Annotated in this window: 53 protein-coding genes and 1 pseudogene; 33 read left to right on the plus strand and 21 right to left on the minus strand. The window is 67.0% G+C overall.

The window, feature by feature from the left end:
* From NN2_RS38105 to NN2_RS08235, 30 genes and pseudogenes are all read left to right on the plus strand, one after another.
* Positions 1-234: pseudogene (locus NN2_RS38105) on the plus strand (insoluble domain protein); the annotation flags it as partial.
* Positions 231-1,469, plus strand: coding sequence for a cutinase family protein (locus NN2_RS08095; protein WP_169812385.1), 1,239 nt, complete (start codon positions 231-233; stop codon positions 1,467-1,469). The pseudogene NN2_RS38105 and the gene NN2_RS08095, both read left to right, overlap by 4 nt.
* A complete protein-coding gene (locus tag NN2_RS08100) occupies positions 1,466-2,563 on the plus strand; it encodes a lipase family protein (RefSeq protein WP_063011848.1) in 1,098 nt (365 codons plus the stop codon). Before NN2_RS08095 ends, NN2_RS08100 begins: the two co-directional genes overlap by 4 nt.
* Positions 2,564-2,635: 72 nt before the next feature.
* Positions 2,636-4,102, plus strand: coding sequence for a cutinase family protein (locus tag NN2_RS08105; protein ID WP_169812386.1), 1,467 nt, complete (start codon positions 2,636-2,638; stop codon positions 4,100-4,102).
* 116 nt (positions 4,103-4,218) lie between these two features.
* Entirely contained in the window at positions 4,219-4,914 is a 696-nt protein-coding gene (locus NN2_RS08110) for a DUF8176 domain-containing protein (RefSeq protein WP_063011852.1), read from the plus strand.
* Positions 4,915-5,562: 648 nt separating this feature from the next.
* A complete protein-coding gene (locus NN2_RS08115) occupies positions 5,563-5,847 on the plus strand; it encodes a hypothetical protein (RefSeq protein ID WP_063011854.1) in 285 nt (94 codons plus the stop codon).
* Between the two features lie 113 nt (positions 5,848-5,960).
* Positions 5,961-6,896: an alpha/beta fold hydrolase gene (locus NN2_RS08120; RefSeq protein ID WP_063011856.1), complete on the plus strand. Its 936-nt coding sequence runs from the start codon at positions 5,961-5,963 to the stop codon at positions 6,894-6,896.
* Positions 6,893-7,129 (plus strand): hypothetical protein, encoded by a 237-nt coding sequence (locus NN2_RS08125; RefSeq protein ID WP_063011858.1) that lies wholly within the window; start codon positions 6,893-6,895, stop codon positions 7,127-7,129. Before NN2_RS08120 ends, NN2_RS08125 begins: the two co-directional genes overlap by 4 nt.
* Before the next feature lie 25 nt (positions 7,130-7,154).
* The gene (locus NN2_RS08130; protein WP_063011860.1) at positions 7,155-7,793 is read left to right on the plus strand and encodes a DUF8175 domain-containg protein; all 639 of its coding nucleotides are present in this window, start codon (positions 7,155-7,157) and stop codon (positions 7,791-7,793) included.
* Entirely contained in the window at positions 7,790-8,593 is an 804-nt protein-coding gene (locus NN2_RS37010) for a DUF8175 domain-containg protein (protein ID WP_156511265.1), read from the plus strand. The genes NN2_RS08130 and NN2_RS37010 overlap by 4 nt, the downstream gene beginning before the upstream one ends.
* Positions 8,590-9,993, plus strand: a complete 1,404-nt coding sequence (locus NN2_RS08140; protein ID WP_156511266.1) for a TrbL/VirB6 family protein — start codon at positions 8,590-8,592, stop codon at positions 9,991-9,993. Before NN2_RS37010 ends, NN2_RS08140 begins: the two co-directional genes overlap by 4 nt.
* Complete coding sequence (locus NN2_RS08145) at positions 9,990-11,468, plus strand: SCO6880 family protein (protein ID WP_063011866.1); 1,479 nt, start codon at positions 9,990-9,992, stop codon at positions 11,466-11,468. The genes NN2_RS08140 and NN2_RS08145 overlap by 4 nt, the downstream gene beginning before the upstream one ends.
* Entirely contained in the window at positions 11,465-13,186 is a 1,722-nt protein-coding gene (locus NN2_RS08150; protein WP_063011868.1) for a putative type IV secretion/conjugal transfer ATPase, read from the plus strand. The genes NN2_RS08145 and NN2_RS08150 overlap by 4 nt, the downstream gene beginning before the upstream one ends.
* 221 nt (positions 13,187-13,407) lie before the next feature.
* Positions 13,408-14,208, plus strand: coding sequence for a TnsA-like heteromeric transposase endonuclease subunit (locus NN2_RS08155; protein WP_245658603.1), 801 nt, complete (start codon positions 13,408-13,410; stop codon positions 14,206-14,208).
* Positions 14,205-14,687, plus strand: a complete 483-nt coding sequence (locus NN2_RS08160) for a hypothetical protein (RefSeq protein ID WP_063011870.1) — start codon at positions 14,205-14,207, stop codon at positions 14,685-14,687. The genes NN2_RS08155 and NN2_RS08160 overlap by 4 nt, the downstream gene beginning before the upstream one ends.
* Positions 14,688-14,796: 109 nt before the next feature.
* On the plus strand, positions 14,797-15,297 hold the full coding sequence (locus tag NN2_RS08165; RefSeq protein WP_063011872.1) for a hypothetical protein: 501 nt from the start codon (positions 14,797-14,799) through the stop codon (positions 15,295-15,297).
* Between the two features lie 272 nt (positions 15,298-15,569).
* Positions 15,570-16,703 carry a C40 family peptidase gene (locus tag NN2_RS08170; RefSeq protein WP_082856819.1) on the plus strand — a complete coding sequence of 378 codons (1,134 nt, stop codon included), beginning with the start codon at positions 15,570-15,572 and terminating at the stop codon, positions 16,701-16,703.
* Positions 16,704-17,248: 545 nt separating this feature from the next.
* The gene (locus NN2_RS37015) at positions 17,249-17,803 is read left to right on the plus strand and encodes a hypothetical protein (protein ID WP_156511267.1); all 555 of its coding nucleotides are present in this window, start codon (positions 17,249-17,251) and stop codon (positions 17,801-17,803) included.
* Positions 17,800-18,867 carry a hypothetical protein gene (locus NN2_RS08180; RefSeq protein ID WP_063011876.1) on the plus strand — a complete coding sequence of 356 codons (1,068 nt, stop codon included), beginning with the start codon at positions 17,800-17,802 and terminating at the stop codon, positions 18,865-18,867. The genes NN2_RS37015 and NN2_RS08180 overlap by 4 nt, the downstream gene beginning before the upstream one ends.
* A 41-nt stretch (positions 18,868-18,908) precedes the next feature.
* Positions 18,909-19,811 carry a hypothetical protein gene (locus NN2_RS08185; protein WP_156511268.1) on the plus strand — a complete coding sequence of 301 codons (903 nt, stop codon included), beginning with the start codon at positions 18,909-18,911 and terminating at the stop codon, positions 19,809-19,811.
* Positions 19,808-20,749: a hypothetical protein gene (locus NN2_RS08190; protein WP_063011880.1), complete on the plus strand. Its 942-nt coding sequence runs from the start codon at positions 19,808-19,810 to the stop codon at positions 20,747-20,749. The genes NN2_RS08185 and NN2_RS08190 overlap by 4 nt, the downstream gene beginning before the upstream one ends.
* Positions 20,750-20,822: 73 nt before the next feature.
* Positions 20,823-21,776, plus strand: a complete 954-nt coding sequence (locus tag NN2_RS08195) for a hypothetical protein (protein WP_063011882.1) — start codon at positions 20,823-20,825, stop codon at positions 21,774-21,776.
* Between the two features lie 61 nt (positions 21,777-21,837).
* A complete protein-coding gene (locus NN2_RS08200) occupies positions 21,838-22,755 on the plus strand; it encodes a hypothetical protein (protein WP_156511269.1) in 918 nt (305 codons plus the stop codon).
* 60 nt (positions 22,756-22,815) lie between these two features.
* Positions 22,816-23,778, plus strand: a complete 963-nt coding sequence (locus tag NN2_RS08205) for a hypothetical protein (RefSeq protein ID WP_156511270.1) — start codon at positions 22,816-22,818, stop codon at positions 23,776-23,778.
* A 262-nt stretch (positions 23,779-24,040) separates the two neighbouring features.
* Complete coding sequence (locus tag NN2_RS08210; RefSeq protein ID WP_063011888.1) at positions 24,041-24,799, plus strand: hypothetical protein; 759 nt, start codon at positions 24,041-24,043, stop codon at positions 24,797-24,799.
* Complete coding sequence (locus tag NN2_RS08215; RefSeq protein WP_063011890.1) at positions 24,796-26,055, plus strand: hypothetical protein; 1,260 nt, start codon at positions 24,796-24,798, stop codon at positions 26,053-26,055. Before NN2_RS08210 ends, NN2_RS08215 begins: the two co-directional genes overlap by 4 nt.
* A 67-nt stretch (positions 26,056-26,122) precedes the next feature.
* Entirely contained in the window at positions 26,123-27,973 is a 1,851-nt protein-coding gene (locus tag NN2_RS08220; protein WP_063011892.1) for a type IV secretory system conjugative DNA transfer family protein, read from the plus strand.
* Positions 27,970-28,821, plus strand: a complete 852-nt coding sequence (locus NN2_RS08225) for a DUF4913 domain-containing protein (protein ID WP_063011894.1) — start codon at positions 27,970-27,972, stop codon at positions 28,819-28,821. The genes NN2_RS08220 and NN2_RS08225 overlap by 4 nt, the downstream gene beginning before the upstream one ends.
* Before the next feature lie 25 nt (positions 28,822-28,846).
* Positions 28,847-30,025: an AlbA family DNA-binding domain-containing protein gene (locus NN2_RS08230; protein ID WP_156511271.1), complete on the plus strand. Its 1,179-nt coding sequence runs from the start codon at positions 28,847-28,849 to the stop codon at positions 30,023-30,025.
* Between the two features lie 162 nt (positions 30,026-30,187).
* Complete coding sequence (locus tag NN2_RS08235; RefSeq protein ID WP_063011898.1) at positions 30,188-30,643, plus strand: NUDIX hydrolase; 456 nt, start codon at positions 30,188-30,190, stop codon at positions 30,641-30,643.
* A 1-nt stretch (position 30,644) separates the two neighbouring features.
* Here the strand turns inward: NN2_RS08235 and NN2_RS08240 are convergent, their stop codons facing one another.
* From NN2_RS08240 to NN2_RS08260, 6 genes are all read right to left on the minus strand, one after another.
* The gene (locus NN2_RS08240) at positions 30,645-32,114 is read right to left on the minus strand and encodes a B12-binding domain-containing radical SAM protein (RefSeq protein ID WP_063011900.1); all 1,470 of its coding nucleotides are present in this window, start codon (positions 32,112-32,114) and stop codon (positions 30,645-30,647) included.
* Positions 32,083-32,877: a DNA glycosylase family protein gene (locus NN2_RS08245; protein WP_063011902.1), complete on the minus strand. Its 795-nt coding sequence runs from the start codon at positions 32,875-32,877 to the stop codon at positions 32,083-32,085. Before NN2_RS08245 ends, NN2_RS08240 begins: the two co-directional genes overlap by 32 nt.
* 15 nt (positions 32,878-32,892) lie before the next feature.
* Positions 32,893-33,510, minus strand: coding sequence for a dTMP kinase (gene tmk / locus NN2_RS08250; RefSeq protein ID WP_063011903.1), 618 nt, complete (start codon positions 33,508-33,510; stop codon positions 32,893-32,895).
* A gap of 167 nt (positions 33,511-33,677) precedes the next feature.
* Positions 33,678-33,830 (minus strand): hypothetical protein, encoded by a 153-nt coding sequence (locus NN2_RS37020; RefSeq protein WP_156511272.1) that lies wholly within the window; start codon positions 33,828-33,830, stop codon positions 33,678-33,680.
* Entirely contained in the window at positions 33,827-34,072 is a 246-nt protein-coding gene (locus tag NN2_RS08255) for a hypothetical protein (RefSeq protein ID WP_063011905.1), read from the minus strand. The genes NN2_RS37020 and NN2_RS08255 overlap by 4 nt, the downstream gene beginning before the upstream one ends.
* Before the next feature lie 9 nt (positions 34,073-34,081).
* On the minus strand, positions 34,082-34,714 hold the full coding sequence (locus NN2_RS08260) for a hypothetical protein (protein WP_156511273.1): 633 nt from the start codon (positions 34,712-34,714) through the stop codon (positions 34,082-34,084).
* A 282-nt stretch (positions 34,715-34,996) separates the two neighbouring features.
* Here NN2_RS08260 and NN2_RS08270 point away from each other — a divergent pair, with 282 nt between their 5' ends.
* Genes NN2_RS08270 through NN2_RS08280 form a run of 3 tightly spaced genes read left to right on the plus strand, consistent with a single transcriptional unit; the run spans position 34,997 to position 37,484 of the window.
* Complete coding sequence (locus NN2_RS08270) at positions 34,997-36,352, plus strand: helix-turn-helix domain-containing protein (RefSeq protein WP_063011912.1); 1,356 nt, start codon at positions 34,997-34,999, stop codon at positions 36,350-36,352.
* Entirely contained in the window at positions 36,349-37,032 is a 684-nt protein-coding gene (locus NN2_RS08275) for a RibD family protein (protein WP_063012080.1), read from the plus strand. Before NN2_RS08270 ends, NN2_RS08275 begins: the two co-directional genes overlap by 4 nt.
* Positions 37,029-37,484, plus strand: coding sequence for a deaminase (locus NN2_RS08280; RefSeq protein ID WP_063011914.1), 456 nt, complete (start codon positions 37,029-37,031; stop codon positions 37,482-37,484). The genes NN2_RS08275 and NN2_RS08280 overlap by 4 nt, the downstream gene beginning before the upstream one ends.
* 221 nt (positions 37,485-37,705) lie before the next feature.
* Here the strand turns inward: NN2_RS08280 and mobF are convergent, their stop codons facing one another.
* The 15 genes from mobF to NN2_RS08355 form a co-directional block, all read right to left on the minus strand.
* Positions 37,706-43,258 (minus strand): MobF family relaxase, encoded by a 5,553-nt coding sequence (mobF, locus tag NN2_RS08285; protein WP_063011916.1) that lies wholly within the window; start codon positions 43,256-43,258, stop codon positions 37,706-37,708.
* A 171-nt stretch (positions 43,259-43,429) separates the two neighbouring features.
* The gene (locus NN2_RS08290; RefSeq protein ID WP_082856820.1) at positions 43,430-44,887 is read right to left on the minus strand and encodes a site-specific integrase; all 1,458 of its coding nucleotides are present in this window, start codon (positions 44,885-44,887) and stop codon (positions 43,430-43,432) included.
* On the minus strand, positions 44,884-45,237 hold the full coding sequence (locus tag NN2_RS08295; RefSeq protein WP_308189474.1) for a helix-turn-helix domain-containing protein: 354 nt from the start codon (positions 45,235-45,237) through the stop codon (positions 44,884-44,886). Before NN2_RS08295 ends, NN2_RS08290 begins: the two co-directional genes overlap by 4 nt.
* Positions 45,234-46,364: a tyrosine-type recombinase/integrase gene (locus NN2_RS08300; RefSeq protein WP_227994937.1), complete on the minus strand. Its 1,131-nt coding sequence runs from the start codon at positions 46,362-46,364 to the stop codon at positions 45,234-45,236. Before NN2_RS08300 ends, NN2_RS08295 begins: the two co-directional genes overlap by 4 nt.
* 613 nt (positions 46,365-46,977) lie before the next feature.
* Positions 46,978-48,420 carry a hypothetical protein gene (locus NN2_RS08305; protein WP_063011918.1) on the minus strand — a complete coding sequence of 481 codons (1,443 nt, stop codon included), beginning with the start codon at positions 48,418-48,420 and terminating at the stop codon, positions 46,978-46,980.
* Positions 48,421-48,832: 412 nt separating this feature from the next.
* Positions 48,833-49,393: a single-stranded DNA-binding protein gene (locus NN2_RS08310; protein WP_063011920.1), complete on the minus strand. Its 561-nt coding sequence runs from the start codon at positions 49,391-49,393 to the stop codon at positions 48,833-48,835.
* 116 nt (positions 49,394-49,509) lie between these two features.
* Positions 49,510-51,201 carry a ParB/RepB/Spo0J family partition protein gene (locus tag NN2_RS08315; RefSeq protein ID WP_063011922.1) on the minus strand — a complete coding sequence of 564 codons (1,692 nt, stop codon included), beginning with the start codon at positions 51,199-51,201 and terminating at the stop codon, positions 49,510-49,512.
* Between the two features lie 97 nt (positions 51,202-51,298).
* Positions 51,299-51,538 (minus strand): hypothetical protein, encoded by a 240-nt coding sequence (locus tag NN2_RS08320; RefSeq protein WP_063011924.1) that lies wholly within the window; start codon positions 51,536-51,538, stop codon positions 51,299-51,301.
* Between the two features lie 58 nt (positions 51,539-51,596).
* Complete coding sequence (locus tag NN2_RS08325) at positions 51,597-52,343, minus strand: DUF4192 domain-containing protein (RefSeq protein WP_063011926.1); 747 nt, start codon at positions 52,341-52,343, stop codon at positions 51,597-51,599.
* Positions 52,344-52,496: 153 nt separating this feature from the next.
* Positions 52,497-52,739, minus strand: a complete 243-nt coding sequence (locus NN2_RS08330) for a hypothetical protein (protein WP_063011928.1) — start codon at positions 52,737-52,739, stop codon at positions 52,497-52,499.
* Positions 52,740-52,821: 82 nt separating this feature from the next.
* Positions 52,822-53,580, minus strand: a complete 759-nt coding sequence (locus NN2_RS08335; RefSeq protein ID WP_063011930.1) for a class II glutamine amidotransferase domain-containing protein — start codon at positions 53,578-53,580, stop codon at positions 52,822-52,824.
* Positions 53,568-54,785 carry a hypothetical protein gene (locus NN2_RS38470; protein WP_245658605.1) on the minus strand — a complete coding sequence of 406 codons (1,218 nt, stop codon included), beginning with the start codon at positions 54,783-54,785 and terminating at the stop codon, positions 53,568-53,570. The genes NN2_RS08335 and NN2_RS38470 overlap by 13 nt, the downstream gene beginning before the upstream one ends.
* Positions 54,786-54,902: 117 nt before the next feature.
* The gene (locus NN2_RS08345) at positions 54,903-55,652 is read right to left on the minus strand and encodes a class II glutamine amidotransferase (protein ID WP_063011932.1); all 750 of its coding nucleotides are present in this window, start codon (positions 55,650-55,652) and stop codon (positions 54,903-54,905) included.
* Positions 55,640-56,686: a hypothetical protein gene (locus NN2_RS08350; protein WP_245658607.1), complete on the minus strand. Its 1,047-nt coding sequence runs from the start codon at positions 56,684-56,686 to the stop codon at positions 55,640-55,642. The genes NN2_RS08345 and NN2_RS08350 overlap by 13 nt, the downstream gene beginning before the upstream one ends.
* 324 nt (positions 56,687-57,010) lie before the next feature.
* Positions 57,011-57,583 (minus strand): hypothetical protein, encoded by a 573-nt coding sequence (locus tag NN2_RS08355; RefSeq protein ID WP_063011934.1) that lies wholly within the window; start codon positions 57,581-57,583, stop codon positions 57,011-57,013.
* Positions 57,584-57,671: the final 88 nt, after the last annotated feature.

The raw sequence follows: 57,671 nt of genomic DNA on the forward strand, positions 1-57,671 counted from the left end.
GGGCTGATCGGCGGCACGATCGGCGGAATCGCCGGCGCGGCAGTAGGAACCGTGGTGCCGGTCCCGGTCGTGGGCACCGTTACCTCCGGCGTCGCGGGAACGGCGATCGGTGCCGCGGCCGGTGCGGTAGCGGGGGCGGCCATCGCTGGCATCCCCGCAGCGGTGGCCGGCGCATTGGCCGGCGGCACCGTCGGAGCCGGTTTCGGCGCCGGGGTCGGGGTGGGCCAGCCGTGACCACCACAATCCGTACCCTGACAACCCTGGCCGCGATCGCTGTCAGCACAGCATGCGCCGCGACGGTGACCGGCCTAGCTTCTGCCGCGGGGGCGGTGCCGATCGGTCCCGGCTGCCCGGCCCTCTATGTGATCGGGATCCAGGGCACCGGCCAATCGACTCCGGACCCGAGCGCGGACACCGGAGTGGTCGGGGCGCTGCTCGGCCAGGTGCAGGCAGCGGTCCCGACCTTGGTGCAGCACAGCACAGTTCCGTACCCAGCGGGCTTCGGCGGAATCGTTCCCGGCGGCGGACCGGAACCGTACGCAGAGTCGGCCAGCGAAGCGCTCGACGGCATCAACGCTGCCGCCACCGACATCGTCGCCGCCTGCCCCGACACCTTGCTGGCCGGCGTGGCGTATTCGCAAGGTGCGCAGGCGATGGCGCAATTCGCCCAGCAGGTCGGCGCCGGCAACGGGCCCGTCGCGCCGGACAAGATCGCTGGGATCGCGCTCTACGCCAACCCCAACCGCCTCCCGAACTCCCCGGTCATCCCGGGTCGGCCCGGACAGACCGTGCCCGACCCCGCACCGGGTACCGGAGGAGCCGCGGTGGCGGCGGTGCAGATTCTCAATCCGCCCGCGACCGGTAGTGGTATCGCTACCGACGGTGACGGCTACGGGTCATTGGCAGGCCGCATCGCCGATATCTGCACCGACGGCGACCTGGCGTGCTCGGCGCCCGACCACGCGGCCCTGCTACGCGTCGGCGCGGAAATCGCCGCCCAAGCCGACCTGCACGACCCCATCGCTGCCCTGATGACGATCAACGGACTGTTCTCGACGGGCATGGGCCGAGCATGGACCACGGTGCTCGCCGAGGACTTCCACACCGACCCCGGCAACGCCGACTACCTACCGGGAAAACCGTTGGCGCAGCGACTCATAGACGCCGCCGACCCCCGAACCCCCGCACCGGGCACGGATCAGGTGCAGGCAGCCGCCCAGCGATGGGATCAGATCACCGCCGCAGCGGCGGCGAACCCACTCGGCGTCGTGCCGAAACTGGCCGGCCAACTCGCCGCCGCCGGGGGCCAGCTGGTGGCAGACAACGCCGATCTCATCAACCCAGCGGTGTGGCTGCACTACGGCGACACCGTCGTCCGCCACAACGGCTACCTCACCAGCGGCCAACTCGCCTCCGGCGTCGCCTGGATGACCGCCCTCGCCCACGACGCCGCAGGACACCAGTCATGAACGACACCGGCACCGACTTCTACACCCCGCCCACCTTCCACGACTCCGGCGAGCCGGGGCGGATCCTGCGCATCCGCCCCACCGACACACCCAGGCTGGGCGGGGCTGGCGCGGCGTGGCAGCTGCTCTACACCTCCACCGACACCCACGGCGAGCTCACCGCGGCCTCGGGCATCGTGATCGCCCCTGACACCGATCCTCAGCTCGGGCCAGGCCCGATCCTGGTGTACCAGCCGAGCTTCCATGGACTTGGTGGACCCTGTGCACCGTCGCGGCTGCTGGCGATCGGTGCCGAACCCGACACCGAAGCGATCACCGCTGCGCTGGAGCGCGGATGGTTCGTCGCTGTCGCCGACGGGGAAAACCTCGGTGTCACCGGGCGAGGCCCGCACACCTTCCTCGCCGGCCGCGCCGCAGCGCACCACGCCCTCGACCTCGCCCGCGCCACCGCCACGATCCCGGACCTGAACGCGCAGGGATCACCGGTGGTGGCGTGGGGGTACGCCGACGGCGCCCGCGCGGTCACGGTCGCGGCGCAGCTGCACCGCTCCTACGCACCCGAGGTGGACCTGCGCGGTGTCGCGGCCGGTGCGACCATCACCGTTCCCGGCGCGCTGGTGGCGACGCTGAACACCAGCCCGTTTTCCGCGCTCGTGCTGGCCGGGCTCATCGGCTTGTCGCGCGCCTACCACCATCTCCCTCTGCGTCATGTGCTCTCGGCCGAGGGCAGACAGATCATCGCCGAAGCCGAAAACCGCAGTGCCCCGATGCTGCTGGCGCAGTACCGGCGCCCGATCGAGCACTGGTGCGATCGCGCGCAGCCCTGGACCGATCCCATGTGGCATTACGTCCTGGCCCGCGAAACCATCCCCGTCGACCAGCTACCGGGCGTGCCGGTGCACCTCTACCACGGTGCTCGCGACGCGCTGGTGCCGATCGGACAGAGCACCCGTCTGCTGTCGGCCTACCGCGAGGGCGGGGTCGAGGTGAGTTGGCGCAACTACGACCGCGGCCACGTCGACACCGCCCGCGACGCCATCACCGAAACCATCGCCCACCTGGCCGACTACCTCAACCGAAATCGCGAGGGGTGAAAAGCAATGCGATGCAGCACAACTCGGCACTTCCGAAAAGTCGACCGCAAGAACCTGGTTCGCCGGGTGTGCGTGACAGCGGTGGGGGTCTCGCTGATCGCCGTGGGCGGCGTCCAGGTAGCGACGGCTGATCCGGCGGTGCCGATCGGGGACCGGTGCCCGGTGTTGTTCGTGTTCGGTGTCCAGGGCCCGGACGAGTCGGCAACCGACACCGCACCGACTCTGGACACCGGTGCCCTCGGCCAACTGTTCACACCCCTGGAGGCGCGAGCCGGGGACCTGATCCAGCGTCTCTACATTCCCTACGGAACCAGCGAGACCGGCGAGCCCGAGCCCTACGACCGGGCCACCACCAACGCCGCGCAGCGGCTCGAATCCGAGGCCAGGGAAGTCGTACATCGTTGCCCGACAACGAAGATCGCGGCGGTCGGCTACGGGCAGGGCGCGGCTGCCGTCGCCGATTTCGCCCACCGCGTCGGCGACAACACCGCCACCGTGGAAGCCGATTCCATCGCCGGGATCGCTTTGCTGGCCAACCCAGCGCGAGCGGGCAGCGACGTTCTTCCTGGCCGCCCGGAACAGACGACCCCCGCACCAGCACCCGACACCACTGGAGCAGCGGTCGCGTCTATCCACTTCGCCAACACATCGCGCAACGGCACCGGCATCAGCGCCAACGGTAGCGAGGACGCGGGATTCGGGGCATTGGCCGGTCGAGTCGCCGACCTCTGCGTACCAGGTGATCTGGCGTGCGACGCCCCCGCCGGTTCGCCATTGACGCAGACGGTGAAAAACATTGCCGCTCAATCCAACCTCGGTGATCCGGTCGCCGCCATCTCGACCATTGCTCAGGCGCTGGCGGCCACGACCTGGAAAACGGCAGTCGGCGTCGTCACCGACGACATCGCCGGCAACAGCCTGGACGAGCTGAGCTACCAACCGACCAAACCCCTGGGGCAACGCTTGGCGGAGGCGTCGGACCCGAGCACCCCGATGCCCGGTCCCGACGACGCGCTGGCCGCGTTGTTCCGGATCGGCACGATCGGACTCAACACCGTGGTGTCGGTGGCGCAGAAGGTATTCACCCCGGCCACGATCGCCGAGCTGGCCACGATCGGCATGGCCAACCCCGCCGCCGCCCTCGGCGTCCTCGGCACGAAACTCGCCGGCGCGGTCGCCGACCTGATCCCGCCGCACAGCGCGCTGGGTTGGGTGAACCAGGCCTTCGACGCGATCACCTCCACCGTCACCGACGACAACCAGCTCTACCAACTGGCCACCTACACCCAATACAGCGACACCGCAGGCCACCACGCCGCCTACACCAGCACCCCCGCCACCCCAACCGGAACACCGGCCGTGGACGCGGTCGCCGACTGGTTCACCGCACTGGCCCACGACCTCGCTGCCACCGACCCCAGCATGGCAACGCCACCACCCCCGACAACCACCACCGAGCCGGCCGTATCGACGACGCCCGGTTCCGTCCCTGAGCGGACCGGCACGGCAACCCCTCCCCCTGCCGTGCCGAGTCCTTGAAACCCCTTCGGCGGAGACGGTTTCTCTGCGCCAGAGAGATCAGATCGTTCCTCGCGGGCCGACTCCGCCGAAGGGCCCCACTCACCCACTCACCCACGTCGAGGAGGTGAACCACCGTGCCACACAACACATCCACCGAAACCGCTTTCACCCCCGGCGACGAATGGCGCTGGCTCGAGCCCCGCTCTCCGGCAGAACCGCAGTCCGAACCGACGCAACTGCATCCGGAATGTGACGACACCCATCTCGCACCGGAGGTAGGGGGACAGGAGCATCCGCGGCTCGGTATGCCGTCCGCGCGGGTGTGGATGGTCGTAGGTGCGACGGTGACGGTGGCTGCTGTGCTCGTGCTGATCGGCGCGCTGACGGTCGCTGATCGTGGCGGACATACCCCGGTTCCGGCCCACACCGCGGCCCCGCCCACGAGCAGCGCCGCCGTCGCCAGCGGGGCGTGCGCGGGACTGTCCGGAACGACGGTCACCGACCGCGAAGGTGACACAGCGACGATCGCCGGGGTAGTGGCCTCGTTCGAGAACGCCTACTACCGGCTCCGCGATGTCGACGCCGTCCTGCGGGTTGTCGCACCAGAGGCGGGTCTGGCGGCCGATGCGCTCGCCGCCGGAATCGCCTCCATCCCGGCCGGTAGCACCTACTGCGTGGCAATCACCCCGATCGCGGCCGGCAGCGCGAACGTGCACGTGGTCGAACAGCATCCCGACCGCACCCGCATCGACTACCTGCAAGTAATCAACATCCGCCCGACCGACAACGGTCTGCTGATCACCAACATCCAGAAGCAGGCCGGACCATGACCGACCTCGCCACATACACCCACGATGAGCCCGCCGACGGCCGTCTCGACCCGATTACCGTCACCGGGCCCGACCCGGAACATCGTGCGCCGGTGCGGAATTCACCGCTGCATGTCACCGGGATGTATCCGCCGCTGTTCGCGGTGCTCGGCGCCCACGGCGGCGCGGGCACCTCGACGCTGGCCCGGTGGTGGGTACACGCCGCCGACACCGGCCTGGCGTGGCCCGCCTCGACCGTGACCACCCAGCGGGTAGTGGTCGCGGCCCGCGACTGCCTGCCCGGGCTGGTCGCGGCCGCGGACCGGCTACGGGAATGGCACGCCGGGCTCACACCTTCCGGGGTGACCGTGGTCGGGCTCGTGCTCGTCCCGCCACGGCCCGGGCGAGTTCCGCTGGCGGTGCGTCGCTACCGCAGCACGGTCGCCGCCCTGGTCGAGGGCGCTGTGTGGTCGATCCGCTGGCACGACGAACTGCTCACCCACGAACTCGACGACCTCGCCACCTACGCACCCAGCGATCCACCGCCCCCGCGGCGAGCCCACCCGAGCGACGCGGTCCCCGTCGACGTCTACCGGACCGGGGCCGCGATCACCGCCCTCATCGGCGCCACCCGGCGATCCAAGCCGATTCCACACCTAGGAGATCGTCATGACCTTGATCGTCGTCGACAGTATCGCTGTTCTGGCCCAACAGATTCCGATCACGCCGCAACCGCCTCCGGGCTCGGAGGGGCTGACCAAAGTAGTGAACTGGCTGGCCTGGGCGGTGATGCTCGCCGGTATCGCAGCGCTCATCTACGCCGGTGGCAAATTCGGGTGGGAACGCTGGCACGGCGGCGCGGTGGAGAGCCCCAAGATCGTGCTCGGCGCCCTCGTCGGCGGAATCATCGCCACCAGCGCCGGATCCATCATGACTCAAATCGTCGCCAAATAAACAGTGCACCAACGGATCCGGCTTGCCGCACACACGGGTGACGGGGCACCTCGAAACGCCGGACCCAACCGTCTCAACAAGTACTCGATTCTGAAACAAAGGAAGTCACACCTATGCCAGTCACCGACACCTTCCCGTTGGTCATGACCACCAGCGACGGGCTGATGCTGGCCGGAGATCGTTGTGGGCCAACGTTCGCCGCAGCGACCGTTGTCTATGTTCATGGGTTGCTGTGCGACGGCAGCTGGTGGCAACCGCTGATCGAGCATGTCCACGATCGCCTCGACGGCCAGATCGCTCAAATCGTCTGGGATCAACGCGGGCACGGCCGCTCGGGACGCCCTCACCGCAGCGTCGAAACCACCCTCGAGCATCTGGCCGACGATCTCGACGCCGTGCTCACCCAGGCAACAGGGTCGGTGGTGCTGGTGACGCATTCGGCCGGGTCCATGGTCGCTGCGGCGTACGTGCAGCGATACCCGACGCGCGCGGCTGCCCTGTCGGGACTGGTGCTGTTCAACGGCACCGGTGAGTTCCCCGAATTTCCGTCCCTGCCAACGTATTTCACGACTGCGGCGGCGCGGATCAAGATGCTTCGCTACGGCATGTTCGACCATGTCGCGGCCGCGGCTGCGTCGGTGGCCGAACGACGCTTTCGCCGGACGGCACGGCGGCTGGGGTCTAGGGCTCCGCTGGCGACCGGGGCTCGTGCGGGTGATCCGCGGGTGCTGACCGACCTCATGCACGCCTACCGCCACTTCTACCTCGACCCCGAGACCGCGGCCGGGTTGCGGTCGCTTCCGTCGTTCGTGGTCACCGGCGACCGCGACCGGGTCGTCCCCGCCGCTCAATCGTTCCGGTTCGCTGAGAAGATCTGGGCCGACCAGCAGGTGGTGCCCGGTGCCGGGCACTCGCTACCGAGAAGTGAACCGGAGACGGCCGCCGAGGTGATCGTCGCGGCCCTTGAGGTCGCCTACCGCGCCGATGTCGACCAGCTGCTGCTCGATCAGGACGGCGAGTTGGCCGCCGACACCGATGGTGCGCCGTGAGCGCCACCACCCGCCTGGACCCGAAAGTCCTCGCCCCGCTGACCCAGCTGCTGGGGTGGCTGGCGTGGGTGGTGCTGCTGCTCGCGATCGCCCGCACCATCTGGATCGGCTGGCAGCTGGCTTGGCGGCTGCACCGCGAGGAAGCGATCGAAGGACTCGCCGGCGCCCTGCTCGCCGCCGTCCTCGTCGGCTCCGCCAGCGGCATCGCCGCCGCCCTGTTCCCCACCCACTGAACTCCGAACCCCTGGGGAGACACCAGTGAACCCACACCCCACCCACCGCCCCGGCCTCATCGCCCTGATCGGACTGCTCGGGATCGCCACCCTCACCGGCTGCACCGGCCCCGACGACCACACCGACCCGCCCGCGACCCCCTCACTGCCCGTGGACGTCCACGCCGCACCAACCAACGTGACAACCGTTGTGTACCAAGACATCTCGCTTCCAGTGGCCGACCAAGGCCCTCGCGCGGTGACCGGCGCGGTCGCGGCAGGGTTCACACATTCCCCTGTCGGGGCGGCGCTGGCGGCCATTCACGCCATCGTGCGGATGTCCCTGGCGCCCGACGATCAGTGGGACCTCGTCGGCCAACAGATGCTCGCCCCCGGCACCGGACGCGATGACTGGGCCGTCGCACGAGCCCAAATGTCGATCACCACCCGGGCCACCGGCGCGCCACCGAAGATCGTCGGCTACCGCGTCACCGGCTACACCCCAGACCGGGCCGACACCGCGATCTACACCCAGCAACCCGACACATCGCTGACCTGCAACACCGCCACCGTCATCTGGCAGGCCGGCGACTGGAAACTGCTGCTGCCCGACGGACACCACCCCGCACTCGTGACGGCACCCAACACGCTGCCCACCGACACAATCCTGCTCCCGATCCGATGAAGACCACCACCACGACCCCACCACCGAACCGCCACCGCTGGCTCGGACTCGCCGTCGCCCTGGCCGTCCCGCTCAGCGGATGCGGCACTGACGCCGCTCAACCCTCGTCCGCCGGTTTATCCACAACGACCCCCACGGCTGCGGCGCGGCCCAGGCTCAGCGCGACACCGGCACAGCCTCCGACCACCGACCTGTTCGGCAACCGCCTTGACGTCGTCGGCGACGAAGGGCGCGCGCTTACCCAATATCCGGCCACGCGCACCAGCTCATCGGCGGCCGACTATCTCACCGCGGCGCCAGCGCAAATGTCTTGGCAACGCGGATGGGGTGGCGCCGCGCTACCAGTTTCGGGCAGTGACGGGCCGGCTTACATCGACCACGGGATCGCCTCCGGGTTCGCCGACACCCCGCAAGGCGCGGCGCTTGCTGCCTGCGACGCGATCGCCCGCGCCCTCGCCGCGCCAGAAGAAGTGTGGCAGAACGTGGTTCGGGCTCGATTCGTCGGGGACACCGACGCATTCATCGCCAGGATGACGCGCAGCCGCACCCGCACACCGGATGCCGCCCGCTATCTCACCGTCCCCGACGGCATCCGCATCCGCCCCGGCTACCGCCCCGACTTCGCCGTCGTCGACATCGCCACCCCAACCCGCGACGGCTACACCTACGCCTCCTGGCCCATGACCTACGACCACGACGACTGGCGAGTGCGACTACCTGACGACATCGAAACCCTCTGGCAGCCAGGCGATCCCATCGAAAACCTTGCCGGCTTCGGGCAATGGAGGACCACCACATGACGACATCCATCGCCGCCGTCAACCATGCTCAGCTGCCGGACATCGTGTGCGACCTGCCCACCGGACCCGGCGCCGTGTGCGCGCTGAAACAACTCGGCGGCGACGCCGCCAACTCCGTAGCAAATTCCGCATTCGACAGCATGGTCGACTCCCTGATCGACGGTATGACCAAGGCGCTCAGAATCGACGTGACCTGGTGGGTCAATCTGCCGTCCCCGCAGTTGGCGACGTCCACGGGGGAGCCGGGGCCTGCTCTGACGTCGATTCGGAGCTACACCAGCGGATTGCCAGTTCTGCTGATGATCGCGGGCATCTTGTTCGCCGCCGCCCGGCTGGCGATGGCCAAACGTGGTGGCGTCGCGGGGGAAGCGCAGGAGAGCTTCCTCATGTTCGCGCGGGCGGTGTTCGCCTCCATGATGTTCTCCGCGTTGATCACCACCGGCACGAAAGCCGGTGACGCATTCAGTCATTGGGTGATCAACGACGCCACCGGCGGCGACCTGCACGGAGCAGTCGAGCGGCTGGTCGACAACAACCTGCGCGATCACAGCAACCTCGGCTCCGGCATCCTGCTCGTGCTAGGCATCCTCGGCCTGATCAGCATGCTCGTGCAACTCGCGATGCTGGTCATCCGCCAAGCCGTGCTCATCCTGGTGGTCGCCGCGATTCCGCTGGCCGCGGCCGCCGCCGGAACCGGGCCCGGTTCGCAGGCGTACAAGCGGATGCTGTCGTGGTCGCTGGCGTTCGTGCTGTGGAAACCGGTCGGCGCCCTCATCTACGCGATCGCCTTCACCGCCGCAGGCACGAAAACCCAGGATCAGCAACAAGACCCGCAACTGGTGCTGCTCGGCATGATTCTGCTGTTGTCGGTGACGATCGTGCTGCCGGCCTTGATGCGGCTGGTCGCCCCGGCAGTGGCCACTCTCGGCGGCGGGGGAGGAGCAGGCGCCGCACTCGCCGGCGGCGCCCTCGGCATCGCCATGGGCGCAGCCGGAGGTGACCGTTCCGCGGCCCGCAAGATGACCGAAGGCGAAAACGCCACCGCCAGCGGAGCCGGAGGCGGTAGTCCCCACCCGCCCCCGAGTGGCCCGTCGGGCGGGGCAGGAGGTGGCCGTCCCCTCTCGGGCGGGACCGGTGGTGGTGGAGCTTCGCCCGGTCGCGGGGCCTCATCCGCAGGGTCCGGGCCGGCGGGAACCGGGGGCCGGTCGGCGGGCTCCGCGGGACAAGCCGGTGGCAGTTCGGGTGCGGCCAGTGGCGCGGGCGCGGGCGTCGCTGGAGCGGCCGTCATGGGCACGCAGTTGGCCGGTCAGGGGGTGCGGTCGGCGAGTTCGGCGGTCGAGTCCCAATCCGGTGACAGCTGGGATATCGACGCGCCCGGCCCGTTGGAGGTGCGGCGATGACCAGTCCCCGCATGTACGGCAGATGGGAGAAACCGCGCTCGGCCGGGTTCTTCGGCATGACGTGGGGAGTGAGCATGCTCGCGCTGGCCCTGCTGATCACCGTGATGGCTACCTTCATGCTCACCCGATCCGTACCCGCGACGCTGATCGTGCTTGCTTGCGCCGCAATGGTTTTCACGCCGCTTGTCGTCACCGTCGATGGCAGGACCGGGTGGGAGACGGCGGTCTTGCGGGTCCAGTTCGCGGCGGCGAAAGCGCGGGGTGAACTGCTGTATCGGTCCGGCCGGTTCTCCCGGATACCGGGAGTGTCGAGATTGCCTGGGCTGCTTGCTGATTCACGCCTGGCCGAGTGGGAGACCCCTGGCGGGAAGCGGTTCGCGATCATCCATGTTCGCCGCACCGATCACTGCACGGTGGTGCTGCGGGTGCTGCCGCGCGGGAAGGAACTGGTCGACCAAGCCCAAATCGATGCCTGGGTCGGCGAGTACGGGCATTTCCTGGCCTCGCAGTCACGCGGCGGTGAGGTCGTCGCGGTCACCTCGGTGCTCGAGAACGTCGCCGAAACACATCTCAAGCAACGCCGCGAAGTCGCACGCCTGGTCCGGCCGCAGTCGCCGCAGTTCGCGCGCGCGGTGATGCGGGAGGCCGCCGCAGATATCGGCGGAGTGGGCGTGCGGATCGAGGCCCGCATCGCGATCACCTACCGCGCCATCGGCACCTCCCGCAAAACGCGGCAGGATCTGCCCGAGCAGGCCCGCGAGATCGGGCAGCGCCTGCAAGGGGTGCTGTCTCAGCTGGCCCGTGCGGGGCTGCCGGCCACGCCGTTGCAGGCGTGGGAGGTGCTGGGGCTGGTGCGGTCGCGCTACGACCTGGCTGCCCAGCGCGATATCGAAGCCGTCGGCCCGGCGATCACCGATACACAGTCGTGGGATTCGGTGGGCCCGATCGCGCACGAGGACCGCTGGGACCATCTGGTGCACGACGGGGCCCGATCCATCACGTGGGAAATGGATGCTCCGCCGCGGGGCGCGGTGTTGGAAACCGGTCTGGAGGAGTTGCTGCGCCCGCGCGCGGATGTGCCACGCAAACGGGTCGCGATCGTGTACCGCCTGCATTCGGCGGCCGAGGCCACCGACATCGTCGACTCCGACTTCCGCGACGCGCTCGCAGCCGAGCAGACCGAACGCGGCATCGCCTCGGCCGCCGCATCCATCCGCGTCGACAACACTCGCGCCGCCCGTCAGGAACAAGCCCGCGGCGCCGGCCTCACCCGATTCGGGGTCCTGGTCACCGTCACCGACGTCCTCGACGCCGACCTGCCGGGCATCGAAGCCTCCGTACGCACCATGACCGCGGCATCACGGCTGCGGGTGCGCCGCTGCTACGGCTCCCAAGCAGCCGCCTTCGCCGCCTCCCTCGGCATCGGACTGATCCTGCCCGAACACACCTCGATCTCGAAGCGGTTCAGCGCATGAACATCCATAACGAGACCCGGAAGGCCCGCCGTCCGCGAACGACGACCGTCGCGGGGATCCGCGTATTGACATCCCAGGCCCGCGCAGAGGCCGAAACGGCCGCCGCCAGGCGCGGTCTGACCGCGGTGCGCGCTCGCTGGGCACTGTCGAGTGACGATCATCGCCGCGCCACTGCCGCACGACGGGTGGAGGATTCGGTTCGCGACGGGTTCGCTGTGCCCGCAGCGGGTCTGACCGACCGCGGGTACCGCGGCGTCGGCGGTGGCCGCGCGACAGTGGTGCCAGCGACACCGGAATGGCGGGCGACCACGGTGCAGGTGGCCGGATTGTGGCCCTTCGCGGTCGGCGCGACCGCCCCGGTGGTCGGTTGCCCGGTCGGCTCGCATTACGTCACGGGCGCGCCGGTGCACTTCGATCCGATGTCGTGGTTCGCCCGCGGATTCATCACCGCACCGATCGCGTTCGTGCTGGCACTCAACGGATTCGGCAAATCCTCGCTGATCCGGCGCCTGGCGACAGGGGCGGTCGCAGCCGGGGAAACCGTGCTGTGCATGGGCGACACGAAACCCGACTACCGCGATCTGGTCGAAGCCCTGGGTGGGCAGGTCGTCGACCTCGGATACGGGCACGGCAGCATCAACCCACTCGCTGTCGGCGCGCTCGGAACCATCATTGACCAGCTCCCGAATCTGGATCAGCGCCGCCAGGTCGCCGCTCGTGTCGAAGCCGGACAGGTCAACATTGTGGCCGGGCTCATCGAGCTGGTCCGCGGGTCCCGCGTCGCCGACTACGAAGAAACCCTCATCGCCGCCGGTCTGCGCGAACTCTACAGCCCCGCAGTCGGTTTCACCCCGCAGCGGCCACCACGGCTGTCCGATTTGCTGGCCACGATCTCCGGCGGCGCAGACCGATTGCGGCAGTTCGCCGAGGAAGACGACGACGTCGCGTTCCGGGCGGCGACCAAAGTGCTGCGCCGCTCGCTGCGCGCGGTGATCGAGGGCCCGTGGGGACAGATCTTCGACCGTCCCACCAGCACACCCCTCGATCTGAACAGCCCCGCGGTGTGCATCGATGTGTCCCGCATCCCTGAAGGCGACACGAAGCTGCTGGCGGCAGTACTGATGGTGTGCTGGAGCGAGGGCTTCGGCGCGGTCGCCGCCGCTCACGCCCTCGCCGACGCAGGTCTCGCGCCGCCGCGCACGTTCGAGGTCGTCATGGACGAGATCTGGCGGGTGCTGGGCGCGGGGGAGTTCATGGTCGACCGCGTCGACGCCTTGACCCGGTTGAACAGGCCGCTGGGCACCGGGTTGATCATGTGCAGCCACACCATCAAAGACCTCGCTGCCTTCGACTCGCCGGCTGCGCAAGCCAAAGCCCTGGGTTTCTTCGAACGCGCCCGCGCCAAAATCATCGGCCCCGTCGGACCGGAAGAGATCGAACGCCTCCGCGCCGCGGTATCCATCACCGACACCGAGAAACTACTCGTCACCTCCTGGGCCGCGCCGCGACCCCCGACCGACGATCACCTCGGCAACACCGGCATACGCGAAACACCCCCCGGCACAGGATGTTTCCTGCTCAAAACAGGTGAAGCCGACGCGCCCGGCATCCCGTTCCGCATGACCTTCACCCCCACCGAGCGCGACCGAGACATCCACAACACCAACCGCCGCTTCTCCCACCTGACCGGCGGGCAGGTCGATACCCCACAAATGTAGGTTCCCATGATTTTGACGCCTTTCCCATCTATTTGTCGCCGACTTGTCGCTTACGACAGTTCGGTGGGAATCCGGTCCGGCGTGTCAGCGCCTCATACTCAGCAGGAGAAGTTTGGTGACGCCATGAATAATCAAGGCAGAGGCCACTTTTGGGCCAGCGTCGCGGGGGTCGTCCCAAATTCTGAAGTGGCCGTGCGATTTCGCGGCGACGACGGCGTTTCGTGGATACGACATTGCGGCGGTTGCCGATTGATGAGGTGTTGTCGGGGCGCCCGGTTCGTGAGTTCCGCTGGTGGAAGAGCAAACGTCACTATTCGGGCTGGTACTGGTCCTCGACCGCTGACGGGCACGTGGTCTACGAAAGCCGCCTCGAGTTGGCGAGAATTTTTCTGGCAGATCAGGACCGGGATGTCGTGGCAATCGCGGCGCAGCCGTTCCTGCTCGAGGGCGTTGACGGCGACCGGGTGCGCAGGCATGTACCGGATCTACTGCTGGCCGGATCCGGTGGCCAGCTCACGGTGGTCGATGTGAAATCAGCTGCCCGAGTGTCGGATCCGAAGTCAGCGGCTCAGTTCGAGTGGCCGCGTGGTGTTCGCGATGAGCACGGTCTCGGCATCGAGGTCTGGTCCGGGTGTGATCCCGTGTTGCTGGCCAATGTCCGATTCCTGGCCGGGAATCGACGGCCCGTCACGATAGCGCTGGAATTGGCCGACGCGGTGATGGCGGCCGTGAGCGAGCCTGTCGAACTCGGCCTCCTGGAGCGGAGTCTGGCGCGGTCGGCGCCGCCGTTGGTGATCCGGCCGGTGATCTTGCACCTGTTGTGGCGATCGTGGCTGGCGGCGGACATGATCCGGAATCTGAGAAGCCTGTGCGAATCCCCAGGTCGTGAACCGCCTGTCCGCAAGGTCCGGCGAGAACCTACACGCGACGCCGACACCTCTGCACCTGAAGGTTCTCATGCCACGGCAACTACGTCGAGGTTGGCCGGCCTGCGGGTGCGACGAGGCGGGTTGCGCCGATGAGCGAACCCGCTGACTTCGTAGTGCTGCATATGGACGGCACGGCGAGTTGGGGTGTGGGCGACGTCGACAGCATCATGGATGCTCTCGGTGTCGACACGGTGCGCCTCGATATCAGTGGTGCAGGCCGGGTGCAGGTCTGGCATACGGACTCGACTCCTGTCGCGAACCCACTCAGTGAGCGGGTCCTCACCAGGCTCGGGTATCGGGCTCCGACTGGCTGGAACGGTCCGATTGCACTGACCACGAGGGCGTTTGGCCGCCTGGATATCGCCGCGCCATTGGCGGAGGACGTATCCGAAGCGGTGGAAGAGCTGGCCACGGAAGTGGAGGCCACTGCCGTGGCGGCAGGGGCTCACACCACGCAGATGGTCGACACCGCGCTACCACCTGACAGGGATACCGCTCTCGCCGAGGACACGGTTGTCGCGGCGCCACTGGACCCGACGTCACACGTGCCCGACATGGGAGCCGACCTGTGACCACTACGGATTTCAGTTGTCGCTTACGGCAAGTCGGCGGAAATTCCTGTGCACCGCATTGGGGGAGAACAAGTTTCACCAAACCGTCCTATCGAGAGGATGCGAGTCGATGAACTTCCACGCCGATTTTGTGGTGCTCCACCCGGGCGGCGAAGCCCTCTACGGGTCGCGCGACCGCGATCAGAGCACGCGTGATGCCATACGCACGCATGTGCCCGACCTGTCCACCCAAGGCGTGGGAAGAGTGCGGGCCTGGTTCGCCGATAACTTCTCGAGGCCTGATTTGCGTCCAAACCCGCTGGCCGACCAAGTACTTGCCCGCTTGGGCTACAAGCACCCGACCGGCTGGTACGGACCGGTTGCGGTGACCATGGAGGAAGACATGGCGGGTCATATCCCGCCACTGGACCCCAAAGTCCGCGAGACAGTCGACGCGCTGCTCGCGCCGGTGGAAGGTACTGCGATCCATGCCCCAACCCGCGCGACGGACGTCCACTCCGAGTTGCTGAGCGGCTTCGATGTCGCATCGATGGACGAGTTAAACAGCACGACAACAGAATTCACGTCACAGCCTGTCTTCGACGTGCCTGACACGGGACTTGACCTGTGACTCTACAAACGAGTTTGGCTCCGCGCCCCATCGGATTCGGCGAACGAGCGGACAAGGCGTGGAATTACCACACGAGAGGCGCAGTTGCGCAACAACTTTCGCGCGCAGGAACCGCCGCCTACCGCTTCATGTCGGATGGCCACGCCAAGTCGGTGGGAATTCGGGACGAGCACTCGGCTGGAGCGAGCCTCAGGCGACAAATTCGACGACCACCTACAACAAATGGGATCCACGGTGAAGGCTGCCGATGCGTGGGAGGACGGCGGTGAGTGATGTCCTCCAGAACCCTCCTCGCGGGCATCGTGTCGTTGCCCATCGCGTTGATCCTGTTCCTGGCCTTACTGGTCGGAATACAGCCCGCGGACTCGTGTGCGACCGACGTGCTCGCTGGGGGAGTGGCGGGCTCGACCGGTCAGTCGCTGGAGGGGTTGAACGAGCGGCAGTTGGAGTTGGCGCGCAACGGTGTCGTGATCGGCAAACAACGCCGGGCTCCGGAGTCGGTGATCATCGCCGAGCTCGCGGCGATGATCACCGAATCGACGTTGCGCAACCTCGCGAATTCCAACGTGCCGGAATCGCTGAGCTTCCCCAACGACGGCGTCGGCGCGGATCACGATTCGGTGGGCCCGCACCAGATGCGCGTCAGCGTCTGGGGAAGCGCCGGGATCGCCACACTGATGAACACGATCTATCAGATCAACTGGTTCTACAACCAAGCCGCCACCATCACCGGCGCCGCCTCGATGACCTCGGCCGAACTCGCCCAAGCAGTCGAAGTGTCCGCGCCGAACGCCTATGCCGGACAACTGGACCTGGCCCAACGCCTCTACGCGATGTTCGCCGACATCGACCCAGCGTCCCTGCCCGCCACCGCGTCAGGGCAACCGCCGCCAGGATGTGGACCCGGTTCGGGACCACCCGGCGCGCCGGTGCCGGCCAGTGGCTTGGGGCAAGCGGTCGTGGCGGCGGCCCAGCAGTGGATCGGCACCCCGTACGTGTGGGGTGGCGGAGATGCGAACGGACCGACGGGCGGTGGCTTCGACTGCTCGGGGTTGACGTTGTACGCGGTCTACCAGGCGTCGGGTGGCCGAATCCGGTTGCCGCACTACACCCAAGCACAACAAGACGACCCTGCAGCGCACGCGGTGCCGTTCGATCAACGCCAACCCGGGGATCTGATCTTCTTCACCACCGTCGGCGAGAGCGATTCCCACCATGTCGCCGTGTACGCGGGCCGCGCCGCCGACGGCACCGACCTGGTCGTACACGCCCCCCAAACCGGCCAAACCGTCGCCACCGCCCCTCTGGCCCGAGTCGCCGGAATCGACCACCTCGACGTCCGCCGCTACAGCACCCCACCACCACAACCGCGAAGCCCCACAGCGGAGGAGGGAAAGCACCTGTGACAAAAGACTATCCGCATCGCCAACGTCGTCGATCCGTTCGTGGACGTTCCACACCTCCGTCGTCGAAGCGTCGCGCCACCGGTACCGCTACTGCTACCACCGGCTCAGACAGTAACGACAGCTCCACCCACGAGCAACGGCTCGCAGCACGGGCGTCATCGGGGCCGCATCTTCTGGCCTGGGTTGCCGCGACGCGGCAGACCTTCACCATCTGCCGGCCCGACGGATACACGGTGGCACACGATCGCTTCCACCGAGACCTCCTCATCGACAGCGACGACGCCGCCATCGAAGCCGCAGCGCTGCAAGCGATATGGCTCGCCGCGCACGGGAAAGACCTGTGGGGCGCCGATGTGGGGATCCTACGCATCGTCACATCCCGCTTTGTCGCGGATCCCGGTGCCCTGCACCGGGCGGCGTTCACCAGCGGCCTAGTGCTCGACCTCGTCACCGACACCGCCACGCGACCGGCCATCAGCTCGGCGTCTGGTCGACTGGCGCCGCGCGGACCTCACCTGCCTCATCCAACACCCGAGGAATCACCGATGAAGTCACGCTCAATCGCAACCCTGCTCACCGTCACGGCCGGAACATGCCTGCTCGCAGCGTGTACCGAACATCCGTCGCGCGGCCGACCACCGGATAGGTACGTCTGCGCCCGCGACAGGTTCGAGCCACCGTTCACCGCGGTCGACCCGTGCTCGGCCGAATCGGTCACGTCGGCAGCACTGGAGACGATGTTCACCTACCGACCTGCCGAAGGCCTGGACCCACGGCGTGCGTTCGAAGCCGCGACGCCGCTGCTGGAACCCGAATTCGCGCGCAGCGGTGCACCCGCGGCGACCGCATTGGCACCGGTCACACCCGACATGTGGGGTCACTGGCGAGACCAGCACATCACGGTCACCGCGAGCGCTCGGGCCACGGCTGATGATCACCCCGCCGACACCGCGGCGCGGGCGGCGCGGGTGGTGACCGTGAGCATGCAACCCAGCGACAGCACACCCGCGCTGCGGCTGGTGGTGTTCGCTGTTGCGCGTTACACGCAGACCGATGAAGGTGTGCGATGGCTGCTGTCGAACGTTCAGGTGGCGTCATGACCAGCGGCAACGGCGATCCGGTCGACGAGGGCGGCCAAGCTGTCAAGGCCGGGTTCGTGCAGGCGATGCAATCGGCGACGATGACGATGAACCTGCTGCAGCGCCGCGGTAGCGAATCGCGCTCGCGGCAAGAATTCGCCCAGCGCCAAGACGACCGGATCGCCGAGCAGCAGCGCAAGAACCACATCCACGCCGCGCAGATCCAGGGCTACATCGATAGGGCGCAGCACGGCCGCCTCGAGCACTGGGCCGACATGGCGATCAAGGCCGGCCGCTACCGCGAACACCTGCTCGAGATGGACGTCAAAAACGCGCGCCTGCAAAACGATCAGGACAAAGCAGACCGCGCCAGAGATGGCGACAAAGCCACCGAGGAACGCCGAGACAAGGTCCACGGGCTGCAGGTGCGCGCCCTGCGCGGCGAGTACAACCGCAAAGACGCGATCCACACCCAGCAGCTACGCCGCTACGACAAACAGATCGCGCAAGACCAGCGGCTGCACGATCTGAAGGTCGAATACCAGAAGCTGCTGATCGAAGCCCGCAAACGCGCGCTCGGGCTCACCGAAACACTCACCGACACCGACCCCGGCGCCGCCCGCGCTCATGCCGCCAGCGCGGGCTGGGCGGCGGCCGAGGCCACCGCGGATCTGTCCGACGAGCATCGTGCCCACGCCGACGCGTGGGCCGAACGCTACGGCGAGGACACCGGCACCGACCCCAGTTCCACATTGGCCGATGCGCGTGCCGAGGCTGCGGCCCTCGACGACGCGGTCGATGAACTCCACACCCAGATGAGCGCGCTCAGTGTCGAGTACACCCTTGCCAGCTATGGCAAATCCCAGCTGCGAGACATGAACCCCCACAGCGCCACCGACCGGAACCGCTGGCCTGATGCCGATTCAGGCGAACAGTTCGAAGTGCTCGACGGAGAAGTCATCGATGTCGCGGTCGAGGTCACCGGCGTCACCGGTGACCTCGATATGGGCGTCGATTTTGCGCCACCGGTTCTCCCACCCGTCAAAGCTCTCGGGCCCGCGCCGTCGGCGGAGATCGAACCATGATGGCGCGCAACCCCCTTCTTGTCCGCGAATCGGGTGTGGCTGTGCCCGATCGGTGGCAGATGAAGCTGCTCGCCGGTGTGTATTTGCATGCGTCGGCGGCGCGGGAGATGGCCGCCGCGGCGCGGGCCGGGCGGGAGGCGAGCGGTGAACTGCCACCCCCGTCGTGGTCGCGGGCTTTTCGCACCGAGGTCCTGCTCGGGCAAGAGCTCGAGAAAGCGGGATTGGCCGCGGGCGTGCCGCGGGAATGGCTGAACCAGGTCCGGGCCCGCGCCCATCTGGGGCAGCCGTGGCGACGCGACCTGCACTGGCGCAACCCGAGACCGGTCGACCGGACCAGGCTGCTGGTCGGGTTGGCCGGTGAGGCGCACCGGATTCAGGACCTCGCCGCGGTGGCCGTCGCCTACGAGCATCGCGGCGCGCACGCCGAACCCGGAACCGCGACCTGGGTCATGCGCAACCTGCGCAGGTCCCGCACCCGCCTTGTCCAACTCGCACGCCTGCTCGCCGTGACCGACGACGAGGCACAGCGACTGTGGAACTCGCCGCACCACTGGACCGCCGCCGCCGAAGGGGCCCGCGCCGCCGGTGTCGACGAACTCGACACTCGCTGGCGCGCCCACGCCCGCAGTGACCAGACCAGCATCGTCTTGCAGGCCCGCGCACTCACCAAATCCGGAATCACCGCACCAACCGGCGCCGCACTCCCGCCACCCGACCAGATCCTCGACGTCCTTCGAAAAGAACTCGGACACAACGCTGTTCCCGTATCCGATGCCGCGGGCAGGCGCTTGGAAGCCGACGTGGACGTCGTCGCACCGGCCGGGCAAGACATCGATATGGCAGTGGCCGCAGCTGGAGTCGGCAGCGGCGGCCATGACGGCCTGGTCGCGGATCTTCCGCCGCTGCCACGACAGCCCGGCACTGGAGTCGAGGTCGAACTATGACTGCGACGGAACACGCCCTCGGTGCGGCCGGTCGGCGTCCGGTGGCGCCGAATGCGCCGCAGAAGGCACTGCTGCGGCGGTTGTGCGCGGTGGCAGCCCAGACACGGGCACTGCTCGACACCGCCCGAAACGACTATGAGACAGGGGTTTTAGCCGAGCCCGCCTGGTTCGCGCGCCTGGATGCCCTGATGGCGCGCAGCGCCGCTCTGGCGGAGCTGGGCCACGCCGGCGGGATACCACAGCGGTGGATCGATCTCGCTCGCCAGCAGGGCGAGCACGGCACAGGGTGGCGGACCCCGCAACGATGGCCCGTCCCGCAACCTGTGCAACGGGCCAGCCTCATCGACGACCTCGCCGCCGAAGCCCGCGACCTCAGTGACGTCATCGCCGTCCACGCCGCCTACCGCGCCCGCGCCCGCAACGACGAACCCGAGTCTCTGCGCACACGAATCGAAGCCACCGCAACTATGCGCCACGAGCGGCTGACGTCGATCGCAGCGCTGTTGGATCTGATCGGACCCGAACGTGACCGGATCAGACCAGCCCCGGATCCGAGCTGGGCCCGCGCTCTCGCGGCCACCGTGCGAGACCGCGACACCAGTCTGCTGGCGCGGCAATGGCGCGCCCACGCGCACCACGAACCCGCGTCGGTGACGGCCTACCGGTTGCTGAGCGACCACGGCGACATCGAATTCACCGCTGATTCGGCCATTGCGCCGATCCCCGCGGTGATGGTCGAACACATCGCCGCCGCCCTGCGACTGCCACCTGGGCTGGCTACTCCCGTCCTGCCACTCGGCGCAGCCACGGACAACGCGGTGACCGCCGCGTTAGGCGAACCCCGATGCCTTGAACTCCCCGCGCAAACTACCGGCGACGAGCAGCACGTCGGCGGAGCACCAGCACGCACACATCGCCACAACGGCCCGAGTCCGTGACCGCGCGGGGCACACGCCCTCGAGCCGCTGACTATCCGGCGGCGGAGCAACAAGCCCGAGCCAGGAGGCAAGGATGACGATTCCCAAACCGATACGCGATCCAGCCACCATCTCAGCGCAGACGTCGACCCATGCGCAGAGAACCGACCGCGGCCAGAAGCCCAACGCCGCCCAAGCGGCGCTGTTGCGACGACTGCGCGACGTCTCCGACGGGCTGCACCGGATGCAGGAAACAGGCCGCCTCGGAGGCGAATTCGGTCACTTTCCCTCCGAACTGTGGCACGACTACCTCAACGACATGCACGACCGTGCCGACGCACTCACTGCCCTCGGGCGCACCGGCGGCATCCCTGAACAATGGCTCGACTACGCCCGTGGGCATACCGCTAGCGGGCAGGTGCCCGACCGTTGGCCGGGCACAGATTCGCGGGCGCGCGCCGAGCTGATCGCCGCAGTGGGCGGGCAGGCTCGGGAGCTGGGGCACATCGCAGCGGTGCATGCCGCCTACCGGTCGCGGATCGCCGCTGAACCCGACCGAGCCCAGGAGGCTTTCGCTGAAATGCTGGGCCAGCGATGGGACCGGATCGGCACGGTGGCGGCTCTGCTGAATCCTGTCGGCGCGGAACGCCAAGAGATTTGGCCCGACGCCGCGAGTCCCGCATGGCTCGCGTCTTTCGCGCAGCCAGTACGCGACATCGGGACTGCCGAGTTGGCACGGCGATGGCATACCCACCTGTCGGCTCCCGACGCCGCCGTGTCCACGCATGCCGCGCTGGCCGACTATGGCGACTTGGCCTGGGACCCCGACCGCGAACTGGTGCCGCCACCGCAATCACTGATCGCCCAAATCAGCGCTGTCCTGCATCCCGGCCGCAGCGTCGACAAGGCGGTCGGTCGTGGCGCCGCGATCGACGCCGATATCGCCGCTGCACTCCCTGCTGTGGCCCGCGAATTTCTGCCGGAGATCCCCCCACCGGACCCGAATCAGGATGTCGGCCCCGCGCTCGATGCCGGACCCGAACCGTGACGGCAACCAGTCAGCCGAAAACAGCAGCAACGCAGATCAATCCGAATCCAGGAGATCGCAGATGAACGAACCACATTCACGGCCCGTGCAGCGAAGACCGGTGTGGCAGCAGAGACTGCTCGAGCGGATCCAGGACCTGTCAGACGACCGCGGCCTGCTGCTACGCAAGGGCTATGACACTCCGCCTGGGGCGGGGGAGTTGGCGATGCTGGCATGGCGCACTCAGCTGCTGCAGCTTGCGGCCGACAGCAGCGAGATCGAAGCCCGCGCACACGCGATCGGCATCCCGCCCGCCGAGATCGCCGCCGCCCGATCGGCCGGAAGCCGCGGACGCCGAGCCGACCTCAACCCCGAGCCCGGCGCCGATGCGGTGCGCGAGCACGTTATCGGCTGGGTGGCCAGCGACGTATGGCAGATCCAGTACATGGCCGCGATCGACGTCACCCACCGGATGCGTGCGGTCACCGACGCACCCCGATTCGAGCCCGAACCGTGGATGGTCGCTCAGTTCGAGCGCAACCTGAGCGCGTTATGGATACGGGCGGGCAATGTCGCCGACGCGATCGGCCTCACCGTCGCCGAATCCGCCGGAATGTGGGCCCGGACCAGCAGTGATTGGCAGCGAATACTCGGTGCTACGACACATACCTACGACAACGAAGCAATCGAGGAACGCTGGCGCGTCTACGCCCGCCCCGGCATCGAAACCAGCGTCGTGCGCGATGCCACAGCCATCACCCTGCGCCTGGACGTCGCCCTGTCCGAGCAACCCGTGCGCATCCCCACACCGCACGCCATGAAAACCGCTGCCGCAGAAGCGTTCCTGTCCCACCCCTCCGCCTCCGCCGTCGCCGACCCCATCACCGACGCGATCGACCGCGCCCTTGCCGAGGCCGACCACACCCGATGGGACACACCCACACCCACCGGCACACCGCAGCATCCCGGGCCCGATTTCGACCGCGGGGCTCAGTTATGAGCCGCGCCTGCCCACACCCACTGACTCGCAGCAGGTTCACCACCAGGAGAGAAGCTGACCATGACCAAACCTGACCCGGCAGTGTCGATCGAACAGTGGCAGGCGAAGTTGCTGGCCCGCATCGACCGCCTCGCGCGCGAGCACGCGACGGTGCAGGCACGCGGCTTCGGCGGCTACGCCGGCGCCGACGGCACGCCCGAGCAAGAATGGCGCTCGCATCTGGACGCGTTGGAAGCCGAACGCGAAACTACCGAGCAACTGGCCATCGAGCTCGGCATCCCACCCCGATGGGTCGACCGCGCACGAACCAACGGTGCCGAAGCCGCCGAACTCTCCGCGGCCACAGCGGCAATCGCACAGGCTGTCGCGCATCCGAGCCCTGCAGCGGGGATACCCGAGGCCGCCGCGTCGGTGTCGAAGCAGCTGTTCATCGACATGGCCGTGGTCGATGTGTGGCATGTGCATCGGATGGCGCTGCTGTCAGCGGCGCGCGATGCTCGCCTCAGCGCGGGCCGTTTGCGTCTGGGTGCCGACCCGGTTGCCGATATGCAGTTCCACCGCAACATGAATCTGCACCATCAGCGCGCGGCCGGGCTGTCCGACGCGGCGCAACTGTCGGCGCCCGAGGTCGACGCCCTATGGGACAGCCCGCAAGTCCGTACCGCCCGCCAGCAGGCCGCCGAGCAGATCAACCGATGGGACGATCTGCAACTGGAATTCGAATGGCGCCGCTACACCCGACCCACGACGGACCCAGTGTTGCCGCCCTACATCCCTGTCGACCCGGACACCGGAGCCCCGACCACCCAGGCACAGGCTCGCCCACCCGACCCCGACGAATTGATCGCGCGCGCCGCCGCCGCGCTCGGTATCGACCCCGAGCGCACCGACCGGCTCCCGATCCGCCTCGCAGCCGCCATCGATATCGCTCTGCCCGGAGCCGGCGCCCGCGACTGGGCTCCCGACCCCGCCACCGCACCACCGCCAACCTCCCTACGACCCGACGTCGGACCCGAACCCTGACCGCCGCACCGCTAACTCTCGGTGATGGCGCTGGCGCCGCCCTCACTTCAAGCCCGATTCCACCCCGATACCGCGAGGACATCCCGTCACGCCACGACCACCGGTCGCGGCCCGCTTCACCAGAAGGCGGAACACGATGTCCGACAACACATTCCCACCATCGAATCCTCCCGGCGTCAACGCCGCCCACGCAGCGAGCCCACCCCTCTCCGGCGCAACGGCCTCTCCTCCGGTACCCGCGACAGCGTTTCGATCCCGCACCGTGGCCAGCCCGCTGGCCGTCCGGTTCGGCCCAGACGACCCCGACGCGGTGCGCGCGACCGCACTGCGCGCCGTGCAGGACGCGATGAAGCGCTACATCGACTGGCAACAGCACCCGGCCCCCGACACCACCACCACTGCGGGTTCCGGCGAGTGGCGGCTGACCGCGATCAACGGCATCGAAGACGACCTACGCCGCGCGTACCTCGACGCCGTCCACGGCGGGGTGCCGATCAGCGACATCGACACCGCCCACGATCTCGGACTGGCCGGTGTCGGGTGGGACCAGCAACCCGCCCACCGGCTGCTGGGACGGCTCGAACACCTCGCCCACGCACTCACCCTCGCCGAGGCACGCGCCGGCACCGACCGCACCCGGATACGCGACCTCGAACACGAACTCGGCCAAGCCAAGGCGCGCATCGAGTCCCTGTCCGAAGACCTTGCCCACGCGCGCAACACCATCGCCAATCAGACCGAAGAACTGGTCGACGCCGAATGGCGGACCGGACACCGCCACCACAACGTCGAACCCGGACCGCAGTCCGTCCGCGCGCTCGCCCGCATGAACGCCGAACTGGCACTGGCCAACGAGATCGACGCCCTGCAACGCGGATCGGCAACCGATACCAGCGGTGGGATCGGTACAGCGATCGACACCGCACTGCCCGGCCATCCCGGCTACTGGCCCGACACCACCGACCCCGACACCGGGCCACCGCCCGCCACGTCGGATCACGGGCCGGAGGTAGAGCCGTGACCACTCTGGACGAGCCGTTGGGTTTCACCAACCCGGACTACTACCGCGACGCCGCCTCGCAGACCGAGCGGCAGCTGCGCGCCGATTTCGCGCGCTATTACCAGCTGCGCGAGATCGCGCCGTCCGCCATTTCGGCTGAGGCTCGCGCCGAATTCAATGCTCGCGCCGACGAAGTGGCGATCCGGTGGGCGCGCCATGAGTCCGAACACTGGCGCGGCACCTGGGCCGGATTACAGCGGGTCGTGGCCGGGTGGCGAACTCAACCGGAGATCGCGCGCCGCAACTTCGACCAGATCGCCCGCGCCCGCGCCTCCGGTGAGGTGGCGATCGATGACGACATTTGGCGCACCCTGCAACAGGCCCGCCTGATCACCGGCCACGGCCCCGGCACTATTACCGGCTCTGGCCAAGACGCCGCCCGCCGCTACCCCTACCTGCAACCCGACATGGGCGCAACCCCGGTACCAGCGCTACAGGCGCAGGAGGTTGATCGCCGCACCGCGGTCGAGCGCACCCTGGGCGCCCCCAGAAATCCTGCTATCGCGTTGCCGAGCCTCGCGAAGGTCGACGCAGTCATCGCCGACACCGACGCATTGCTCGAGACCGAGGAAGCAGCAGCCGATCTCGACGACGGCCGCGACGCGCGGAAAATGCTGCTGCCCCGCGCGGTTCGCGAGGCGCCGATCTCGGCCGACTACAGCGAGACCGAAACATGGCAACGCCGCCACGCCGAGGCCCTGCGAGAAGTGCAGGATCTCGCCGCCGAGCACAGCACCGTCGCCGACGGGCTCAACGGAATCGACGACCAAGCCCGTATCGCCCGGCTCGACCGATTGCGGGCCGGCCTGAGCGCCGCGCGACGCGACGCTCTCGCCATCGGACTCACCGACGACCAGGTACACACCGCATACACCACCGGCCGCGACGGAACCTACTGGGCCACACAACCATCCGATCCCCATTTGGGACGTATCGCCCAACTCCTCGAACACCGCGACACTGCCCGCGCCGCCGCCGACTCCTACCGAACCCAGCTCACCGGAACAATTGCCGCCCAGCCAGATCCCAGCCTCACCACGACAGACACGGCCATGCCGGTCACTCACAGCACTTCCGACGTAAGGACAGGTGCTGCGATCAGCAGTGCGGTCGACACCGCACTTCCCGACCCCCAGTCCGGCGAATGGGCCCCGGCCGCTTCCGAGGCGGACGCGAAAGAGAGTGTTGCCCAAGCTGATCGCGAGGTGAGTTTGTGAATCGCCTCGGCCACGGTTATGCACAGGCATTCACAACGTTATCCCCAGCCTGGGTGAGGGCAGTGTGATGGCGCGGCAGACGCGGCGCCGCACCACCGGAGGATTGGCCGAGGAAACCTGGCTGCTGCTCATAGCCCTCGGTCTCATTGGGTTGGCGCTGCTCGCATGGGCGGCCCTGTCGGCGGGAAGCTGGTGCGCCGGACTGCCTATCACCGCCCACCCAGTCGCCGCACTACTGCAGGTGATGGCCGGCCGGCATCGCTGGCCGTGGCAATCCAGCGTAGTCATGGCGACAGCGCTGGCGGCCATCGGCGCGTTCGCGACCGTATCTCGCAGGCGGTGGGCATCGATGCGGCGCAGCGACATCGACCGCGCGGCACGCACGATGGTATCCCCGCGCCAGATCTCCGCGGCGCGACAGCAGGACAACACTAGCGCCGCCGAACGGCTGCTCAAAGACGCACCAGCCCACATCCGGGCGCTGCCGGGGCCGCCGCTGGGCCGCACCGTCGTCGGCGGGATCGAGTTGTTCGTGCCGGCCGAGATGGGCGTGTTCATCGCGGCCGGGCAACGCACCGGCAAAACAATGGCGTGGGCGATCCCGGCCGTGCTGAGCGCGTGGGGGCCGGTCCTGGCGACCTCCAACAAACCAGACCTCTACCGGCACACCGTATTCGGTCGCGAACAACGCGGACGCGTCTGGCTGTGTGACCTGCAAGCCGTGACCGGGCAGCCGGTGTGCGGGTTCTGGGTCAACCTACTCGACCGCGTCCGAACGTTGGCTGCCGCACGAAAGTTGGCTTCGTTCTTCGTCTCCGGAGCGTCGGGGTCGGCATCAGAACGCGCCAACGCCCGTGTCGACTCCTACTTCGACGGTGGCGCTCAAGAATTGCTGTCCTTGTATCTTCTCGCGGCCGCATGTGTCGGCGGTGACCTGCTCCACGTCGCGGAATGGCTATCCAGCGATCAAGATCAGACCCCGATACTGATCCTGCGCCACCACAATCACCGGCGCGCGGCGCAGCGCATCCTCGATGCGCAAGGCCTGTACGCCCGGCAACGGGATGGGTTGTACGACATGGCACGCCGGTTTCTGAACGTGCTCTCCGACGAGGGCTACGCCACCATGATCACCCCACCCGCCCGCACCCACATCAGCGTCTACGAGACCAGCGACTCGATCATCATCGACACCGCGCTCGCGCAGGAGACACACAACCTGCCCGAATTCAAACCCGCCGAATTCGTCACCAGCAACGACGCCCTCTACGCACTGTCGATGACCGGACCCGACTCCGCCAGCGCCCTCACCGCCGCCCTCGTCGGTCAAATCCTGGAATCAGCGCTGAGGATCGCCCGTGCACGCCCCGACGGGCGCCTGGCCGTGCCGTTGCTGGCGGTGCTCGACGAAGCGGCCAACTGCGCACTCATCGACGAGTTGCCCAGCTATTACACCTACGCCGCCGGATGCGGTGTCATCCTGCTGACCATCGTGCAGGTCCTCGAACAAGCCGAAGACCTGTGGGGCGCTAACGGACTCACCGTCATCCGCGCCCAATCGATCGAAATCTACGGCGGCAACATCGCGACCCCTACCTACCTCGAGCAATGGGCGCGCCTGGTCGACGACCACGACGTCGCCGACCACTCCCGCTCGATCGGCCCCGGTGGCACCAACCGCTCCACCAGCTGGCGCGCCGAACCCATCCTCAACGTCGCCAAACTCGCCCGCCTGCCCAAAGACCGCGCCCTGGTCCGCCTCCCCGGCCACGAACCGGTCCTGATCGAAAAACGATTCTGGTGGGACAACCCCGCCCTCGAACCACTCGTCACAAAATCTCTGGCCCGCTACACCAAAACATCCACACCAAGAGCACGACCGGAAAACGCAGACGGTGCAACAGGAGTCGAACTATGACCACCCCCGCAACACCCGGAGCTACACGCCAGCGAAAGCCCGCGGCACCGGCGTATCCGGACTTCGTCACCTTCGCCGAGCAATGGCTGTTCCCGTTCATCACCGTGCGCCTCGCCGAAGCCAACCGCGAACATACCTGGACCTGGTGCAGCCAATGGTGGCGCCACCGCGCAGTGAGCGTGCGCATCGCTCACCTGCACCGAGCCTTCGAAGCCATGCGCGCCGACAAGAACGCCGCCAGCCTGTCGACCTTCATACTCCATCACCTCGACCCCCACTCCCGCGTCATCCTCGACGCCGCCAACGGCCCCCTGCACCGCTGCACCCGCACCAAACACGTCGCGCTGCCGTCCCTTTCCTGCGACCCCGTACCGGCCGGATGGTTCAAACCCCCAGCCAGCCCCGACACCAAATCGGGCGACACCAAGCCTTACCGCTTCGGCCACTACGCCGATTTCGTGGCCCAATGGCTGCTGCCGGTCACCGCGGTCCGCATCGCCGCCAACCATCGCGAAGACCAATACACGTGGTGTCGAAGATGGTGGGACCACCGCAGCGTCGCCGTCCGCTTCGCCGCACTGCATGTCGTGTTCGAAGCCGCCCGCGTCGCCGAGGACCGCTCTGCCATGTCGACACTGTTCGTCTCCCACACCGACCCGCACTTCCGATACATCCTCGACGCCGCGAACGGGCCCCTTCACCGCTGCACCCCCGACCACCACACCCCCGAAATTGGCCTACCAGCAGCGGACGTCCCCACCAACTGGTTCACCACACTCGGGAACTCCATTGCGATAGAGGAACTCGGATTCGGACCGGACTTCCGTAAGCAAGGAGGGCAGCGATGACGCGGTGCTGAGGAGCACACGCGAGTTGGCCAGCCTGGTGACGCCGGAGCTACGATGCGTGCTCCACTTGCTGCCGCACGAAGGAACGGCTCCCTTCCTGATGACGAACAGAGCAAAAATTCGATGGGATGACGCCAGGGGCGTCTTTGTTGATCAGAACGATCGCGTCTTGGCGGCCTACAACCCCCTTTCCGCGACGCGGGGGAGACTCGACGAGTTTCAGGATGTCACCGCTGGTGAACTGTTGCAGGCGCTCGGACATGCGGCAACGAGTGTCGACGATAGGACGGACCCGACAGCGGCAATATCGATTTCCTACCTGCCCAGTGATGTGGGTGTCTACCGGGCGGCATGGGCAGCAAACTATCCCTATCCCGAAGATATGCTTTCGATCGACTGGCGTGGAGGTCGTGTCGAATTCACGATTGAAGTGGTGTTGCCGAGAAAATCAAATTTCACTGACAAGGTCATTCGGTCGATGACCGAACCCCTCCTGGCAGCCAAAGGTATGACCTGTATCGAGACAAGGTTCTACGACGACTCCAGCGATGGTGGTGCCTGCGAGCTGACAGTGCTCCCGCCGGCAGAGGCCACTGTCCGGGAGATGGCCTTCATGGTATCGCAGCTGCGCGACATCGTTATGAACGAACCGCTTTCCGCTACTCCAGTAAACGCGTTCGCGGCGATCGAATCTGGGGAAATCCAATTCATGTTGGGCACAGTCGAGTCGGAGACGCTGGACGCGAAAGCCAGCCACTACTCAAAGCACGACCGGTCTCGCATCGTAATCGCCGGAGATGTTGCAGCGTTTGCGAACTCAGCCAAGGGTGGGATCATCGTTATAGGAGCCAGGACCGTCAAGGATCTCCATGGCCGCGACATAATCGCCGAGATCAACGGCACCGCAATCGACGTCGGTGCCACCGATCGATACAGGAAGGCGGTCGAGGACCTCGTTTTTCCTGAGGTCGCGGGCATCAAGATGTGTCGCGCTCCAGCAGCGCTAGGCGAGGTTGTCGCGTTACTAATACCTGCGCAGCATCCTGATCGCCTTCCATTCATCGTCCGCGCGGCTACCCAAACCGAGGGCAGAATGAGTTCGGCACTCTTCCAAGTACCAGTACGTTACGGCGACTCCAACATTCCGGCCAGAATCGAAACCATCCACCGCCGCCTCCGTCGCATCGACCAAGAAGACCAATAGACCGATCCAATCGCTGCGGTGTGGCAGCCCTTCCGGTAGCCAGACGCTGCCGAGGTGAGCGAGGGTCAGTTTCCTGCCGACACAAATTATTCGATTTAGGGCTTACCAGCGGAGCGGTGTAGTCTTCGGTGCGACCACCGAGCCCTTCAGGAGTTGTCTGCGATGGCTGACCGCCACCTGATCGACGTCCATATACTTCTCGCCGACGGGGACCGACTTCTGTTGACCCGTCGCGGCGGATCCGATGAGTTCGCCGGAAGATGGCATCTGCCTTCGGGAAAGCTCGACAAGGCAGAGGCCATCACGACGGCCGCGGCGCGCGAGGCGTACGAGGAGGTCGGGGTCGTGATCGATCCAGCTGATCTACGCGTCGTTCACGTCGCGCATGTGGCCGACTCCGGACCGGAGCCGCGTCTCGGCGTGTTTCTGCACACCACGCGCTGGCAGGGCGAGCCGGTCAATCGAGAGCCGGACAAATGCCTGGGGGTGGCGTGGTTCGGGTTCGACGAGCTACCCGACGACATCATCGAGTACCCGGCCGTCGGGATCCACGCCTTCCTCGACGGTGACGCCACGTTGTTCAGCGAATACGGCTGGCCGGTTCCCGCTGTCGTGTAGCTCAGCCGTGAGTGCGCGCATATTGCGTTCGACTGAGGTAGGTCGATTTGTCCCGGACGAAGCTGATCGGTGCCTCCGACAGCTGGATGCCTGAGGAGAAGTTGAATTCATCTCGGCCGTACATGGTTTCGTCGACTCCGCCGGCGGTGAGGTCGACCGGTGTGTAGTCGAGCAGCTGCTGCGGTGTGTAGCGGCCGGTGGCCATGAGACGGGTCCATTCCGGGGTGCCAGGGTAAGGCCGAAATTCGAACACGCTCGCTCGAAACGTCCCGGGCAGATGGTCTGAGGCGTCCCACAGTCGGTGGATCAGGGCCTCGGTGTCGTCTATCTCCTGCTTCGTTTCACCAGGGAAGCCGAGGATGAAGTAGCCCTTCACGTTGATGCCCCGGATCAGAAGCCGGTGGGCGACACGGACGGCCATGTCGGGGGTGATGCGTTTGTCGATGTGTCGCAGGACGCGCTCGCTGCCGGATTCGATGCCGAGCGCGACCTCGCGTAACCCGTTGGCCGCCAATATATCCAGCATCGCGTCGCTTGCGTGGTCGAGGACGTTGATGCGACCGGTGGCATCCCAGCGCGCCCAGTCGCCGATGTGTTCGGTGCTGAAGCCGTTCATCATTGTTTCAATGACTTTCTTCCAGCCGAGGAACAGGTCGTCGACGAACCGGAATGCGGTGACATCGTGCTGCTCGCGCAGCTGGGTCATTTCCTCGACGATGTTGTGCGGCTTGCGAACCCGGATGGTGATGTCGGGGTTGGCGCTGACAGCGGCGCCGCAGAAGGTGCAGTTGTAGGGACAGCCGCGAGCGCCGACCATGTTGGCTTCCCAGCGACCGCTCTCCCAATGCGGGTCTTGGCACAGGTAGGCGCGATCGACGAACGGCATCGTGTCGAGGTTCGGTGCCAGATGGTGCTGCGTGCCGGGCAGGCCGCCGGTGACCGGAGTTTTCATGATCGGGTCCAGCCACATGACGCCGGGGAGTCGAGTGCGGTTGCGCTGATCTTTCAGCAGCTCGACTACGCGGGTTTCGGCTTCTCCGAGTACCAGTGCGGTGCAGCGGCTCATTCGAGGGTCGGTGAGTATGTCAGCGGGCATAGCCTTGGCCTGGTGGCCACCGAGCATCACCAAGATGGCGGGGTCAAGCCCGGCAGCGATAGTCGCGGAGATTTCGTAGGTCGGCGCGAGCAAGTTCATTCCCGCCCAACGCGGGCGGGTCGCGTTCACTACGTCGATGGTTTCGGTGATGCCGAGGCCGTGTGCTTCGGCATCGAGTACGGCGACATTGAACCCGTGGTGGGCGGCGTAGGTGGCGATGTAGGCCATCCCGAGCACCGGGAGTGTGAAGTCGTTGACCCGCGGCCGGAGGGAATAGTCGCGTAGCGGCGCGTTGACCAGTAGTAGGTCGAGTTTGCGTTTCGGGTCGGCTCCCGCGAGCAGGTCAGGACGTGGCCGAGTGGTCGAGCTTTCCATGGTTGATCCCCCACGTGAGTGTCAAAATTGTCCAGGCGGACAACTGGTTTCCCGCCATCTCTTCCCAGGCGGCCTTGAACGCTGGTGCTCCCTGTGGCCAGTCCCGCTCCGGGTTGAGCCGCCGCGCCGCCGGTTGAACAGCGATGTCGGAGTAGTCGTAGAAGCTGAAGTCGTTGGTGTAGTCAGCGACCGCGGTGCATGCCGTCCAGCGCCCTACCCGGGGAATGGTTTGTAGCGCCTGCACCAGGTCGACGGCGGGCAACGTTTCCCAGACCTCGCCGTGGGCGTGGAAGCAGCGTGCCGCGTCGCGTAGCGCTGACTTGGGGAATGCCGCACCGACGGTTCCGAACTGTTCGTCGGTGAGGGCGAGGATCCGATGCGGCTCAGGGAACAGCCAAGCCGTCAAACCGTCGCGGGTGACCGGTTCACCGTAGGCGGTGCAGAATCTGAGGTATCGAGTGCGGGCGTGGCCCGCTTGGACCACTTGCCGCATAATCGCCGCCGTCACCGCGTCCCACAGCGACGGATTGGCCACGCGCACAACAATTCCAGCGTTCTTCAACGGCATCACCAAGTCCTCGGGGCCGGACAAAACGCTCGGATCGACCGTGTCGATTCGTATGCTGCTCTCACCGGAGTCAACGTCCTCCGCGCGCTCGGCAGACTTGGCCTCGATCAACACGGCAGAGTCACCGACGGCGACAGCCCGGTATACGGTACCGGCGTCGGTATGCAGCCAGGCGGGGTGGTCGGTCATGATCATGCAGTTCTTCCTTCGCTAGCGTGGTGGTCCGGCAGCGGGTCCGACGAGGTGTGCGATGGCGAGGGCTGTCTCGGCTTTCGCGTGCTCGGTGCAGTCGATCACATGGACCGGCCAGCCCCGTGCCCGGAGATCGTCGGCGACCTGGTCGAACAACTCCAGTTCGCGGCCGATGCTGTAGGCGGGCCGGCGTTCGAACCGGTTGTGTGCGCCGCGTGCGGTGAGACGGTCTGCGACGACCTTAGGGTCGGCTCGCAGGACGACTGCCATGTCCGGGACCCGGATCCCGGCGTTCAACTGCCATACCCGCTCCGCGGGTACCCCGTCGATCACTTGTAGGACCAGGCTGGACGGCAGGTACCGGTCGCACACCACGATCTTCTCGTCATCGAGTGCAGGCACGATCTCGACGTGTTGCTGATGATGCCGGTCCCCAGCAACCAGACACGCCAATGCAATTCCGGTATAGGTGTCGGTGTGCCCGCGTATGTGGTTACCGAGCACGGTACGGCTCGGCTGGCTGGTCGCGTACGCGGGGAGGCCTGTGCTGCGCAGGTATTCCACCGTCGATGCCACAGTGGTGGACTTGCCGACTCCACCCGCGCCGTCGATCGTGATCAGTCGTCCCGTCACCATCGGCTCCTATTGCTCTTGCACCGATGCTCTGTTGCCACAAGCGACATCCTCAGACGCGGGTGCCACGATTCGATAAACATCTCTCCTAACCTTTCCAAACCAGAAGACTCGTACGAATTTTCGGAATCGTCGGCCGCTTTCCGGCCAGCATCGAGCTGCGGTGACGGTCACGGCTCGCTGTCCTCCTCGTCCTCGATCCGTTGACGGATCTCATCCACCGACCGGCCTCTGGGGATCCTGTCCGGCCACCACCACACCACGGCGATGACAACCAACAACACAATGACGGTGGTCACGCCGGAGACCCAGATATCGCTCACGGAAGTGCCCACAACCGTTCGCAGGGCAGCCGCCGGCGCTGCGGATCTGGCGCCTCGAACGTCACCGACACAGTCGGGTAGTCGGTGACCCAATGCACTGCGAACCGGATCGCGGCCGGCATGCACGCGACGAACTTCAGCTCATGCGTATTCGGAACGGTGATCAGTACACACAGCCCGATGTCCGGTTCGTGCGGCAGCGGCGAGTTGGGTTGAGCTTCAGTGGGTTCGGCGAAGCTCATCGCGGCTCGCTACTGCTTCCCGATCGAGGCGTAGTCGGCCAACCCGCTCAAGACGTCGAGCAGAGTCTCGAGGTTGACCCCGTCCGGTAGCGGAGCGTCGTCGGTGCGCCGCGGCCGGAACCTCAGTCCGCGGGCAGCGGCGCGCTCGCGAGGGCTGTCGACCGGTGGAACGATCTTGCCCTCGCGGACGAGGCAGCTGTACGCGCTCGCCTTGCGCGGGCATTCGACGGCACGGCAATCCACGTGCTCCTGCATGATCTGTTGCGCCGCAGCGACGGTGAGCGGCTGCTGCGGATGGGAGTGTTCCGGGTGGGCGAAGCCCGGCAGAGTCGCCGCCCAGGTTGCTGGGGGACAGACCGTTTCGAGGTCGAACATCTCGCACACCCGGCTCGGGGTGTTGCCGACCGTCTCCAGGTCGTAGACGACCATCGCGTCGACGTTCAGGCTGGCGGCCAGCCCGAGTGCATAGCCGACCGGATCGGTGGCGTCGACCGGCGGCCGCACTGTATAGAGATGGAGGTAGCCGAGTCGTTCTGCGTGACGCTGGGCCTCCATCGCGTGTCGCGGCGCGTTCGGGCCGGAAACCTCCGCGCGTACGAGGCATACCGCGGTGGGCTGGTGGTTCGGTTCGGCGGAATCCATTGGCAGTCCTCCCATCTCGTGTGTGAACGGCACCCGCCGCCGAAGATCCGTTCGCCCGACGATCCGGCGTCGCTGTGGGGTGGATCGACGAACGAAAGGGGTGCCGGTTCGATCCGGCGGCGGGGCCTGGTATGAGGGTTGCTCCAGTCGAAAGCATTGACCACGAAGTAATTCCGCAGCTTTCCCGCAATTTTCAGTCGCTCGAGGTTGCCTAGGTGACGGCTCGGTGGGGGAGGTGTACGTTTCGATCTAGAACGCGGCACGAGCAGGGGAGCTGGGCCGATGATCGTTTATGGATGGACCGGTATCGAGGTCAAGGCATTGCGTTCCGCCATGCAACTCTCGATCGAGGAGTTCGCCCGACGGGTGGAAGTTTCCTCGCGGGCCGTCGACGGCTGGGAATCAGCCGGGGCGGCGGCGTCGTTACGTCCATCGAGCAAACGCCAGCTGGACAAAGTGCTAGCTGGTGCCTCGGATGCGGTGACGGCGAGGTTCGCGAACCTCCTGGGTGCCGCTCCGATTGACCACGACGAGGTGGATTGCTCTTCACCCGTACCGGTTACGCTGGCCAACGACACCCTCGGTCACGCGACTGTGATGGGTGCTGATGAAGCTGATCTGGTTTGGGTTCCGGCCCGAACCGCCGCTGGAGAGGTCATTCTCGTGTCACTCCCACGTCGCACGGTAATCGCTGGGATCGGGGTGAGCGCGCTCGCGTTAGCCGCTGGCGTCAAACCCGCAGCTGTCCTAGCAAATTCCCCAGAAATCGACCGGCTCGACCACTTCCATAAGCTGCGCCTGTCACTGATCGAAAGCGACAACTTGTACGGCGCCGGCGACGTCATTCCTCTGGTAGAGCAGAGTATCGAGCGAATCGGACAGCTGCGCCGCGCGGGATTCGGAGATCCGGCAGGAATGCAACGTATGAGGGTGCTCTACGCCGAGTTCGCTGCGTGGCTGCACCAGGATTGCCGAAATTGGGACCGCGCCCAGCATTGGACCGACCGCGGTCTGACGTGGTCGCACCAGCTGGGCAACCCGTACTCGATCGCCGCGGTACTGACCCGCAAGGCTCAGATCGCCAACGATATGGGCGACGGTGCCGAAGCACGGGAACTGGCTGAGGCCGCCGATCGCGCCGCACCGCCGGGAACCCGGTTCGGTGCAGTGGCGTACACATTCGCCGGTCAGGGCAGCGCGCTCATGGGGGACGAGGCGGGTAGTGGGATCGCGTTCGACCGTGCCCGGCACCTGGCCGAGGACGTAGATGCGGATCCGTCGTGGGGGTTCTTTCTCGATCACGCCTATATCGACGCACACCAAGCGCAGGGTCGGGTCGCGATGGGCGACTATCGAGGCGCGATCGATCAGTTTGGCCAGGCCATAAACAGCATGCGGTCAGGGCAGACTCGCGACCAGGCGGTCTACATCGCGCGCCAAGCTGTCGCCTACGTCCGTGCCGGCGAAGCAGAAGCAGCCGCGAAACTCGCCTCTACCGTAATCGACATCGGCGTGAGTACCGGATCAGAGCGCATCCTGCACAACGTGCGTACGGTGAACAGTATGCTGGATCCGGGCAGTAGGCAGCCTGAGATCGTTGAGTTCCGCGCCGCTGCGCAAAAGTGGTCGCTCACGTGAGCCGCACGTACGTTCTCCTCTCGGTGGCGACCAGCGTTGACGGATATCTCGATGACACCAGTCCTGAACGTTTGATGCTGTCCAACGATGCTGACTTCGACCGGGTCGATCAGGTACGCGCCGAGTCCGACGCAATTCTTGTGGGGGCAGAGACGATACGACGCGACAACCCACGGTTGATAGTCAAAAGCGAAGCACGCAAGGCGATTCGTCTAGCGGCCGGAAAGCCGTGCACTCCGCGCAAGATCACCGTTAGCGGCAGCGGCGACCTCGATCCGGATGCGAAGTTCTGGCATCACGGCGTTGACGAGAAGCCCATCGTCTACACCACGGCCGCGGGCGCTGAGAAGTTGGCAGCTCGTCTCTCTGACCTGGCCGAGGTTGTGTCTCTCGGCGAGACAGTTGACTTCGCCGCCCTCGTCGATGATCTGAGCGTCCGCGGGATCGGACAGCTGATGGTGGAGGGTGGCGGCCATATCCACACCGCTTTCCTTGCCGCAGGCCTGGCCGATGAACTGCTGATGGCGATCGGGCCAACACTCGTTGGCGAGCGTTCCGCGCCGAGGTTCCTCCGCCCCGCGGATTATCCCGGCGGACCGACGCGGCGAATGCGCCTGGTAGATATCACACAGGTCGGCGATGTTGCCGTGCTGCGTTACTACCCTAAGGAGGACTCGTGAGCGAGAACGACCACAAGCGCTGGATGAACCGAGCCATCGAACTCGCTGAGCAGTGTCCCGTCGTCGAGGGCGCCTTCTCGGTCGGCGCCGTCATCGTCGTGGACGGTGAGGAAATCGCAACCGGCTACTCCCGTGAGACCGATGAAAAGGTGCACGCCGAGGAGTCCGCGCTGAACAAACTCGCTGCGGACGATCCACGTCTCTCTCGCGCCACGATCTACAGCACCCTCGAACCATGCTCCGAGCGGGCGACGAAGACGCGGGTGCCTTGCACCGACCGCATTCTCCAGGCCGGGATCCCTGAAGTGGTCATCGCCTGGCGCGAGCCCTCAACATTCGTCGAGGACTGCGTAGGCGTAGAAAAGCTTCAGCAGGAGGGGGTAACGGTCATCGAGCTGCCCGAGCTGGCCGATGCAGCGATGGCAATGAACCGGCACCTCGACCTGTCGTAACTGTTCAGATCCGACGCACACCGCGAAAAATCAGGGAATCGGAGCGTTACCACTGGGTACCGGCAGGCGGCCGTGCCCATTTCCGCACCACCGGACCATCTCGACGAAACCGAGCCAGCTGCCATCGGCCACGCAGCCCTACGCATGCAAAACGTGTGCGGGCGGAGCAGCTCCTCGGGTTTACGCAACGTGAGTTGAGCCATCTCGGTGGTCGCGTTGTGCTAGAGCTCGGGGCTGTCGGCTTCGGCGGCTGCGTTGGTGCCGAGGGCAGGGTGTTCGAGGGCAGACCAGTTTTCGGTTCCAACTTCGCGGTTGGCGCGTTTTGCTTCTTCAGTCGTGGTTTGCTCGGGAGTGAGGCGGGCGCGGCGTGTGAGTTCGTCCTGCAATTCTGTGAGTTCGCCTGCCAGCCAGTCGGTGTCGACTGGGTTGGCGGTGTTGGTGATGCCAGGCGCCGGCCCGTAGATCGCGGCCTCGTCGTCGGCGAATTGAATGCGCAGTTGGAGGGTGCCGATCGCTTGTGTGAGTTCGGTGTCTGTGAGCATCTGGGTTGGGTTGGACGGATCGAACCCGCTGTCGCTGCCGCGATCCTGCGATGGATTGTTCTCGCTGGCCCCGGTTTCGGCGGTCAGGAGGGTGTTTGCAAACGTTTCGATGGTAGCCCGTTCGGCGGGGATTCGGGTGTGGCGCCAGTCTTTTCGCAGGAGGGCCAGTGCTGCGGCGGGCGGGTGCTGGGTGGTGATGAATGTGCAGCGGGCGGTGGTGTGGTCGGCGGGGAGGTGGTCGGGGAGGCCGGGTTGGTTGTTGTCGCGACACGTGCTGCAGAGCCCGTCGTCGCAGTGGTCGGGTTGGGTGTCGGTGCGGGCGCGTTCGAGTCCGCATGCCAGGCAGGGAAGTTGGTAGTGGTCGGGGACGGCGTAGCGGTCGTAGTCGACGGTGTCGCTGGCGCCGGCGAGGAAACTGGTGGTGTCGGCGCGTTCTGGGGCTTCGCGCGTGGGCCGGTGTCGGGTGGTGCCGGTGCCTTCGGGGACAGGCATGTGGGTGGGGTCGGTGTCGATGGCGGCGAAGGAATGGTTGTAGGTGTCGAAGAAGTCGCGGCCTCGGTCGGGGCGGCCCGGGCGTCGGTGGGCGGGGTCGATTCGTTCGGTGTGATCGCGTGCTGCGGTGCGCGGGTCGCGTCCGGGTTCGGTGTTGTCGGCGGGTCGGTGGAGGTGGGGGTTGGTGGTGGGGATGGCGGCGAGGATGAGGGCGCGGTGGTCGGGGTAGCGGTCGGCGGCCCAGCGCAGGCGCGCTACCGCGGTGGGATAGGCGCGGGTGATCAGGATGGTGATGACGCGTCGGAGGATGTCGCGTTCGGTGTCGTCGAAGTCGGCGGTGAGGCGAGTGAAGGCTTGTCGGGCTTCATCCACGCGGCCGGTGGAGACCAGTTCACCGATGGTGGGAACGATGTCGGTCGGCGTGGGACGCGCTGTGTGGTCGTCCAGTTGTGAATCGCGGTGGCCGGAGTCAGGTGAGGGCATGCGGTTCTCGTTTTCGTTTGAGGTGTGGGGGTTTCCGCTGGCGGTTGTCGGGTGGGTGAGTATTTCGATGCGCCAGGCCAGGGCGGTTGCGAGTTGATCGGCGCGCGGTGGTGCTGTGGTGTCGTCGGTGGCGGCGAGGAGCAATTCGTATGCGGTGGCGAGCAAGTCGTGTGGTGTCCAGTCGGCGGGGGCGTTGTCGATAGCGGCGATCAGGCGTGGCCATGCCGGGGCGTCGATGACGTGCTCGGCGATCGCGCGGCCCACGACGTCGTGCAGGTGTGGGGTCCACTCGGGGCGTAGGGGCTGTCCGGTGGGTGTGGCGAGGGCGGAGGGGTCTAGGCGTAGGCGGGACCAGAGGGCGGCCGCGGGCATGTCGTCGGGCAGCGGGCGCCGGTTGGCGGCGTTGGTGAGCAGTGTGTCGATGTCGAGTCCGGCTGCGGCGGCGGTGTCGAGGTGGTTGGCGAGTACGGGCCACCACGGGTCGCTGGTGATGCGGGTGTCGAGGCGTTTGGCCAGTGGTTCCCAGGTGTGGGTGGCGGTGTGGAGGTCGCCGAGGGTGTCGGTGACGCGGGCGGCGAGTTGTGTCTGGTGGTCGCGTTCGCGGACGCGGAAGCGGGTGGGGCCGGTGGGGCGTAGGTCGGTGTCGGGGATGTGATTGGCGGCCCGCCACACCGCGAGATCGGCGATGAGTTCCGGGTTGCCAAGAAGGGGCCGTGCCCACAACGGCGCGGTGCCCGCGGTCCAGTCGCAGGCGTCGGTAGTAGTCTGGGTGGCGAGGTCGGCCACGATGCGGCGCCGCGCGCGGAGCTGGCCGGCGATCGCCGCGTCGGCAAGGAGCTGAGGTAGCCCGTGTAGCCAGGGCAGAGGTCCGGTTCCGGTGGAGTGGGCGCCGCTGGTGTCGAGGCGCCAATCCAGCACGGCGGCTGGGTCTTTGGCGGTGTCGAGTTCGCGTTCGTCGATGGCTTCCAGGAGGGCGGTGGCGGGGTCTTGTCCGGCGAGGGCGAGGGTGGCCAGGTGCTGGCGCAGGACGGGGTAGGCGGGGGCGTCGGTGAGGCCGGGCAGCAGTGTTTCGGCGTCGTGGTCGAGGCGGGTGAGGACGTCGTCGCCGAGAGCGTGTTCGGTGGCGACGCCGATCGCGTCGAGGAAGACGTCGACGGCGCGACCGAGCCGACGGTGCGGGTCGAGGGCGTCGCGTAGTGCGGTGTGGGCGCTGCTGTGGGTGGCCTCGCGCGCCAGGATGTGTTGCAGGACTTCGACTGCCGTTTGGGGAAGGATGGCGGGTTCGGTCCAGAACGACAGTTCGCTGGCGTCGATGGTGGTGGGGACGTAGAGGTGGTTGGCGTGGATGCCGCGGGTGATCGCGACGTAGAGCTGGTTGCGGGACTCGCTGCCGGTGAGCACGGTGTGGCAGGTGTCGGCGGTGGTTCCTTGCGCGGAATCGATCGTCATCGCATAGCCCAGCCGGACGTGGACGCCGACGTATTCGGGTGGCAGAACGGTGGCGGCGCCTGGTTTTGCGCCGGGGCGTAAGTGGGTGACGGTGAGGCTGCCGTCGGGGTGGACGGTGTCGATGCGCCATCGGTAACCGTTGCGCACCCAGTCGGTGTCACCGACTCGCACGTGCCGGTTGTTGCGCCGAGTGCAGATGATGTCGCCCACGGAGGCGGCCAATCCGTCGCCCAACGCCGTCGCCGCCGAGGGGGTTTCGGGGGCTCGGGCGAGGCGGTCGGTGCGGGCGCGGCGGTTGAGATCGGTGACGATGTCGTGGGTCGGGGCGAGCATGATGGCTTCGCGTCCGGCGTGCTGGTCGGCGAACCATGCGCCGTAGGCTTTGTCGGCGATGGTGGCCGTGCTGCCGGAATGGATGCGCTGGTTGTCGAGGTAGAAGCCGAACCCGGCAGGGTCTGCGTCGCGGAGTTGGAGTCCGGCGGTGGCTTCGGCGGTGTCGGCGAAGCGGACCACGTGCGTCAGGGTGATCGTGTCGGGGCTGTGGGTGGTGTCGATTCCGGCGCCGCCGGCGTCGATGGCGGGCAGTTGTTTGTCATCGCCGACGCAGCGGACGGTGGCGCCACGGGCAATGAGGAATTCGAACAGCTGCAGCCGTTTTCGATCCGACAGTTTGACGTGTTCGTCGACGATGACGAGCGTCTGCTCGTCTATTTGGTGGATCCACATCGGTACGGAGGCAGGGAAATCGTCGGCTGTCCGCACCCCGTCGGTGTCGTGGTGTGGTCGGTGTCGGTCGAGGATGTGCAGGAGTCGGTCGACGGTCTCTACGCGTGCGCGGGTGGCTTCGGCGAGGATCGCGGCGGGGGCGGCTTCGGGCGCGAGGCCGAGAACTGTTCCGCCGGAGGCGCGCCAGGCGTCGACGAGCACGCGCATGGCGGTGGTTTTCCCGGTGCCTGCGGGTGCGGAGGCGACGGCGATGCGGGCGGGGGAGGTGGCGAAGTGGGTGACCATGGCGGTTTGGCCGGCGTTGAGTTTCTTGCCGTGGTTCGCCGGATCGGCGTTGTAGGCGGTGATGGCGGCGGTCACGAACCTCTGGTCGATCGTGCGTGCGCCGGGTTTCACCGACAGTTCCGCGAGGCGGTATTCGAGATCGAGTTGGCGCGCAGAAGTGAAATCCTGTGTGCCGGAGCGTGTGTAGACGCTGGCGCCGCCGCGACGCTGGAACGGTTCGGGCACCGTGGCCAGGGCGGGCTCGGCAGCGATGTCGGGGTCGGTGCGTGCGAGTGAATGCCGGGGCGAGAGCGCTTCGGCGACAACGGCGTCGGCGACCGAAGCCCAGGTGTCGCGGTCGGTGACCGCGCGGATGCGGCGCTCGGTTTCGGCGCGGACGTGGTGGTATTTCCACACCGAACGCTGCGCCGATACCACCTGCACGACCGCGCGAGCGATATCGGCGACGCCGGCCTGGTCGGGGCCCGGCCGCGGGTGTGATGGCCGGTTCAGGGTTGTGGCGAGAAGGTGGTCGAGTTGGTTGTGCCCGCCGAGGATGGTGGCGGCGTCGGCATGCCAGTCGCGGCGTTGCTGGGCCCGGGATCGGGACAGGTGTTTGGCCGGCCGGGTTTGCAGGGTCGCGACCTGGGCGAGGTGCCACATTTCCGTGGGCGTGGGTTCACGTCCGAGTTGTTGATGGAAGTCGACGGTCAGCTCACCCAGGCGGTGGCGAATCGTGGTGTCGCGGCGTGACCAGTGCCGGATCAACGACATCGGGATGCCGGCGATTTCACGGATGGGGCGTTTGTTCGGGTCGGTGCCGGGACGTTCGGTGAACTCGACACCGATATCGGCGCGCAGGTGATGCTCGAGGCGAGTGTTGTAGATCTCGCTGACGGTGACCATGTACTGGTAGATCACCGCCGCGTCGAGCGTGCGCCAGCGGCCATCGCTACCGCGGACCCGATTGGCGATGACGACGTGGGTGTGCAGATCCGGGTCCCCGCACCGTGATTCGCGATGGATGAACCGGGCGGCGATGATGCCCTCGACATCGAGTTGGCGTACCCCGTTGCGGCCCGCGCGAGTGAAGATCCCGTGCTTCTGCAGCCAGTCGAGAGCGTCGTTCACGGCGGCGTCGTGGGCGGCGGCGATGCGGTCGGCGACGGGTGTCGGGGCGATCGCCCACAACGCCGACACGCTCTTGACCGGAGAGAAAGTGATATCGAAACCGGCGACCGCCGCCGATTTCGGGCGCGAGATCTTCGCGACGAATCCCGACAACTCACGGTCATCCAATGGCAGCCGCTCATAGGTTTCGGCGAACATCGCGGTTGACACCTCGGTGCGTAACCGAGCCCGAACCGCATCCGGAATTGCCGCCCGAGGATCGAGGTCGGCGTCGATATTGTGCGCGGCGAATGCCTCCGCGCACCGTTTACGGAACTCGTTTTCCCCAGAAAATGTTCGATATGGGTTGCCTAAACGTGTGGCGCGCTCGGCTGTTGCTTTGGCTTCTTCGGCGGTGGCCCCGGAGGCGATTTGGGTGGCGATGATGCGCGCGGCGATCACTTCGGCGTCGGGGTGGCGGCCTTGACCGAACAGCGCTTTCATCTGCTCTTCGGTGACCTCGTCCCCGGGTGACAGGTCCAGGGCGGCCAGTCCGTTGCCCCACCATGTGCCGGGCTGCTCACCATGAGAGGAGTAGTAGTCGGCCAATGTTCCCGGCCCGCGGTCGGTCGAGTCGGCGGCAGCGACTTGACGCAGGTAATAGCGGTAGCTGTCTCCGGCGAGAATTTTGTGCAGTGTCGCCGTCACATATCCATCACAAGCTCAATGCGCCAGGAATTTCCAGAGGTCGAAGGGAGGTAGTTTGTATCAAAAGTGCGCATTTCGCCAGGTTGTAAGGAAATTCTTATGTTGGTGGAGTGGGTGTATAGGTTCTCGGACTTTTCGCTTCGATGCTGATAGTTCAGCTGGTTCGTGTTGTCAGAGTTGGTTGTTGTATCGCATGGCGGTGTATTGGCTCCAGGTTCGGGCGGATAGTGCTGCCCATCGTGTGGCGGTGATGGGCGCGATTCCGAGGAGTTCGGCGAGCACGGGGGTGGGCATGTCGGCTGCGAGGTGGAACAGCGCGGCGTGTCTGGCGTGGTGTGGGCGGATGCCGTGGGCGACGAGCTCGGCGCGGATGTTCTCGGTGACCAGTGCTTTTCCGGGGAGGCGGCCGGGGAAGAGCCAGATTCCGTGGTTGGCGTAGGAAGCGGGCCCGGTGTCGGTGAGGTGGTCGCGCAGGAGTTGATCGAGCGGTTCGGGCATCTCGATGGCGACGGTGTCGAAGGTGGTGGTGACGGTGCCGTCGGCCTGGAGGGCGATCTGGTCGTGGCGCATGCGGCAGATGCGTGAGAGGGGTTGGGCGAACAGCAGCATGAACAATCCGGCGATGCGGGTGTAGCGGCGGATCGAGTCGTTATGGAGCAGGGTTTCGACGTAGGCCCAGCGTTGGTCATCGGAAAGCCGGACCTGCAGATCTGGTCGGTGCGGTGGTGGAATGCGCAGGTTGTCGGTGAGGTGGGTGTTGTTGGTCCATTCGATGAATCGGGCCAGGGTGCTTCCGCGACCGGGGTATTCGGCGAGGTAGGCGTCGAGAAGGTCTTGGGTCATGTCGGCCAAGTCGATCTCGTATTCGTCGAGCCAGATCAGCAACCGGATCGCTGTGATGATGGTGGCGCGGGCGTGCTGGACAGAGCCGCGGGTCACCTTGTCCTGGGCTTCGAGATGACGGAGTCGGCGCAACAGATGCCATTGGGCGAATCGGTGGATGAGGTCGGCGTGGTGTTTGGGGAGAAGCTGAAGAATCTCGTTGAGCCAGTGGGTGGTTCGTGCGATCAGTGGCTGGTAGGGCTCGAGGACGCCGGTAGCGGTGAGCAGGTCGCGGATGTAGTTGACGGCCCGGGTGCTGGGCAGGTTGTCGAATGTTGCGTGGGAGATGGGGAGTTCCCCGATTGCCATGGCGCGCAGGATTTCCGGGCTGCTGGAGGGCTTGTTGAACCATTGCAGTGTGGAACGTGGATCCTTGGCGGTCATCCATGCGTCGAAGACGGGCTGCAGTTGCGGATGGATGTGGCCGGAAAGGTCGGCCAGCAGTTCGGCGGCTCTGTCGTGGAGGGTGCAGGCTGCGCAGAGGCGGCCGTAGTGCTTGTCTTCACTGCCGCAGCGGGGACAGGCGTAGATGGGGTCGTTGCCGGTGCAGCTCGCGCATGCCGGTCGATTCTGGTTGTCGTGGAATGCCAGCACTTTCGGCTGCGCGCAGTGCGGGCAGCGGCGGGGAGCGCGGCGGAACCGCAGTTCGCAGGCTGGGCAGACGGGCTGGTCCAGGATGGTTCGTTTGCAGCGTTCGACCTGGCCGCAGTGTCCGCATTCGGTCGTCGGTAGTGGTGTGCGCTTCATCGTTGGTTGGGATCGTGTGGCCGGCGGACCACGGCTCGGATAGGGCGGAGGTCGCCGATTCCGAGGCCTTCCAGACCGTGTCCGTCGGTGCCGGTGCGGGTCTGCTCGGCGTGGACGAGGACGGGTTCGAGCAGGTCGTTGGGTTGGCAGGCCAGGATGTCGCAGAGCGCGGCGAGTAGGTCGGTGTTGATGCGCTGTGGTGGCGTGGTGACCAGTTTGTGGACGTATTGGCGGCTCAGGTTCACTCCGCGCTCGGCCAGTAGCGGGACGAGTTCGCTGGTCTGGAAGATACCGCGGGTCGCCATCACCTGGCGCAGATGCCAATTCATCACCATGCGTCGACTGCTCACCGGAGCTCCTCAGGTGTGGTTGGGGCGGGTGCGGGGGCGTAGACGCGTTGCAGCGCTGTTCGCAGGGTTTGCTTTTTGAAGTCGTTGGAGACCGAGGCGTAGATCGCGGTGGTGGATGCGAAGTGATGGCCGACCTGTTCTTGGACGAACCGTTCCGGGTAACCGAACTCGATCAGGTGGGTGACGTAGGAGTGGCGCAGGCAGTGCAGTGTCAGTTCCGGCGCCAGTCCGGCCTCGGCGCGGATGCGGGAGAACCGCTTCTCCAGGAACGAGCCGTCGACGCGGGTGAGGCGTTCGGTGATCCAGAGTGCCGGGTGATCGGTGGCGTTGAGGATCGGGCGGGCCTGTTCGACCCATTGCCGCATGCCGGTGACGACCCAATCGAATTCGGGAACGGTCAATACGGTTCGCCGGCGTGGTGTGCTGCCGCGGGTGGCCTTGCCGTAGCGCACGTGCACGGATCCGTAGGTGCCCCATTGCGGCATATGCGGATTCGGGTGCAGGTCTACCAGCTCCAATCGGCAGAGCTCGGTGCGGCGTAGGCCGTATGCGTAGCAGGTTTTGATCATCTGGGCATCTCGCAGGGCGGCCAAGGCGCCCTTGCGGCCGGAGGTGGCGATTCGTTCGACGCGTTCGTCGAGAGTGTCGAACAGCCACTGCAGCTCGTCGTAGGACAACGGTCGCCGGCCGGGTCGTCCTTCGTAGTCGACGAGGTGGGCGACGGTGTTCCACTCGTGACAGATCTGCTCGGGCACCTGTCCGAACCGGTCGCGGCATTGCCGCATCCACTCATAGCGCGGGTCGGTCAGGTAGTCGCAGAACATGCGCAGGACCAGGTGATAGCCGCGGATCGTGGACGGCGCTAGGCGCCCGCCGGAGTCGCTGGTCAGCGACACGGTGAAGTCCTCGACGTCGGCAGCCGTCCACGACCACGGGTAAGAGTCGCTGAATTCGGCGAACCGGCGCAGCAGCGATATGCGCGGCTCGATCGTCGATATCGACAACATCCGCGACTTCTGTTGGTTCGCCCAGCCCTTCAACATCGCGTCGAACACCGCCGCCGGCTCGTCGAGATGGCGCACGCCCTCAACGAGAACCAGCCCCGCGGAACCAGGGATCTCGGCCAACTCCGCTCCAGATTCGTCAACGGAAAAGCGACTTTGTCGCCTCACCGTAGCCGCGGGTTCGGAGCGTGCATCGACACAGAGGTCGGCCGGGCGCGCCACAGTCAGCCAGCGCGAAAAGTCCACCAGCGCAGTTGGATAACTGTCGCGTTACCGTCCATAGTCCGACTTGTCTTCCGCAATGCAAGAGGTCTGCGGTGGGTGAGTGAATGTGGGGGTGAGGGGGTGAGGGGTTATGGGGAATGGGGTTATGGGTGTGAGCGGAATAGGTGGTGTTGTGGGTGAGTGAGTGTGGGGTAAGTGGGTGAGAGTGAATGTGGAGAGTGCTGGGGCCTGCGAGCTGGCTGTCGCAGGCCCCACGGCGAGCAGCGAGCACGACTGCGCCGCGGTCGCGCGGCGCAGCGGTCAGTCGCGCGGGCGCTTGTCGTCGCCCGGCGTGCGGGTGCCGGGGACGGTCATGAGCGGGTGGCCGGAGAGCGCGAAGCCGATGAGCAGTCCGACGACGAAGATGAGCAGGTCGTGCACGAGAAACTCCTTGCAGGAGAGGATGAGTGGTGGCCGGTCCGTCGCGGGAGGGGTGTCACCGCGACGGACCGGGGATCGAGACTCGCGCGTTTTAGGCGGCGACGGTCTGGCGTGTGGGTGGGGTGACGAGGCCGAGCCAGACGCGGCATTCGGTGCAGAACCCGTCGTCGTGGATGGCGCGGATGCGGGTGCACCCTTCGCAGCGGGCCTGGCGCTGCCCGGCACCGGCCACCGGGCCACGACGGCGCCGCGACGCGGACGTGGCCTGTGCCGCACCGGGTTCGGCGGCGGTCTGCGAGTGGGCGGCCTGCTCGATGTGTTCGGGTTGGGGAAGGTGTTCGTCGATGATGGCGGTCAGCCAGCGCGGCGCGCGGTGGCGTGTCTCAGCGAGCAGGGCGGGCGCGGCACCCGGATAGCTGGTGGCCAGGAACCGGCAGTACGTGCGGGCGAGATCGGTGGCTGTGAACCCAGCGGGGAGCTCGGGCAGGCGCGGGGTGCGGTCGTCGCTGCGGCAGGAGTCGCACAACCCGTCGTCGCTACGCCGCCGTCCACCGACGGAGTGGATGAGGCGCTGGTCGCGGGTGGAGCGTTCGATGAAGCAGGCGACGCAGCGCCACCCCGAGATCGGGGTCATGGCTTCGCGGGTGTAGTCGACGCTGTCGCCGTGGAACGGCAACTGCGCCCGAAGGTCTCCGCGCACACCGGTGCGGGTGTCGGCGTAGGCGAGCGCGTTGTCGTGGGAGACGCGGCGGCTGTGTTCGGCGGTCGCGGCGTCGTGGGTGTGCTGTTCGGCAACGTGGTGGACGAACTCGAGGTCCCACCGCGCCTGCACCTCCTCGTCGCTACGCGGCTGCGCGCCCTGCACCCGCAGCGACGCGGAGGGTGCGGGTTCGGCGAGCAGGCCGAGGTCGCGGAACCGCTGTTCGGTGGCGCGGGTGCGGGCGATCTCTCGGGCCATGGTGTCGCGGTGCAGGTCCTCGGCGATGTAGCCGGTGACCACGTCGGGCTCGATGGGCGCGGGTCGGCGCTTGCCGCGCGCGCGGACACGGGCGGTGATCTGCTCGGGTGTCATGCGGGACTTGTCGGTTGCCCGTGAGGGTGCGAGGTAGACGCGGGCGGGCGGGTTGCGCCACAACCGGATCGAGGTCGGTGCGGTCTCGGCGGCAGTGAGTGGGGCGTAGTCGCGGAAGGCTTCCTCGTCGACGCTGCTGCCGTTGGCGCGGGCACGCTGTTCCAGGATCGCGATCCGCTCCTCCCGCTCGCGCACGTAGAGGCCGGGGTCGGTGTCGGGCAGCAACCGCGCCAGCAACTCGCGTTTCGGTTCGTGGTAGCGGAACGCGGCTTCCAGGCGCAGCAGCGCGGTGCGGAAGGGGTAGAGGGTGAAGGTGTCGACCATGGCGTCGAGCACCTCGCGCTCACCGGGGGTGGTGTGGGTGAGTGCGGTGGTGAAGGTGCGGCGGGCGGCGCGGCGGTCGCTGGTGATGCTGTAGTCGAGGTGGGCGATGGCATCGAGGAAGGTGCTGGTTTCGGTCACGAGAGTTCGTCCTGTCGTCGAAGAGGGGATGTGCGAGCACCCGCCGGGACCGTCACGGCCCCGATCGAACACGCGGGTGTCGGGCCGGTCGTGGTGACCAGCCGAGGGCGCAAGCACCGGGGCGGGAGGCGACACGCGGGGCAGGGGCGGAACGCGCCGGGGCGTGCGCGCACGAATTCCCGCGCACACCACCGAAACCGGTGATGGAGATTAGGGTCGGCGCGCCGGGGAATTCGTGGGCGCCGGGCGGGGGCCGTCACGCGCGGCGCCGCCCGCCCCGGTAGCCCTCGGACGGCTGGTCGCCGCGACCGGCCAGTCGCCCGCCCCGCAACGCAACTCACCCCGCCCGGAACCGGGAGAGGATTCCGGGCGGGGTGAGTCGGCACGAGCAGGGCGGAGCGAGGTGATGAGCTCAGAATGGAGGCGCGTCGTCTCCGAAACCTGCGGCGGCCCCAGCCATCACCGGCTCCCGCCACGGATCCTCACCACGGGACGGGGAACCCGCAGGCTGACCGAATCCTGTGCTGGTGTCCACGGCGGGGCCGCCGAACCCGTCGCGGTGCGCGGTCACGGCGCGGTCGGTGCGCGGCCCGCCGGATGTGCCGGCGGAGATTCGGGTGACCTTCGCGGTGGCGTAGCGCAACGAGGGGCCGATCTCGTCGACGTCGAGTTCGACGACGGTGCGTTTGTCGCCCTCTCGGGTGGTGAACGAGCGCTGCTTGAGTCTTCCCGTGACGATGACACGCGCTCCCCGTGAGAGGGCCGATTCGGCGAGGTTCTCCGCTGCCTGTCGCCACAGGTTGCAGCGCAGGAACAACGGATCGCCGTCTTTCCACTCACCGGCGGTGCGATCGAAATACCGCGGTGTGGAAGCGACGGTGAAGTTGGCCACCGCCGCGCCGGCTGGAGTGAATCTGAGCTCTGGCGAGTCTGTCAGGTTTCCTGTGACGGTCAGGACCGTGTCACCGGCCATGGGCGTTCTCCTCAATCATCAGCAACGGGGATTGGATGGAATACGAGACCGGCCCTGCCGGGATGTGGCAGGGCCGGGGTGTGGCAGGGCCGGGGTGTGGCAGGGCCGGGGTGTGGTTATTTGTCGATGGGGATGTCGTGGTAGTCGATGTCGCCGGCGGCGGCCTGTTCGACGTCGACCAACGCGAAATCGTCGTCGGGGGCGGCGATGTCGGCGAGCAGGTGCAAATACCGGGTGGTGGGCTCCGACCGTGTTCGCCACAGGCTCTTGTCCAGGGTGACTTCCCGGTTGGCCAGCACCATGCCCAGTGCGAGCACCCAGGCCCGGTTGGTCGACGAGGCACCGATCACCTTCACCAACTCCTCGGTCGACCAGCCGACCCCGAGCAGCTTGGTCATCAACTGCAACGCCCCCGGCGCCAGATTCCGCGCCAGGTACTCGGCCACGAAATGCGCGGCCTGCACCGGAGGCTTGCTCCGCTGGACATACTTCGACAGGAATTCCTCGCGCCGCTCAGCCGCCGCAACACCACGTTTGTTCAGCTCCCGCACCCGGCGGCGGGCCAACCGTGCTTCTTCCCGCGCTGCGGCGGCGCGTTCGGCGGCGGCCAGAGCCTCCTGCGGGTCAGCGGCCGGCGGAACAGGCCGCTGTAGTCCGGTGGTGTCGAGCTGGTCGGCGGGCAGGTAGTAGGCCGGGATCCAGCGATCACGCCAGGCGAGCCCGTCCGCGCGGCGCAACCCTTCGCCGGGTTCGGTGCCGGGGGCGTGCTGGGTGTCCCAGTCGACGGTGTCTGGATCGACGAGCGCGCCGGTGGCGGTATCGACCAGTTCCGCGTTTTCCTCGACATCGACCCACACCAGCCACCGCGCCGGAGCGGCGTACACGTCGTCATCGGTGACCGGTTCGCCGTCGGCGCGGGTGAGTTCGGTGGCGGGCAGGTAGGCGTCGTCGGGGCCGGGTTCGTCGGTGAGGATCCCGAATCCGTAGGCGGCGTAGGGGAGTGAGGCGTGGAGGCGGCGTCGGGTTTCGTCGCGATCGGCGGCGATGGCCTTGACCGTGTAGCTGAAGTTGTAGCGGGAGGTCGTGGTCAGTTTTTCGACGGCGTCGGTGTCGCCGAGGTTGTCGTAGTCGGCGATGACGGCGAGCTGGTCGAGGCTGTACTGGCCGGCATCGGCCAGCCCGCGTCCTGTCGCCGAACGGCCGACCGCGGCGAGCTTACGGACCTCGGCGCGTTTGGTCTGTTGCAGTCCTTTCGCGACCCGTGTCGGGGAGGCACCCAGATCGAGCATGAGCGCGACCCCGGCGGCGTAGTCGGCCTGGGTCAACGGGATCCGACGCTCGTTGAGGTTGATCTGCGTCATCGTGCGGTCGATACGACGCTGCTTGGCATCGAGGTCGGTGGGTGCGACGGTGATCCACACCGGAACCCGGGTACGGCCGACGGCTTGGGCGATCAACACCCGCACCTGACCGTCGAGCACGTGCACCGACCCGTCGGGTTCGCGTTCGGCCAGCACCGGAGCGCCGACACCGAACTCCCGGATCGAGTCGGCCTGCTTCGGGTGCTCGGCGACGTCGAAGCCGGTGCGCACATTCTCCGCGATCACCAACTCCCGCGGATCCATATACGCCGCGGTCGCATTCGGCGGAACCTCCAGCTCGGCCTCGCCGGCGGGGTGCGGGTCGCGCTCATCCTCGGCGGACTCGGCACTGGTGGCGGATTCCGCACCGGTGGCATCACCGAGGGGGGTGGGCGAGGCGGCGGCGGGTTCGATGTCGGGCACGACGGTGAGAGTGGTGGGGCTCAAAGGAGACCTCCTATGAGATGACGAACGGCGCCGCCCCACCGATATGAATAGCGGTGGGACCGCGCCGATCTGGACGGTGAACCGAAACAGAGGTGGGTCAGGCGGCTGCCTGGCTCGAGGTGCGGGTGACGTTGATCGGGTGCAGGCGCAGCACGCCGTGCTCGTCGTCGAGATAGGCCCAGTGACGACCGCGCCACCCGGTGTGCTCGTCGCGCCAGCGGTCGGCGACAGCGGAATCCATCTCGGCGAGGACGGCGGTGGTGCCCGCGGCGCCACGGTGTTCGAGTCGATCGAATTCCGCGCGGGACAGGGTCGGGACAGAGTTCGCGGACGGCATGAACTGACCTTTCTGATCGGGAACGAAAACGAGGAGACGAGAAAAGAGGCGACGCTGGTCAGCGGTGCAGATCGATGCCGAGTGCGTCGGCGATGTCGTGGGCGTAGGTGACGACAGCACCGAGTCGGGGTGGGGATGTGCCGTCTCGCAGTGTGGTGTCGAGGGACCGGGCGAACCGATGCTGTGGGTCGGCGTCCAGGGCTGCGTCCAGCGCGATCGAGGCCAGCGCTCCATCGCCTCGGTGATAGGCCGAGAACGCCAGCAGAGCCGCGGCATGGGCGCGTTCGGGGTCGGGCAGGCTGCGGGTGAGCAGCGCCCACAACCGTTCAGCCGCGTCGACACGGGCAGTGCCGGCCAGCCCGAGCATGCAATGCCGCACCGCGGCTGTGCGTAAGTCCGCCGCGAGTGCGGCCATATCCGCCGGAGTAAGCCGCGAACCTGCCGCGAGCGTGTCGACGTGGTCGACCACCGTCGCGACGGTGGCGGTGATCTCGCTGGGCGCGCACTGTGTGCGGATGCCGGTGTCGGCGGGCAGCAGTGCGCGGACCTGGTCGGCCAGAGGCGAGTCGGGCTCGATCAGGCGGGTCAGTTCTTCGCGTGACCGGCGGATCGGATGTCCCGCGGCTACGAACGTGGCGGCAAGCGTGGTCGCGTCGGGGTCGGGCACGACGCCGGATGCGGTGGCATCGAGCAGGCTCCACCACGGCGCGCCTGCTTCGATCACGCGGGTCGCCCACGCCGAGGCGAGAACAACACCGCGTGTGGTGACGGCTCGGTCGAGGGCGCCGCCGGGAGTGTCGGGCATCGAATAGCTCCATTCGGATCGAAAAAGGGGGCGCGAGACAGGAGGGGCGGTGAGCCCGGTACGTCGCCGCGAGCACCGTCGTTTCCTCGGTCACCGCCGCGCGCCGTGACGTTCGGTTGCGAGTCCGGTCGCGGCGGAGTCCGGGAACGCCTTCTATTCGTGGGCGCTTGCCGAGCTGTGCAGTGCGCGATATGTGACGCGGACGAGCCGTTCGTGGGTGCGGTAGTCGGCGATGGCGTAGTTGAGCAGAGTCAGGGGTTCGCCGCCGACGACGGTGGCCATCGTGTGGGCGATACCGAGCGCACGCCGTGTCGAGGCGATGTAGGGGCCGAGGGCCTCGACCAAGACGGCGACGGTCTCGTCGCGGCTCAACGGTTTGAAGGTGGATTCGCTCACGGGAACAACTCCTTACACAGCGAGTACGGGCACGGCAGCGAAGCGGTGGCGGGGCCGGGCACGGTGATTGGTGGTCGGCTGGTCAGTGGGTTGGCAGGCCGAGAAGGTCGGCGTAGCGGTCGGCGCCGTCGAATTGCGGGCAGGCGCAGCGGGGGAACGGGTGCGCGCAGTCGGCGCAGTATCCGCACCATCCGCAGTGCGGGCCGAAGGGGTCGTCTTCGAATGCGCCGCAGTGTTCGCAGAATCCGATGTAGTCGGTGTCGGCGCTGGCCCACTCGCGTATCAGGTAGCTGTCGTTGGAGTACCAGGTGCCCCCGACCCAGTGCCCGTGGCGTTCCCCGAACACGTAGGCGGGATGTTTGTAGGCGGGATCGGTGGTCAAGACGACGACCTTGTTGGAGCCGAGCCAATGTTCGAACCGATCACGCCCCGCCCAGCTGTCCAGCGACCCGAACGGGCTGGTGGGCAGGAAGTCCTCGGCTGCGATCCGGGTATCCGAGCGGGCGTCGCCGGCCGCCGGGTGCACGTTGGCGGGTAAGACCCCGTTGTGGGCGAGGACGGTGCGCGGGTCGCCGCCGACGGTGAAGGGGTGGCAGTTGCTGGTGTCGCGGTCGCCGTGGGTGGCGTAGCGGGAATGGAACAACGCCGGACCACCCGGATGCTTGGCGCGTTGTTCGGCGAACTCGGCGATCACCTGCTCGGCGTTCATGCCGTGCCCGACGAGGATCGTCTTGCCGGTGTGGATGGCGTAGCCGTGGCCGTGCGGGTTGGCCAGAGCCCCGCCGTGCAGGGCGTCGAGGTCGGGGTCCTGGCCGGGTTTGTAGAAGGTCAGGATGCACACGCGAGGGCCTCCAATTCGTCGGTCAGGCAGCGATATTCGGGGCGGGCGGCCAGCCACGCGGTGAACGCCGCCCATTCCCAGCCACGGCGGCGAGCGATATCGGCGGCCGAGAGGGTGCGCGTGTATTCGACGGAGGCGTCGGCGAAGGCGAGCGCGGCTTGGACCTCCCGCGTGTTCAGGGAGCTGGCGAAGACCCGCAGTTCGAATGTGTGCTCGGGGCGTACGTTGATGGCCTGGTACCGGAACGCGCGTTCGGCGTTGCTTTTGGCGTGGGCGGCGGCGTTGGCGCGGGCGCCCGAATCGAACATCGCCCATTCCTCGGAGTTGCGGCGCGCCAACGTCTTGACGTGGGATTCGTTGCGGTAGACGAATTTCAACCACCGGTAGGCGTGTGCGGGAGAGGAAAACCCGGCGCGGGAGACGTGGACGTGGATGCCGACGCTGGTATCGGTGTAGGCTCCCAGGAGCCGCAACCGATTCAGTAGCGTCCACGGAAAGCGTTGGCGCGCATACTTATACGACATCGGGTGGGTCACGAGTTCGAACCCACATGGCTGGATACTGCCGTCCTCCTTCAGATATGCGAGGCCACCGAGCCGGTCGATGGCGACCTCGACTGCTTCATCGAAAGCCTCTCGCGGCGTTTTGATTTCCAGTTCCAGGCCGAGGTAGAGCGGTCCGGAGCCGTGGAAGTCGGGTTCGGGTTTGTAGTCGTAGGAGTGGATGCCGTGGTGGTCGGGTCGTTCGTTGGCGCAGGTGTCGCAGTAGTCCTCCCAGCAGCGGATGAGGATGTCGCAGCCGCCGCAGCGGCGGTAGTCGGCGTCCTCGCAGCGCTCGCACACATCGGCCCCGGATTCGGTCTCGCGGAGCCCGTCCGCGCGCGAGCCGCAGTCATCGCACACCAGGTAGCTGTCGGCGCAGTCGTCGCAGACCTCGCCGTGGCCGATGACGCGGATCAGGTCGCTGTCGAAGCGGTCGCAATCGCGGCACCGTCGCCAGCCGGTGGAGCATTCCGTGCACACGTCGGTGCCGCGCACGGTGGAGCGGCGATCGCGTGCGGGGGTGGCGCAGTCGTCGCAGGTGTCGAGCCGGTCGGCGCACGCGCGGCACAGATGATCACCCTCGACCGTGAGGACGGTTGTGGTGTCGTCGATCGGGTGTGAACAGTCGTCACACCGCCGATCGGTGAGAGTGGATGAGGGCATACGAATTTCACGTCCTTCCGGAGAATGGGGGAGAGACGACGGCGCCCCGCTGCGGGCCATGACTGGCCGGAGCGGGGCGCAGGGCGAGCGGCGGTGGAAGCCGCTCGAGCTCCCAGGTCAGCCCGAGGTCGGGAACGGGGAGGCGGCGCTGCGGTTCCGGGCGGACTCGCAGGTGCAGTAGGAGAGAGCGGATCGGCAGTAGAAGCACCATCCGCAGGTGCGGCAGTAGCGGCTGGTGCGTTCGAGATCGCGGTCCAGGCAGTACCCGCACACCGTCCGGCGCCGGGCCGGCCACCGCTGCTCGGGCGGCAGGAAGGAGCGGTTGGAACACCAGATCCCGCCCACCCACTGCCCCGCGCGCTCACCGAACAGGTAGGCGGTGAGGGCGTAGGCCGGATCGACGGTCAAGATCACCAGCTTGCTCGACCCCAACCAGCCAGAAAGTCCGCGCGCTCCGGCGGCGGTGTCGATCGGCCCGAACGGTTGCCTCGCCAGGTAGTCCTCGGCCGCGATCCGGGTATCCGAGCGCCGGTCATACGCGCGCGGATGGACACGCTTGGGCAGGGTGCCGTTGTGCGCCAACACCGTTCGCGCATCACCGCCGAGGCGGAAGGGGTGGCAATTGGACAGGTCGACCGCGCCGCGGGTGGCGTAGCGGGAGTGGAATAACGCCGGGCCGTCGGGATGGTCGGCGCGGGTGCGTGCGAAGGTGCCGATCACGGTGTCGGCGTTCATGCCGTGCCCGGTGATGATGCGGCCGTCGGTGACGATCGCGAAACCGTGACCGTCGGGATTCGCATCGGCGCCGAACCGCAGCGCTCCCTTATCGATCGCAGCACCGGCGGGGTAGTAGGTCAGCAGGCACATTGGAGGGCCTCCATCTCCTGAGCCAGCGGCTGGTAGTCGGGGCGGGTGGTGACCCAGGTGGCGAAGCGGGCCCAGTCCCAGGCGCCGGCGCGGATGTCGGCGACCCGCAGACCGCGGGTGTAGTCGATGGAGGCGGCGGTGAACGCGAGCGCTGCCTGCACCTGCTGCACATGAAGCGAGCTGGCGAACACCCGCACCTCCAGGGTGTTTCTAGGTAGCGGATTGATCGCCTGGTAGCGCTCGAGCCCCAGCGCGTGCTGCGGCCCCTTGGCGGTATGGCGGGCACGTGCGCGGGCAGCGCTGTCGAACTGGGCGTAATGCGTGCGGCGGCGCGCCAACCGTGTGACCGCTTCCTCGTTGCGGTACAACAGTTTCAGCCACCGATACACATGCGCCGGATTGTCGAACCCGGCCCGGCTGGCATGGACGTGCAGCCCTACCGACGCGTCGGCCTCACACCCGAGTCGGTGCAGTTGGTCGAGCAGTGGCCAGGGAAACGACTCGATCGCGTACTGATAGGAGAGGGGGTGGGTGACGAGTTCGAATCCGGACGGCCTGATAGAAGAGTCCTTCTTCAGGTACCCGAGTCCGGCGAGGTGGTCGGTGGCCAGGGTGGCGCAGGTGTCGAAGCGGTGTTCGGGGACGATGATTTCCAGTTCCAGCCCCAGATACAGGGGTCCGGTGCCGTGGAAGCGGGGGTCGGGTCGGTAGGTGTAGTTCCACACCTTCCCCCGGTTGCCGCAGGCCTCGCACCGGTGTCCGGGTTGGACGAGGGTGCCGCATGCCGGGCAGGCGTGGAATCGAGTGGCGCAGCGCGGGCAGGCACGGTGCCCTCCGGAGATGTAGCGGCTGTCGGCACTGAACCGCCCGCAGCTGAAACACGCGGCGAACAACGAGCCCGCGCACCGCGCGCACACCGGGTCATCGGTATCGGTGCGCAACTGCGGGCCGGTTAGCTGCTGGCACGACACACACCCGGCCCACCCGGTCAGGCAGTGCGCGCACAACTCGGCCTCTTCGGCAGTGCGTGTCAACCGCAGCGAGGGGGTTCGGCAGTGGTCGCAGCGGGGTAGTTGTTGCCAACATGAATCGTACACAGCGGGATTCGCGATGCACAGCTCCGTATCGGGTGCCGTGCCGTCGCAGACCGCGCACGGTGGACCCAGGATCGGATCGGTCATGAACGCACACACCCTCCACAACAGAAAAGCGCCGGTCGACAAGGGGAGTCGACCGGCGCGGGACACGGACAGAACAGGGCAAACAAGAACCGAGGTGAGCGCTCGGTAGAAGCGGAGACTCGCGTGTGCCCGAGCCGCTGTGTCAGGGCGAGAGGACGCGAGGTCCAGGTGTTTCGCTCAGGTAGCCAAGCTGGGACGGGCGTATTCGCAGTCGTCGGCTGGTTGGCCGTGGTGGCGGCCCGGACATTCGATAGGTCGCAAGACGCGGTCGGCCACCGACAGGCGAGTGCGTGTTTCGGCTTCGAGATCGTCGATGCGGGACTTGGCGATCGCTTCGTAGTGCTCGTGCGAACCGGTCACTGATTTCAAGTGAGGGAATCCGGCCTGGATCCACATCCGCGTGTACAGGCCGAACGCGGCGGTGTTGAGCGGGGCAATCTGGCTGGCCGCCATGACGGCGAGCGCGACCTCGGCCGCGGTCCCCGGAACTGGGGACAGGCCTGCGGCGACGCGGTCGAGCAGTTCGCGGCAGTGCGAGCGGTACACGAATTCCTGGCGCATCCGCTCATGGGTCGGCATCAACAACGCGAACGAGTGGTAGAGGGCGTTGCGGTGGCGGGGATGTCGTCGTTGCGCGCGGGCGATTTCGTCTTCGGCCCAGTCGATCTGCTCGAACACCGGCTCAAGATCGGACAGACACCGAGACACCACCGATGCGATATCAGCGACCTCGAGCTGGGTTTCGGTCACGGGGACTCCTTTCGACAGCGATGGGCAGTAGGGAAATGGGCAGGCGAGACCTGATCGCGAGTTGACGGCTGACGCGGCTGCCTCTGAC

This window comes from Nocardia nova NBRC 15556, from assembly GCF_001613005.1.
GTDB classification, from domain to species: Bacteria; Actinomycetota; Actinomycetes; order Mycobacteriales; family Mycobacteriaceae; genus Nocardia; species Nocardia nova.

Excerpts from the sequence above, each read along its gene's own strand:
- NN2_RS08325 (WP_063011926.1), bottom strand. The coding sequence starts at position 52,343 with ATGCCCGACACTCCCGGCGGCGCCCTCGACCGAGCCGTCACCACACGC.
- NN2_RS08320 (WP_063011924.1), bottom strand. The coding sequence starts at position 51,538 with ATGCCGTCCGCGAACTCTGTCCCGACCCTGTCCCGCGCGGAATTCGAT.
- NN2_RS08235 (WP_063011898.1), top strand. The coding sequence starts at position 30,188 with ATGGCTGACCGCCACCTGATCGACGTCCATATACTTCTCGCCGACGGG.
- NN2_RS08160 (WP_063011870.1), top strand. The coding sequence starts at position 14,205 with ATGAGCGAACCCGCTGACTTCGTAGTGCTGCATATGGACGGCACGGCG.
- NN2_RS08190 (WP_063011880.1), top strand. The coding sequence starts at position 19,808 with ATGACTGCGACGGAACACGCCCTCGGTGCGGCCGGTCGGCGTCCGGTG.
- NN2_RS08195 (WP_063011882.1), top strand. The coding sequence starts at position 20,823 with ATGACGATTCCCAAACCGATACGCGATCCAGCCACCATCTCAGCGCAG.
- tmk (WP_063011903.1), bottom strand. The coding sequence starts at position 33,510 with ATGGTGACGGGACGACTGATCACGATCGACGGCGCGGGTGGAGTCGGC.
- NN2_RS37010 (WP_156511265.1), top strand. The coding sequence starts at position 7,790 with ATGAAGACCACCACCACGACCCCACCACCGAACCGCCACCGCTGGCTC.
- NN2_RS08290 (WP_082856820.1), bottom strand. The coding sequence starts at position 44,887 with ATGAAGCGCACACCACTACCGACGACCGAATGCGGACACTGCGGCCAG.
- NN2_RS08140 (WP_156511266.1), top strand. The coding sequence starts at position 8,590 with ATGACGACATCCATCGCCGCCGTCAACCATGCTCAGCTGCCGGACATC.
- NN2_RS08200 (WP_156511269.1), top strand. The coding sequence starts at position 21,838 with ATGAACGAACCACATTCACGGCCCGTGCAGCGAAGACCGGTGTGGCAG.
- NN2_RS38470 (WP_245658605.1), bottom strand. The coding sequence starts at position 54,785 with ATGCCCTCATCCACTCTCACCGATCGGCGGTGTGACGACTGTTCACAC.
- NN2_RS08220 (WP_063011892.1), top strand. The coding sequence starts at position 26,123 with ATGGCGCGGCAGACGCGGCGCCGCACCACCGGAGGATTGGCCGAGGAA.
- NN2_RS08180 (WP_063011876.1), top strand. The coding sequence starts at position 17,800 with ATGACCAGCGGCAACGGCGATCCGGTCGACGAGGGCGGCCAAGCTGTC.
- NN2_RS08100 (WP_063011848.1), top strand. The coding sequence starts at position 1,466 with ATGAACGACACCGGCACCGACTTCTACACCCCGCCCACCTTCCACGAC.
- NN2_RS08165 (WP_063011872.1), top strand. The coding sequence starts at position 14,797 with ATGAACTTCCACGCCGATTTTGTGGTGCTCCACCCGGGCGGCGAAGCC.
- NN2_RS08115 (WP_063011854.1), top strand. The coding sequence starts at position 5,563 with ATGACCTTGATCGTCGTCGACAGTATCGCTGTTCTGGCCCAACAGATT.
- NN2_RS08240 (WP_063011900.1), bottom strand. The coding sequence starts at position 32,114 with ATGGAAAGCTCGACCACTCGGCCACGTCCTGACCTGCTCGCGGGAGCC.
- NN2_RS08170 (WP_082856819.1), top strand. The coding sequence starts at position 15,570 with ATGTCCTCCAGAACCCTCCTCGCGGGCATCGTGTCGTTGCCCATCGCG.
- NN2_RS08205 (WP_156511270.1), top strand. The coding sequence starts at position 22,816 with ATGACCAAACCTGACCCGGCAGTGTCGATCGAACAGTGGCAGGCGAAG.
- NN2_RS08150 (WP_063011868.1), top strand. The coding sequence starts at position 11,465 with ATGAACATCCATAACGAGACCCGGAAGGCCCGCCGTCCGCGAACGACG.
- NN2_RS08245 (WP_063011902.1), bottom strand. The coding sequence starts at position 32,877 with ATGATCATGACCGACCACCCCGCCTGGCTGCATACCGACGCCGGTACC.
- NN2_RS08345 (WP_063011932.1), bottom strand. The coding sequence starts at position 55,652 with ATGTGCCTGCTGACCTACTACCCCGCCGGTGCTGCGATCGATAAGGGA.
- NN2_RS08120 (WP_063011856.1), top strand. The coding sequence starts at position 5,961 with ATGCCAGTCACCGACACCTTCCCGTTGGTCATGACCACCAGCGACGGG.
- NN2_RS08310 (WP_063011920.1), bottom strand. The coding sequence starts at position 49,393 with ATGGCCGGTGACACGGTCCTGACCGTCACAGGAAACCTGACAGACTCG.
- NN2_RS08260 (WP_156511273.1), bottom strand. The coding sequence starts at position 34,714 with ATGGATTCCGCCGAACCGAACCACCAGCCCACCGCGGTATGCCTCGTA.
- NN2_RS37015 (WP_156511267.1), top strand. The coding sequence starts at position 17,249 with ATGAAGTCACGCTCAATCGCAACCCTGCTCACCGTCACGGCCGGAACA.
- NN2_RS08270 (WP_063011912.1), top strand. The coding sequence starts at position 34,997 with ATGATCGTTTATGGATGGACCGGTATCGAGGTCAAGGCATTGCGTTCC.
- NN2_RS08255 (WP_063011905.1), bottom strand. The coding sequence starts at position 34,072 with ATGAGCTTCGCCGAACCCACTGAAGCTCAACCCAACTCGCCGCTGCCG.
- NN2_RS08145 (WP_063011866.1), top strand. The coding sequence starts at position 9,990 with ATGACCAGTCCCCGCATGTACGGCAGATGGGAGAAACCGCGCTCGGCC.
- NN2_RS08225 (WP_063011894.1), top strand. The coding sequence starts at position 27,970 with ATGACCACCCCCGCAACACCCGGAGCTACACGCCAGCGAAAGCCCGCG.